This is a genomic window from Lacrimispora sp. BS-2 (assembly GCF_040207125.1).
GTDB lineage: Bacteria > Bacillota > Clostridia > Lachnospirales > Lachnospiraceae > Lacrimispora.
On record NZ_CP157940.1, the window covers coordinates 4090859 to 4148529 of the forward strand.

Genomic DNA, 57671 nt, shown 5'->3' on the forward strand with positions numbered 1-57671 from the left:
AATAATTGGAATACCTTTCTTAGTTAAAAGCTCTTTATTGTTATTCCAATTGGATTTCCACCATGTCCAGAAAAAGTATTTACCCTCTGAACGGGAAGGCGATGGTTCGTCGTCACACCAAAGAGTAATCCATTCACCTTCAGGATGATCATTGGTTTTTAATTTTATGGACATGTTTACATCGACCCATAAAAGAAAACCTTCCGGTACATACGGAGCATCTCCAAGTAGATTGGTATTTGATGGAGCTTTTAAAACTTTTGGTTCATCTGTGGTTTTAACTGGTGCTGTTTTAAGAACAGATAATTGTTCAGGATGCATTGCGAGGAACGGTGAATCATTGATATCAGTAGTTTCAAATTCATTCGGTTTACTCATAACATTGCTCCTTTCTGGCTGTAAAAAAGTTCCAATTTTATTATATACATTTAGAAAAGATTTTGCAATGTTTTAATGTTCTAGCTATTTAGTATTTACAGAAGAGAGAAATCTAACTATGGTACACGACAAAAGCTGATTGAAAAGGCCAAATGCTCCCACTGTAAGATCTGCCAGGAATGCATAACAGGTGCTGGAAAGATGATGCAAAGAATAACAAGGGAGATTTAACCCTCCCTTGCGTCGCTGGATGATGCCTAATTGGATGTAATTCTAGGTTTAGGGCCTTCACCTGGAGGAGTATAAAATGGATCAATATAATCGCTATATGGTGCGGTTTTCGAACGATGATCTGTATGGGTGACATTTTTATTACTCACATTATTGACTGTAGCACTGCCCTGTTTGTTGGAAGATATATCTTTGTTATTCAATATTGATGCTCCTTTCGCTTTTTAGTAGTGTCTGCAGAACAAAAAAATAATATACAAAATGTTAAGGATTTAGCTCAATGGAGCAGGAAAGAACATATTATGAAAAATTAGCATTTAGTTGAAGGAGGTCATATTATAGATATCAGAGTAGAAAAAGTATTCAATAGCAATCCTATTGAATATCGAGAACCCCTGATGCAAATAAGGGAAATGATTTATAATGTAGCAAGCAGAATTCCTGAAGTCGGTGAGTTTGAGGAAAGTCTGAAATGGGGACAACCAACTTATTCAACTGTACAAACAAAAGCGGGTTCTCCGATACGTCTAGACAGATTTGGCGAGGATAAGTTGCTATATTCTTTCATTGTCAAACTAGTTGGTTAATAATTTTAGAATAATGTTTCATAGCAATTTAGAGTTTTCCAAAAATCGGGCTATCGTAATGGATCCAAACAAAGAATTACCAACTAATGAGTTTGCTTTATGTATTGAGATGGCATTGACTTATCATTTGAAAAAGCACTGATAATGTTTTTTACAATTATGATATTATTCATGTTAACGTATTGGCATTGTATGACGGTGTCTAGCAATGCCAATTTGTCAGAAGCCATACCCACGGATTACGGAGCTGCCGTTTGCCAATCAAGGGTAGAACAATATATCTCCCCTTTACGAACAGGAACCATAACAAGAGGAGGTTTGTGGCTCTTTGGTCTAAAGATGAGCAAAAAATTTGGGCAAAAGAGATGATTTCTCGCCCTTTTTTGAGTGCTTTTATAGATGAAAAGGTGAACTTGGTGGGCTGAAAACCAAAAATCGTTTGACTTACAAAAAATACTTGATATAATATTTTCTATAAAAAAGCCATTCTATATATCAAAAAATTATATGAAATCATTTCAAAAATCATCAAGCAATCTAGAATAAAATCCCATTCCATTATACCAAGTATAAAACTTTGTATAGGAGGTATTTATGAGACGATATATTTTAACAGGCACACCAGGTAGTGGAAAAACTTCAATTATTAGATTATTAGAAACAATGGGTTATTTGGTTGTGGAAGAAGCTGCAACTGATATAATTGCTTTAGAGCAAGTGCAAGGCAAAGCTGAACCATGGAAGGATGCGTCCTTTATTAATAAAATGGTAAAATTGCAAAAACAAAGGCAAGTACAGCTTTCAACTCTTCCATCTGAAGTTCAAATGTATGACCGCTCAGTTTTTTGTACATATGCTCTAAGTAAATATCTTGGATATCAACCATCTAAAGATATTATGGAAGAAATAAGAAGAATTGAGAATGAATGTATCTATCAGAAGACGGTTTTCTTTATTGAAAACTTGGGGTTTTGTCAGCCCTCAGAGGCAAGAAAAATCAACTTTGAGGAAGCCTTACGTTTTGAGCATATTCATGAAAAAACGTATAAATCTTTTGGATATACGTGTATAAAAATTCCATCAGGAAGTGTAATTGAGCGTGCATATAAAATTATAAGTATGTTGTAAGATTCTAAATTTCCCATCACTTAAAGTTGGTCAAGCAAATTGAAATTTAATGGAGCAATAGGAAAGGAGGCCAGAGCCACTGGCATGGAACTATTCAATATATTGGAAGATTGCAAGTTTACCGAAACTGGTCATGATTTATTATCCCTGGCAAGGCTTAAATCATAGTCTTGCCAGGATAGTAAAGTAATTTAAAACGTTTTATCTTAATGGCCTAATTAAAACGTAATAAATGTATATCATAAACTGCTTTTGTCCAACCACGACATCCAGAACATCTTGGACTTCTAGCAGTAACATATAATATGACTTTTGTCGGATATTCAATTTCAGGTACATTAGGAAAAGGCTGTATATAATTTGAAAAAATTAAAAAAACCTCATTTTCTGATCCATTTTTATTAATTGTACTTTGCATATTATGATTATCTAAAAAAAAGCCTTGGGGACATTGAAATATATCTTCTCTTGATCGACAACTTTTCCTTTCATTTCGGATTGTTGTTGGGTCTGTAGTACATTCGGCAGACAGTCGTATTGTCTCACCATAGGTTAATAGGAGATTATCTAAGCTACTTGAAGTCTCAGTGCTATCAGTATCGTAATTTTGATTGGTATCATCCATAAGACAATTATAATCCTTTAATTTAAAATAATTATAATACTATTGTATTAATAAATAATATTTATGTTACATTTTTATCAAGTAATTAAACATATCCAAGAGGTAAATACTATGGATCAGCAAATAGAAAAAAGTAGTATTTAAGGTAATTCTTTTTTTTATTATATTCTTTAAATGATCGGGAATATCGTATGTTTTTAAATGCGCAAAGCTAATAAATGTTTTATTTCCAGATGAATCTATCTGATATGATGCTTCGTCATATCCAACTGGATCATGTGCCCCTATCATTGGATTGATACCAAAAGTGATATTTATTTTTCTAAGTTCCTTTGAGATCTTTTGAACTTTTATTTCATAATTATAAATAGCTGGGGTCATTGTAAAATATTCGTCGTAAAAGCTGTCAGAGGCGGATGTAATATCCTCTATAAAGAGTCCTATTATCAATTCATCCTTTATCTCAGCAGGGGAAGTGATATCAACATCAAATGTGCTTTGAGTTTTATATTTATTAATAAAATTGGCAGATATCGATAGTACCAAAAAACAGACTAAAACCAAGTATATAATTAAATTCTTCCAATTTTTCATAACTCTACCTTATTGAGAGTTGGCTTAATTAATAAAAGGTATTATTTCCAAAAGGTATTTATTCTAAGAAACTCGTTAATTAAACGAAGATTTAAAGAATTATGGCACATTGAGAACTTAATATTGATAGTTACCAGTTTTGAGAGTAATATGGTATTAAAAAGTGAAAGAAGGAATAAGATGATTACCATATTCAATCGTAAAGAGTTGATTAGTACTTACGACATGAAAAAGCAAGCGGAAGTTCGTGATTTATTGAGTCAATTTAAAATTCCTTATTCCATCAATGTAATCAATAGAAAGAGCCCATCGCCATTTGATGCAGGTTCCAGAGCAAGAACAGGGACGTTTGGAGAAAATTTGGAGTTGGAATACCAATATATTATCTTTGTCAGAAAGGTGGATTATGAAAAAGCAGATGCTGTTATAAGTGGAAAAATAAAATAATGATTATGAAACTGCCAACTATCAGTATAAAGCTGGCAGTTTTTATTGCCATAAAGAGAGTGGAACTGTTGTGGTTGAATTTTGAGACGGCGGAGCAAATGAGACTGTAAAATTTGGGGACTCCTGAGGAACAGGCACAAAAGATATTTGAAAACCCTTAAAAACTTTAAAAAAGTATACAAGCCAATGAATGCATTAACATTTGTAAAATCTATACTGACAATAAGTATTTATATTGATATTATTAAATTACATTGGCAGTATTAAAAAATAATAAATATGAAGGCGCCTGGACACCCCCTTTTTGACACCTAAAACGACACTTATCCACAATAATGTGGAAACAATTGTGGATTAATTGTTAATGTCTGAAAAATTGACACAAAACTGCAAATTTTTACAGGTCCGAAATACCAGATTTCTGGCTGCATTTTGACTGCATTTGAATAACGATAGTTCGAGAACGCAGCAAGTCTAAAAATCACGGTTTTATCATGAATCTTACAAGTTCATCTATTAAATCGAAATAATTTGTGTTAATATATTAAAGAGGTTCGGTCCGCCTTTGGCTAACTGAACGGCTATGCCTAAGAAAGAATAAAAGGAGAGTCAGTATGGTCGAGAAAGCTGTTGCATTTGCAACCAAGTCCCATGCAGGGACCTTTCGGAAAGGGACGAAGATTCCCTATATCGTCCATCCCTTGGAGACAGCAGTCATCGTTGCGCTGATGGTAACGGATGAAGAGCTGATCTGCGCCGCACTTCTTCATGATGTGGTGGAGGATACTGGTGTTACAGAGGAAGAGCTTAAGGAAAAATTCGGACTTCGGGTGGCTGAACTGGTAATGGAAGAAACAGAAGATAAGACGAAGTGCTGGAAGGAACGCAAATGCGCCACACTTGAACATCTGGAAAAGGCTTCCAAAGAGAGCAAGATCCTTGTTCTGGCGGACAAGCTGAGTAATTTAAGGGCGACTGCAAGAGATTATTATTTAGTGGGAGATGACATTTGGCAGCGCTTTAACGAAAAAAACAAGTCAGAACATGCCTGGTATTACAAAGGGGTTGCAAAACGCCTTACAGGCCTTGAGGAATTTCCTGCTTATCAGGAATATGTAAAATTGTGCGAAAAGGTTTTTGAATAGAATATGAACAGATACAGAAAAAAGGCAGAGCTTAAATGTGGAAAAAGCTCTGCCTTCTGTTGCTTCGTATGCAAGGATCCTTACAGTTTTTTTGCCCGGTCCGCAATGTTTTTGTGAAAGTTGATGACCTGATGCTCGTAGGTCTCATCCATAAGCGGCGAGGTGATGATGAAATCGGCGGTTGCCCTGGTGTTGGCAATGGGGATATCGTAAACCTCGGCAATACGTAAGAGTGCTTTCACATCCGGGTCGTGAGGCTGTGCGGTAAGAGGGTCGGAAAAGAAGATGACCAGATCGATCCTTCCTTCCACGATCTTTGCTCCGATCTGCTGGTCCCCTCCCAGGGGGCCGCTGTTATAGCCCTTTACCGGAAGACCTGTCTGATCAGTGATCATCCGTGCCGTTGTTCCGGTGCCGCAGAGAGTATGTTTTTCCAGAGCCGTCTTGTGCTCCTTGCACCATTCGATCAGTGCGTGCTTTTCGTTGTCATGAGCGATCAGCGCAATACTTTTTTTCTTTTCCAGTGTGAATGTAATAAAGTCATTTGATAACATCCGATTCCTCCTGTAAGCAGCTGCTTCCTTTATGTATCCTTAAGCTATAAGGCTTAGTTTGGTATGATACTCTGCAATGAATAAGTAATGGAAAGATCTTTTCTTGAATATTCTCTTTTAAAGTTCTGAATAATACGCTTTAAGACTAACTCGCCGTTTTCATAAGTTGCCGTAGGTAAAAGCAAAAGGTATTGGCTTACGCTGTAGCGGCAAAAGATATCTCCCCTTCGCAGGGATTTGCGGATGGAATCACCAAGTTCATCCATTGCCCGTGTCTGGACCGCAGGCTTTAGAAGCTCTCCCTTTAAATTGCTGATGGTCAGCAGGCATAGGAAAATGGAGTCGCCAGTACGCTGGATTGCTCTTGTCTCCAGCTGATAGATGTCCCGGAACACAGAGGGTTCACAGCAAAAAGCTCCGCTGTTCGTGCCGCCCTCTGAAAGGATCTCCTGTATGGTACTTAAATCCATGGTAATTCCATGTTTCTTATCGCTGATAAGCTTATATAGGTCCTTAAAGCGAATGGAGGGAGTGATGGCAAATTCGTTATAGAACATGTCCGTCACATGATGGTAATGTTCCATGGCCATAAGCTGGTTTCCGCTTTGATACAGTGCGTAGACCAGGTAATAATGAGCTTCCTCACAGTAGGAATCAATGGCAATGGCCTGCTGGCATACATCGATGATAGTGGGATAATCCTTTCTTTTTTCCAGAAGGAACAAAGTTTTTTGAATCAGTTTTTGATATAGGGTGTGATAATAGGTGTGAATTGGCACAACCCAGGATTCCCACTCGGATTTTGGTAAAAAATTTCCCTTGTACAGGGCAAAGGCTTCCAGGCAAAGGGATAAGCGGTCATCCTCGGAAAGGCCGGGGGTCTCCAATCGAACACACAGATCTTCAAACAGATCGGTATCACAGACCGTTGTAAGGCCTCTTGTCCAGCCGTAGGCCTTGCGGTTTTGGAACACCAGTTCTTGTGTAGGGTATTCCAATGGCTCTAAAAGTTTACGTACACGGAACATTAAGGTTTTTAAGGCTCCTGCCGGGTTATTGCTGGTTTCATCCTTCCAAAACAGATCAATCAGTTCTTCTACAGGAATATCCCGGCCTCGAAAAGTAATAAGATATTCTAAAAGGCTCCAGGGCTTTTTTGCCTGATTATTCTGATCTACGATTGTCCTGTCTCCCATGGATATGGAGAATCCTCCCAGCATATTTACATGAATAATAGCTTCTTGATTTTTCATAAATGTCTCCATATTAACATTTTCTTTTTTTAGTATATAGAAAAAAAGTGGAAAAGTCTAGCATTGCTTATAAAAGATTGTGATTTTTGTAAAAATAAGGTATACTTAGGGAGGATTAAAACATGTGAGAAAGCGGGAATGAGCATGAAAAATAAAAAAATGGCCTTTGGCGTTCTTATCATGGCAGTTATTTTTCTGGCTGTGGGTGTAGGAATGCTCTATTCTGACTTTAAAACGAGAGATCATGCCAAACAGCAGTATGAAAGTCTCGCGGAGCTTGCAAGGGAGACTACGGCCGGAGAAATAAAGGCCAGCGTCCCGGAAGCAGAAACAAGCTCTGCCTATGTTTCCCCCATTGATTTTGAGAAACTGAAAACAATCAACCCTGATATTGTGGGCTGGATCAGGATCGAGGGTACGGTAATCGACTACCCCATTGTACAAACGGATAACAATGAAACTTATCTGGATACGGATTTTGAAGGCAAGAAAAACGTGGCCGGTGCCATTTACCTTGATTATGAAAGCGAACCTGATTTTTCCGGAAGACATAACATAATATACGGGCATCATATGAAAAACGGATCCATGTTTAAGGACATCATAAAGTACAAGGATGAGGCTTTTTTTAAAGAACATCAGGATATTTTTATTTATACACCGGAGAGGGAATACCATTTAAAGCCCATCACAGCCCTCTATACGGATTCCTCCCCTATCCGCCGGAAGACCGTGTTTGAAACAGAGGAAAGCTTTCAGGCATATGTGGAGGAGATGACAAAGAGCGGCCTGTTTTTGCAGAAGCCGGAAGAACCGGTGAGGCAGCTCTGGTCTTTTGTAACCTGCAGCTATGAGTTTAATGATGCAAGAACCATTCTATATGCCTGTGAATTGCCTCAGGGTGAAAATTAGAGGGTTATAAGCATACATATTGTTCTGTATGAACTGCAGACTGATGAAAGGAAGATATTATTATATGGGAAAATATTTTGGAACAGATGGTTTCCGCGGGGAAGCCAATGTAACGCTGACGGTGGAGGATGCCTTTAAGGTAGGCCGTTTTTTGGGCTGGTACTATGGGCAGAAGAATCCGGAAGAAGTATGCAGGATTGTCATTGGAAAAGATACAAGACGCAGCAGCTACATGTTTGAATATTCTCTGGTGGCGGGCCTTACCGCATCCGGAGCCGATGCGTACCTGCTTCACGTTACCACTACTCCAAGCGTATCTTATGTAGTGCGCACCGAAGGATTTTCCTGCGGAATCATGATTTCCGCCAGCCACAATCCCTACTATGACAATGGGATCAAGGTAATTAACGAAAAGGGCGAGAAGCTGGAAGAGAGCGTGATCCTGGAAATTGAAAAGTATCTGGATGGCGAGATCGGGGAGCTGCCTTTGGCAAAACGTGATAAGATTGGCCGCACCGTAGACTTTGCTGCAGGAAGAAACCGCTACATCGGCTATTTGATTTCCATAGCTACCAGATCCTTTAAGAACAAAAAGGTGGCTCTGGACTGTGCAAATGGCAGTGCTTCCGCCATTGCCAAGAACGTTTTTGACGCCTTGGGAGCTGAGACCCATGTGATCAGCAATGAGCCCAATGGCTTAAACATCAATACAGGCTGCGGTTCTACCCACATCGAACAGCTTAAGAAGTTTGTAAAAGAGGTAGGAGCTGACGTGGGCTTTGCCTATGACGGAGATGCGGACCGGTGCATTGCCGTGGATGAGAACGGAGAAGTGGTGGATGGAGATGCCATCCTGTATATTTGCGGCAAGTATATGAAGGAACAGGGGACCCTTAAGAATAATAAGGTGGTGACCACCATCATGTCCAATTTCGGTCTTTATAAAGCCTTTGAGCGGGAAGGCATTGAATATGAGAAAACTGCGGTAGGTGATAAATATGTATATGAAAACATGGTGGCAAACGGAAACTGCCTAGGCGGGGAGCAGTCCGGCCATATTATTTTCAGCAAGCATGCTACCACGGGAGACGGTATCTTAACCTCCTTAAAGGTAATGGAAGTCATTCTGGAAAAGAAGGAGAGCCTTGGGAAGCTGGTTTCCGAGCTTGAGATCTATCCCCAGGTACTTAAAAATGTCCGTGTCCACGATAAGACCGCGGCTCAGGATGATAAGGCGGTAAAGGCTGAAGTGGAAAAGGTGGCGGAAAGCCTTGGAAACAGCGGAAGGATTCTTCTGCGTCAGTCCGGTACAGAGCCGGTGGTACGTGTCATGGTGGAGGCCGCTGATCTGGATACCTGCGAGAAATATGTGGATCAGGTGATTGAGGTAATGAAAGAAAAGGGGCATCTGCTTTCCTAGAAGATTGTTAAAAGGATAGAAAGTGATCCGAAGTCCGGAGAAGCTTCCGGCTTTGGAAGCTTTCTATTTTTTTGCAGTTATGCGTAATTGTAAATCAGGACAATTCATGATATGATTAAAGCCTGATGCTACAAATTGTTTTTGGGAGACCAGGATATATGGATAATAAAGAATTTTCAAATTTAGGAGACCAGATCAAGGATTCGGTGCAGAATGCCATTGACTCCATGGATTTTAACCAACTGAACAGAACCATATCCGATACGGTTAATTCTGCCTTAGAGGAAGCCAGAAGCCAGTTTATAAAGGGGGCGGAGTTTGGAAAGAACATATCGCCCGGCAGCTTTAGCAGCCAAAGAACGGTAAGAACGGAATCATACCGGAAGACTGAATGGAGCGGATCATCGGTCCAAAGGGGGAGTCATGAAGACGGGCCGGGCTACCGGGCGTTTCAGACCAGCCGGGATGTTCAGAAAAGAACCGGTGACGGGCAGAGTGAAGTGGTGCAGTTAAATCAGACGGGCCGTGTAGCAGGTATTTTGTATACGGTGTTTGGAAGTATTGGCATCGGCATAATCCTGATTCTGCTTTTTGTTGTCTGGATTGTGGCTCTGGTCGTGAAGCCGGTTATCTGGACAGTTGCGGGGGCAACCGTATTCTTACTCTTATTAGGCGGCGCCTCCGGTTTCATGCTCCGCACAGGAATCGCCATCCGGGACCGGTTAAAGAGGGCCAGGATTTATGCAAAGCAGTCAGGAAAGCGAATGTATTGCAGCATAGAGGAACTGGCAGTAAGCATTGGAAGATCCCGTGATTTTGTATTGAAGGACGTCCAAAAGATGATCAAGCTTAGAATTTTTAAGCAGGCTTATCTGGATGAACAGAAGACCTGTCTGATCTTAAGCGAATCCACTTACAGGCAGTATCTGGAATGCCAGAAGGCTCTTAAGGAGAGAGAGCTTGAAGATGCCAGAGAAAGAGAAAAGGAAGATGCTCCTTCTGAGGAAATAAAACAGATGATGGCCGCCGGCCAGAATTATTTAAGGATATTAAGGGAGGCAAATGATGCCATTCCGGGAGAAGTGATTTCCCAGAAGATCTCTAATCTGGAGCATGTGATCCGCAGGATTTTTGAATCCGTTTCCAGGCATCCGGTACGGATCGGGGAGATGGAGCGCTTTATGGAATATTACCTTCCAACAACAGTAAAGCTGGTAAATGCGTACCGTGATTTTGACAGCGTAGGGACCCAGGGAGCCAATATCTCTTCTGCAAAGGCTGAGATAGAGAGAACTCTTGACACGATAAACCAGGCCTTTGAGCGGCTGCTTGATGATCTTTACCAGGATGCCGCCTTAGATGTTTCCACAGATGCGTCAGTGATCCAGACTATGTTAAAAAAGGATGGCTGGGCGGAAAGTGATTTTACAGGAGGTATGAAGAATGAGTAAGGATATTGAAGAGATGTTAAAGGAAGCGCCGGAACTGACTTTGTCTCCCCTTAGTGCCGGCGGAGTGGAAGAATCCCGGCTGGTACAGACGGAAAGTGTTCTTAAAGAGGTGGAGGAAGTGCCGGCAGCCGACTTAACGCCGGAAGAAGAAAGACTAGTTACTGACTTTGCGGAAAAGATTGATTTAAGGGATTCCAATCTGATTCTTCAGTATGGAGCCGGAGCCCAGAAAAAGATTGCCGACTTCTCAGAAGCGGCCCTTGATAATGTAAAGTCCAAGGATCTGGGGGAAGTGGGACAGATCCTGTCAGAGGTGGTCGTAGAGCTTAAGAGCATTGAGGTGGAAGAAGAGGAAAAGGGTCTTTTCGGTTTTTTCAAAAAAAGTGTAAACCGGGTGGAAGGTATTAAGGCCAGGTATGCCACGGCAGAAACCAATGTAAACCAGATCTGCAAGGTCCTTCAGAATCATCAGATCCAGCTGTTAAAGGACATTGCCCTTCTGGATAAAATGTATGACTTAAACACTACGTATTTTAAAGAGCTTACCATGTATATCCTGGCGGGGAAAAAGAAGCTTGCCAAGGTGCAGCAGGAAGAACTGCCGGCACTTTTGGAACGGGCGGCAAAAACCGGGCTTCCGGAAGATGCCCAGGCAGCCAATGATTTATCTTCCATGCTGAACCGTTTTGAGAAGAAGCTTCATGACCTGGAGCTTACCCGCATGATATCCATTCAGATGGCTCCTCAGATCCGTCTGGTCCAGAACAATGATACCTTAATGACGGAAAAGATACAGTCCACCCTGGTGAACACCATTCCTTTGTGGAAGAGCCAGATGGTGCTTGCCATCGGAATCAGTCATTCCGAGCAGGCGGCAAAGGCTCAGCGGGAAGTGACGGATATGACTAACGAGCTTTTGAAGAAGAATGCAGAAGTATTAAAGACTGCCACCATTCAGACTGCAAAGGAATCAGAACGGGGAATCGTTGACATGGAGACACTTAAGAAAACCAATGAATCCCTTATAACGACTTTGGATGAAGTGGTTCGGATCCAGGCGGAGGGCAGGACAAAACGCCGGGAAGCAGAAGTGGAATTAAGCCGGATGGAAGGCGAGCTGAAATCCAAGCTTTTACAGCTTAGTAAATAATAAAGGTAAAAAAGACTTACAACAGAAAATTAATTTTTCTGTTGTAAGTCTTTTTTAGTCGTGCTATAATAACATAACACTTTACCATGACACACTGTCAGAGTACGGTATGTGATTTTAATGCAAAGGAATGATGAAAGATGGGGTTAGACCTGTAAAAGCCACGTTGTTCATTGTCAAAAGATACAGCGTGATTTATCGACTCCAAGGCCTGCATTGATTTTTTATGAGGCAGAACATGGACATTTTGTCCTGTTTCAGGAATGAATCCGGCAATTTGCCGGACAAAGCAGACGATTAGAGGATAATGGAGGAGATAAAATATGTTGAATTATCAAAGATATAAAAGAGTACCGGTAGTCAGCTATCCGGAGAGACAATGGCCGTGCAATGAGATTAAGAAGGCGCCGATCTGGTGCAGTGTTGATTTAAGGGATGGAAACCAGGCTCTTACGGAGCCTATGGTTGTGGAAGAGAAGATCGAGATGTTCGATCTCCTGATCCGATTAGGCTTTAAAGAGATTGAGGTCGGTTTTCCGGCAGCTTCCCAGATTGAATTTGATTTCTTAAGGCAGCTTGTGGAGCGAAAACTGATTCCTGATGACGTGGTCATCCAGGTTTTGGTTCAGTGCAGGGAGCATCTGATCAAGAGGACTTTTGAAGCCCTTCAGGGAGTTAAGAAGGCGATTGTACATATCTACAATTCCACTTCAACTCTTCAGCGGGATGTAGTTTTTGGCAAGGGAAGGGAAGAGATTAGGGAGATCGCTATAAAGGGTACGGAATGGGTAAAGCAGTATATGCAGGAATTTGACGGTGAAGTGATTCTTGAATATTCACCGGAAAGCTTTACAGGAACAGAGCTGGATTTTGCTCTGGATATTTGTACAGCTGTCCAGAAAACCTGGGAAGCATCACCGGAAAAGAAAATTATCTTCAACCTTCCTTCTACTGTGGAGATGACCACTCCTAACGTTTATGCAGATCAGATCGAATGGATGAACACTCATTTCAAGAACCGTGACAGCATTATTTTAAGCGTACATCCCCACAATGACCGGGGAACCGGAATTGCAGCCACAGAGCTTGCCCTGTTAGCAGGTGCAGATCGGGTGGAGGGCACGCTTTTAGGAAACGGCGAACGGACCGGAAATGTGGATGTTTTAACAGTCGCATATAACATGTTCTCTCACGGAATCAATCCGGAACTTCATATTGAAAATATCCGTGAGATCGTTGACATCTATGAGCGTTGTACCAAGATGGAAGTGGAGCCAAGACATCCATATGCAGGAAAGCTTGTCTTTACCGCTTTTTCCGGTTCCCACCAGGATGCCATCAACAAAGGCATGCAGGCCATGCGGGACAGAAAGAATGTTTACTGGGAGGTTCCTTACCTTCCCATCGATCCGTCGGACATTGGCAGGCAGTATGAGCCTATCGTGCGGATCAACAGCCAGTCCGGCAAGGGCGGCGTAGCATTTGTCATGGATACCTTCTACGGCTTCAAGCTTCCAAAGGGTATGCATAAGGAGTTTGCAGATGTGATCCAGGCGATTTCCGAAAAGCAGGGTGAGGTTGCTCCTGAGCAGATCATGGAAGAGTTTAAGAGCAACTACTCAGAGAAGAAAGAGCCCATCCATTTCCGCAAATCCCAGATTACGGAAGCAGATGACGATACGGCATTCTCCACGGCGGCAAAAGTCCGCTACACCGATCACGGCGTAGAGAAAATCTTTGAAGGCGTTGGAAACGGACCTATTGATGCGGTACAAAAAGGGCTGGAAAAAGAACTTGGCATTGAGATCAGGGTTCTGGACTACTACGAACATGCCCTTACTTCAGGATCCGGAGCACAGGCGGCCTCCTATATTCACCTCCTTGATGTGAAGACAGGAAAAGCTACCTATGGTGTGGGTATCAGTTCCAACATTACAAGAGCGTCTATCCGCGGAATCTTCAGTGCGGTCAACCGGTTATTCTATTCATAACATAAAGGGGTCAGCCTTTGATAAAGGCTGGCCCTGTTTTTATGTTCTGGGGGGATTTTCCATAAAACCCGGGATTTTGCAAGAAGAATTTACTTTTCCCGGTGACTTTAGTATAATGGAGACAGTTTATAACCGAGACAGGAGAATGGAGCTATGAAAAAGTATGATTATGTGCTGGTAGGCAGCGGCCTTTATTCCGGTGTATTTGCATATCTAGTCGGCAAAAAAGGAAAAAAGTGTCTTGTGGTAGAGAAAAGAAACCACATCGGAGGCAACATTTACTGCGAAGAAATAGAAGGGATCCACGTACACAGCTACGGAGCCCATATTTTCCATACCAGCAACCGTAAGGTCTGGCAGTTCGTAAATGAACTGGCAGAGTTTAACCGCTATACCAACAGCCCGGTGGCAAATTTTAAGGGTGAAATGTATAACATGCCCTTTAATATGAATACCTTCAGCAAGATGTGGGGGATATCTACTCCGGCAGAGGCAAAGGCTATCATCGAGGAGCAGAAGGCGTCTGTTACCGGGGAGCCTGAAAACCTGGAGGAGCAGGCCATCAGCCTTGTGGGTACGGATATTTATGAAAAGCTGGTAAAGGGGTATACGGAAAAGCAGTGGGGCAGGGATTGTAAGGAGCTTCCGGCCTTTATCATCAAGCGCCTTCCCGTGCGTTTTACCTATGATAATAACTATTTTAATGACTTATACCAGGGTATCCCCATCGGAGGATACAATGTGATCATGGAAAAGCTTCTTGAAGGATGCGATGTGGAAACAGGCGTTGATTATCTGGAAAATAAGGAGTATTATGACGGGCTGGGAGAAAAGGTCGTATATACAGGAACCATAGATGGTTACTATGGGTATCAGTACGGCAAGTTGGAATACAGGAGCCTGCGGTTTGAGACAGAGGTCGTGGATACGGATAATTACCAGGGCGTAGCTGTGGTCAACTACACGGACCGGGAAACACCTTACACCAGGATCATTGAGCATAAGCATTTTGAATTCGGGACCCAGCCAAAATCTGTAATTACCCGGGAATATCCGGTGGACTGGAGCGAGGGAATGGAGCCATATTATCCGGTTAATAATGAAAGAAATCAGGAATTATATTTAAAATATGCCGCACTGGCTGAGAAAGAAGACCAGGTGATTTTCGGCGGACGGTTAGGTGAATATAAATACTACGATATGGACAAGGTCATTGAATCAGCCATGAGCCGGGTAGAAAAGGAATTGGGTTAATCCTGCTTACGGGCCAAGCTGTTTACTTTTTATGGCGGATATAGTACAATACTACGGAACCAGGGCTGGAATTGCAATGCCCTGAAACGTGGGTCAACTGGAGGAATCTATGAACGTTGTATACGCTTCCAACGATAATTATGCCAGACATCTGGCCGTATCCCTTTATTCCCTTTTGGATCATAACAGGGACATGGGAGACATCCATATATATGTTTTATCCATGAGCCTTTCAGAAGGGACGAAAGAACGGCTTAAGACCGTGGCAGACGGGTTTGGACGTGAGCTGACGGTCGTAGAGCTGGGAAATTTAAAGGAGCGCTTTTCTTATGAGGTGGATACGGGCGGCTTTGATTTAAGTATTATGGCCCGGCTGTTCGTAGGAGAGGTTCTCCCGGAGGAGACAGACCGGGTGCTGTATTTAGACTGTGATACAGTGGTGCTTTCCTCTTTAAGAAGGCTGTGGGAAACGGATTTGAAGTCTTTCCTTTTAGGTGCGGTGATGGAGCCTACCATATACCCTTCCATTAAAGAAGATATCGGTCTTTTGCCGTCAGAGCCTTATTATAATTCCGGCGTCCTTCTCATTGATATGAACCGTTGGAGGGAGGAAAACGCCCAGAAGCTGCTTCTGGATTTTTACTGCTCCAAGGGAGGCAAGCTGTTTGCAGGGGATCAGGACACCATTAACGGAGCACTGAAGGGGAGGATCAAGCCATTGTCTCCCAGGTATAACTTTTTTACTAATTACCGCTATTACCGGTACAGCCATCTGGTAGGGCTGTCCCCTGTTTATGGAAAGCTTGGGTCAAAAGGGTTTAAAGAGGCAAAGAAACATCCTGCCATCCTGCATTTTATGGGGGATGAAAGACCCTGGAAAGTAGGGAATTTAAACCATTACCGCAGGGCTTACGACTATTATCTCTCCCTTACCCCATGGGCAGGAACGCCGAAGGAAAAGGGAAGCCGGCTTTATATGGCCGCCTATCATCTGATGGATTACGCCACCTTTATATGTCCGCCTGTGAGGGATTTTGTAAGCGCCAGGTTTGGAATGCAGGTGATCAATTCCAGAAAGGGTTCTTAAAGAGGAGCAGATATGAACATTAGCTGTATCATTCTCAATTATAATGACGCGGAAACCACCATAAGTCTGGTAAATTCCATGGTAAATTATGAAATCCTGGATTCCATTATAATCGTGGACAACTGTTCCACCGATGATTCTGCCTTAAGACTTCAAACGGTTGCCGGTGGAAAGGTTCATTTTATCTCCACGGAAAAAAACGGAGGATACGGTTATGGCAATAATCAGGGAATCCGGTATGCTTATGGGACCCTTCACGCTTCCCATGTGCTGATAGCAAATCCTGATGTAAAGGTCACAGAGGAATGCATACAGGCCATGAAGGATTCCTTTTTAAAGATAAGCCGGCTGGGAGTTGCGGCGGCAGTCACCAGGGATGGGACAGGAAAGGTGGCGCTGTCAAGCTGGCGTCTTAACGGTCTTTTAGGAGACCTTTTGGATACCGGCCTTATTACCAGACGGATTTTTGCACCCTGGCTTAATGACCGGCCGGAATTAAAGACGGATTCTAAAAAGGAGCGGTACGTTTACGTAGATGCCGTGCTTGGCTCTCTTTTTATGGCGGATATTCATGCCCTGATGGAATGCGGTCTTTATGATGAAGATGTTTTTCTATATTATGAAGAGAAAATTCTCGGATTTCAGATGAAGAAAAAGGGGTACGGAACAGTGCTTCTCCTGAATAAGTCCTATGTACATCTTCATTCTGTGTCCATTAATAAGAATGTGAAATCCATTTTAAAGAAGCAGGCCCTTCTTCATAAGAGCAAGCTTCACTATTATAAAAAATATCTGGGAATCAACCGGTTCCAGGAATGTCTGGTAAAGGCTTTCCTGGCATTTCTCATGGCTGAAATCTGGTTTCTGACTGAGATCCTGGGATTGTCCTGGTAAGTTTTGCCCAAAAAGCATGGGCGGGAAGAGGAAAGAGGGAAGGCTTATGGTGTCGGTGCTTCTTGCATCCTACAACGGAGAAAAATATATACGGGAGCAGCTGGATTCCATTATAGGCCAGACATTTTCTGATCTGTCCGTCGTGATTTCCGATGATCTTTCTACAGATGGGACTCCTGCCATTATCCGGGAATATGAAGAGCAACATCCTGGCCGGGTAAGGAGTTTAAAGAACAGGGAAAGGTCTGGCAGCGCCCAGAATAATTTCTTTCGCCTGCTGACTTCGGTGTCTGATGAGTATGTCATGCTTTGTGACCAGGATGATGTGTGGCTTCCAGATAAGACAGAAATCACTTTGAGGGAAATGAAGCGGCTGGAGGCGGAATGGGGAGCAGAGGTTCCCCTGCTGGTCCACGGAGATTTATCGGTTACCGATAAGACGGGCAATATTCTTCACAAATCCATGGCAGAATACCAGAAGATCGCGGTTCATGATAACCGGTTCAGTCATTATCTGGTTGAGAACAACATTACCGGGAATACGGTCATGATCAACAGGGCCTTTTTGCGGTTCTTTGCTGAGATTCCAAAGGAATGCGTCATGCATGACTGGTGGCTGGGACTTCTGGCAAGCTGTTTTGGAAGAATATCCTACATTGACCGTCCCCTGGTCTTATACCGGCAGCATGGGGAAAATCAGATGGGATCTAAAAGCGGTAAGGAGCAGTATGCGGAGCGGATCCTGAATCAGGACAGGATCCGGGAAAATTACAGGAAAATGTTTGTGCAGGCACAGATGTTTTTAAAACTCTATGGAAATCAGATGTCCAGGGAGCAGAAAGCGGTTCTGGAGCATTTTACCGGACTGCCCGGAAAAAACAGAGTGGAAAAGATTTATACTATTTGGAAATACAAATTAATGAAAAGCACCCATATGCGGACGCTGGGCCAGATGTTTTCCATCTGACCGGGAAATGGAGGATAACGCATGGATAATAAAGAGGATATATTAGTGACGAGGGCTTCCATGCCTTCCTATGAAGAATTTATAGAAGAGATACGCCCCATCTGGGAAACAGCCTGGATGACTAATATGGGGGAATTTCATGAAAAACTAATGGAGCAGTTAAAGGAGTACTTAAAGGTACAAAAGCTTCTTTTGTTTGTCAACGGGCATATGGCTCTTGAAATGGCGCTGCAGGCCATGAATCTGTCCGGCGAGGTGATCACCACCCCGTTTTCTTTTGCTTCCACCACCCATGCCATTGTAAGAAATAACTTAACTCCGGTATTCTGCGATATCCGCGAAGAGGATTATACCATTGATCCGGATAAGATCGAAGAACTGATTACGGAAAAGACAACCGCCATTTTACCGGTTCATGTTTATGGAAATATCTGTGATGTAGATAAAATTGAAAAAATCGCGAAAAAACATAATTTAAAGGTAATTTATGATGCTGCCCATGCCTTTGGAGTAGAAGTTAATGGGAGAGGCATCGGGACCTACGGTGACGCTTCCATGTTCAGCTTTCATGCCACAAAGGTATATAATACCATTGAAGGCGGAGCTGTGACCTTTCAGGATCCTTCCCTGGAGATTTTGTTCAACTATTTGAAAAATTTCGGCATCACCGGAAAGGAAACCGTGGAGTACATCGGCGGCAATGCCAAAATGAATGAGTTTCAGGCGGCTATGGGTATATGCAACCTTCGCCATGTGAATGATAACATCGAAAAACGCAGGCTTGTGGCAGAACGGTACCGGGAGCATTTGACGGGGATTCCGGGGATTCGCCTGATAGAACCAAAAGAAGGGATCCGCCAGAATTATGCGTATTTTCCTGTTGCCTTTGACGGTTTTTCATTAACAAGGAATGAGGTGTATGAGCTGCTGGCCTCTCATCACATCTTTGCCAGAAAGTATTTTTATCCTCTGATCACTGACTTTGAATGCTATCGGGAGCGGTTTTCAGATATACATCTTCCTGTGGCAAAAAAGGCGGCGGACAGCGTTTTGACCCTGCCCTTATATGCAGAACTTTCCCTGGATCAGGTTGACCGCATCTGTGCCATAATTTTAAGTGCCAGATAGGAGGAAAGGAAGCAACCATAAATGATGTCATAATATATACGCTCTGGGCAATACGGAAATAGGGAGGAAACCCTTTACAGGGATTCCATATGCCCTGAGAAACAGAGTGGAAAAGAGGAAATTATGAATACAGCATTGGTGACTGCAATCGGGTCATTTTCAGCAGATATTGTAATAAAAAATTTGAAAAAAGGCGGTCTAAGGGTAGTTGGCTGTGATATTTATCCGGAAGAATGGATTGCAGATTCCGGGAATGTGGCATCCTTTTACCAGGTTCCCCTTGCAACAGACGAGAAAAGGTATGTGGACTCCATCCTGAAAATCTGCAGGAAGGAACAGGCAAAGATGCTCATCGTTCTCACGGATATAGAGGTAGACCTGTGGAACCGCCACAGGGACGAACTCTCCTTAGCTTCGGTGACATTATGTCTGTCATCGGAGGAAACCCTTCTTCTATGCAGGGATAAAAGGAAGTTATGCCATTTTCTTACGGAAAAAGGCATTGGTAATCCCATTCCCACTCTGGAGCTTTCAGAAGCAGATCCGGAGCGGCTTTCTTATCCGGCGGTTATCAAGCCATTTAACGGAAGAAGCAGTCAGGGGCTTCGCTATATCCATTCCCTTGAAGAGATGAAGGGCTTTTTGGAATGCACAAGTCCTGAGGGGCTGATCGTACAGCCCTATTATCAGGGAAGCATCGTTACCGTGGACGTGGTAAGGCAGGCGGAAACAGGTGAGAGCGCAGCTGTGTGCCGAAAGGAGCTTTTGCGGACCCCCAATGGGGCAGGGACCTCGGTGCTTGTGTTTTTGGATCCCGTTCTGGAAGCCGTGTGCAGGGAAATAGCCAATGCTCTTAATATCAACGGCTGTGTGAATTTTGAGTTCATTCAGGCAGAGGATGGATCGTATCATATGCTGGAATGCAATCCCCGTTTTTCCGGCGGCGTAGAGTTTTCCTGTCTGGCAGGATATGACTGTGTTACCAACCATTTAAGATGCTTTAACGGAGAGTCCATAGAACCGTTACAGGGAATTACGGGCATGTATATTGCTAGAAAGTATGAGGAATATATTATGGAAAGTAAAAAGCACTTACCATAATCGGATGGACGGGCTAAAAAACAGCCCTTTTATCTAAACTTGCGTTGCAAGTTCAGATAACTATATTATGGAAAGTAAAAAGCACTTACCATAATCGGATGGACGGGCTAAAAGCAGCCCTTTTATCTTCACTTGCGTTGCAAGTGAAGATAAGCTATATTACAAAAGCAGATACAGGAAAGGACGGAGAGGAATGAACAGCAGTTCCGAATCAAAAATAATGGCCAGTATTAACTGCGTGACCTTTAATCATAAAGCTTATATCAGGCAGGCCCTGGACAGCTTTCTCATGCAAAAAACAGATTTTGAATTTGAAATTCTGGTTCATGACGACGCGTCCACCGATGGAACAGGGGATATTTTAAGAGAATATGAATCAAAATACCCGGATAAAGTGAGACCCCTCATACAGACGGAGAACCAGTATTCTCAGGGAATTGACAATATCAGCGGAGCGTTTAATTTCCCACGGGCCAGAGGAAAATACATTTTCATGTGCGACGGAGATGATTACTGGACTTCACCGGATAAGATGCAAAAGCAGGTGGATTACATGGAGGCCCATCCGGACTGCACCCTTTGCATACACAGTGCTAAAATCGAACTGGTGGGAAGGGCTCTGACGGAAAGACAGATGCGTCCTTACCGGGGGAACCGGGTGATCACGCCGGAGGAGATCGTGGATAAGCCTTCCGGTTATGCCATGTCCTCCATGGCATTTCCCTCCCGCCTTGTAAAGGAACTTCCGGATTACTATGTGGATTGTCCGGTGGGAGATACTCCCTTACAGATGATAGCAGCTGCAAATGGATACGGCTATTACATGGATGAGCCCATGAGCGCTTACCGGGTGGGAGTAGCAGGCTCCTGGACCATGGATGGCAAAAGTGGGAATTATGCCAGGAAGCAGAGGATTTACTGGGAACGGATGAAACAGGTGTACGAGGAATTTAACGCTGCCACAGAGGGCAGTTTAAGGGAAGCAGCGGACAGCGCGGCAAAACGGACTTATTATCATACCATGGTCAATACCAGGCAGTTTACGGAGATCATGAATCCGGAATACCGTAAATATTATAAGGAATTGACGCCAAGAACCAGGTTTTTTATTCAGGCCGAATACCGGGCTCCGGGAGCTTACGGGCTGTTAAGGAAGATATTCCTTGGAAAGAAAGGGTAAGAAAGCAAAAGCATGGGCAGGATCCGGTAATTTCGGTTCCTGCCCATGTGTTATATCGTTATAAAGCTGCCTGTCCCAGGTTATCTTGCAATATTGGGATCAGTAGGATCCCAGGTCTGGGTATCAGGTATGATCTGTTCAATGGCCGGTCTCTCATATGGTCCTGGAACCAGTGATTCGTAAATCGTAACGGTAGTTCCAAGAGCGCAATGGTCATATACCCATTTGGCATCTCCGGAGAGGAGACGGACGCAGCCGGCTGACTGAGCAATGCTCATATAATTATAAGTCATCGGATCCAGCGTCATATTATTGGGCTTGCTGTACAGTATGGAATGAATTAAGAAGCCCTTCCAGATGCGGGTTGCATACTGGGTAAAGATTCCGTGGTTCATATCTCTCCAGCGGTATTTTTCCGGAGTCTGGAATGTTCCAAGAGGGGTATCCGGTCCGGTGGAGGTCAAAAAGGATTTTACCGGAATGATAAATCCGTTGTTCCCATCTTTGGCGAAGATGGTCATACAGTTCATGGTCTTGTTGATGCTGATAAGGAATGGTCCTTTTCCGCCGATAACAGGCTCTAAGTCAGAGAGCATTCTTCCGGATTCATCGAAATAATATTTGTAGCCGTCAAGGTACTGCCAGCCGGTCACGGGATAGGAATCCTGGAAATAGTAGCGCTCATTGCCTGCCCATGCCCAGCCGGTAAAGGCTGTGCCGTCGCCGTTAAAGTAGCGGAGACCGCCGTCGATCTGCCGCATTCCGTCTGGGACAGCGGAAACCAAAGGCTTATCCGTGGCATAGGGGAATTGAGAATTCTTGGCGTAGAAGGCCATTCTCAGCCCTGTTATGTAGTGGCCGGTTCCCATGGTTCCTGTGGTGGTTCCGTTCTTGGCCCAGTCCATCGTGGTTCCATCTTCCAGCTGAGCAGTATAGTAGAGGTCGAACTGGTTATTCACATAACCGGAAAACCGCATCTGTACTGCTTCGATGTTTATGTCATTGGCATAATTGGTAGTCTGCTGCCCGTTTAAGACCCATGGAGACCAGCCGGTGCTGGAGGTATAGGTCCTGTAAAGCACGTTTCCTACAATGTTTGTGAGGAAGGTAGATAATCCGTGAAAGCCCTGTCCGTCATTTGTGATCCATGCATCGTTTACAAAAGGCTGTGACCAGTTGCTGTCACCGACCATAACTGTAGTCTGGAGACGTGGGAAATTGGCCTTTAAAGCTTCCTGGGCTGCTCTGGTGGCTTCATCCACCACGCCGTCCTCGCCGCTGCCTTCCCCTTCTTTTCCAATGTCTATGCCGGCATTTGCCAAAGCGGTTTCTGCTTCTTCCTTGGTTACGCCCCCCTGTGTCTGGGTTTCTGTCTGGGCTTGGGTCTCAGACTGCCCTTCGCTCTGACTGATGGGGACACCATTCTTAAATCCCGGTCCATATGCTTCTTCTGCCCATGCAAGGGAAGCCTGTCCGGAAACAAGAGCAGCCGTAAGGCAGAGTACCATCAGGCTGCGTGTCAGTTTACGCATAATATATAACCTCCTGAATTCTTATAAATAAAAAGTATATTCCCTTATACTTTAACACAATCAGGCCTAAAATGCTATAGACGATTTACAATTATTGGGGAATATAGTACAATAAGGCGGAAATGTAAATTGGTAAAGCAAGGAGAAAAGCCAGTATGTACCAGGAAAATATGAAAAATAAAGTCCTTTCCGGCCTGTTCTGGAAAGTGATGGAAAACGGGGGCACCCAGGGTATTCAGTTCCTTGTATCGGTTCTGCTGGCCAGGATGCTGACGCCGGCAGAGTCCGGAGAAGTCATGCTCATTATGATATTCATTACCATTGGAAATGTGTTTGTTCAAAGCGGTGTTAATACCTCCCTGATCCAGAAACGGACGGTGGATGAGGTGGATTATTCTTCTGCATTTTATATCAGCGGAGCCATCGCTTTTGTTTTATATGTGATCCTCTTTTTTTCGGCTCCGGCCATAGCTTCTTTTTACGGACAGCCTGTTTTTACACCGGTGCTCCGGATCCTTTCTGTGACCCTGTTTTTTGGTGCCTTTACCTCTGTCCAGTCTGCAGTGGTCGCCAGGAATATGGAGTTTCGGAAGCTTTGTCTGGCAAGCCTTTTTGCCGCTCTCTGCTCCGGTATCATCGGCGTTTTTCTGGCAGCCAGGGGGCTGGGGCTGTGGGCCCTTGCCATGCAGCAGTTTTTTTACAGCTTTTTCTTAATGATCATGCTGACAATTCTGGTGAAGTGGAGGCCAAGGCTCCTGTTTTCCATTAAAAAGGCGGGAGAACTGTTTTCCTATGGCTGGAAAATACTTTGTTCCGGCCTTATTGATACGGTATTTAATAATGTTTACGGGCTAGTCATCGGGAAATTATATAATTCCGCCATGATGGGGCAATACTCAAGGGGAAACCAGTTTCCTGCCTTGATTGCCAATAATCTTGGGGCAGCTATCCAGTCGGTCATGCTTCCGGCTTTTTCTGCCAGCCAAGAGGACAAGGAGAGGTTAAAGCGCATGGTGAGAAGGTCTATAGTCACCAGCTCTTACCTGGTATTTCCCATGATGGCAGGTTTGATCGCTGTAGCGGAGCCTATGGTAAAGCTGCTTTTGACGGACAGGTATCTGCCCTGTGTGCCCATGCTCCGGATGCTGTGCGTAGCTTATGCGACCTGGCCCCTTCATGTGGCAAATTTGCAGGCCATTAATGCCCTGGGGAAAAGTGAGGTATTCCTCAAGCTGGAAATAATAAAGAAGGCGATCGGCATGGCTGCTCTTCTCATCAGCATCCCCTTTGGGATATATACCATGGTGGCTTTAAGGGCAGTGACCGATTTTATCTGTACCTTTATCAATGCGTATCCCAATAAAAAGCTCTTAAACTACAGCTTTTTCGAGCAGTGGAAGGATGTACTTCCTTCTCTTCTTCTGTCAGCGGTGATGTGCCTCATTTCATACGGAATGCAATATGTAATAGAAGGAACTCTTTTAACCCTGATCGTCCAGATTCTTGTAGGAGTCGCTGTTTATGCAGGGCTTTCCTGGCTGTTCCGGCTGGAGCCTTTTTTGTACCTGTGCCGTATTTCAGGAATCATAAAACAGTAGGCAGGGTGGTTTTAAGTTTACTTTTCAGGCCGGATATTGTAGAATAAAGGGACATTGTGAGGAAGTACCCGGTGGGGATATCATTATGCCCCAATACTGTTGGTAATTAAGGGGAAAATAAATGGAACGAAAAAATGTGGCCTGGAATATGATCGGAAGCCTGGTTTATGCCGGTTCCAGCATGGTCCTTACGGCCCTTGTCAACCATCTCATAGGAACGGAACAGGGAGGAATCTTTGGTTTTGCCTTCAGTACCTTTGGGCAGCAGATGTTTCTGGTAGCCTATTTTGGCATGAGACCTTTACAGAGCACGGATACAAGCAAAAGCTATACGTTTTCCGAATACCGTCTGGCCCGGCTCGTTACCTGCTCCGTGGCTGTCCTTTTTGGAATGGGTTATATTATTTTTAACACCCTGTCCCCGTCGGCAGGCTATACGGCTCAAAAGGCCCTGGTGGTATTTTTGATGGTGCTGTATAAGGTACTTGACGGGTTTGCAGATGTATATGAATCGGAATTTCAGAGAAATGGACGGCTGTACCTTACAGGACAGGCCATGGCTTTCCGCACGCTGCTTTCCGTATGCTGTTTTTTAGGAACCCTGGCTGTAACAAAGGCGCTTATATTTTCCTGTGTGGTAGCAGTTTTGTCCCAGGGAGCGGGAATTCTGCTGTTTGATAAAAGAGCGGCAAAGAGTGTTCCTGGAATTGTGTTTACCAGGACTCCTGGCAGGCAGTGGAGGCTTTTGCAGGATGGATTTTTGCTGTTCTTGTCCGTTTTTTTAGACGGGCTCATTTTTGCCATGGCAAAATATGCGGTGGATGCCCGGATGACTGCTACGGACAACGCTGTTTTTGTGGCAATTTTTATGCCGACCTCGGTCATTAACCTGGCGGCGAACTTTGTGATCCGTCCCTTTTTGACCAGTATGTCTTATCAGTGGGAGGAGAGGAATTTTAAGGAATTTGGGTCCGGCTTAAAGAAGCTTTCCGGTATTATATTCCTTCTTACGGTGATTGCCCTGGCAGGTGCCTGGGTGCTTGGAGTTCCAGTGCTTGGAGCCATTTCCAATGTGGAACTTAAGCCGTATAAATCCGGGCTTCTGTTCATCGTGCTGGGCGGCGGTTTCTTTGCGGTCATGAATCTGTTTTATTATGTGCTTGTCATCATGAAACAGCAGAAGCGGATCTTTTTCGGCTATGTGCCGGTCAGCATCCTTTCCTTCTTTCTCTCCTTCTGGCTGGTTGGAAAGGGAGGGATCAATGGAGGAGCCTTTTCCTATATGCTGGAAATGCTGATACTTATGCTTTGCTTTATGGGACAGGCGGTCCGTGTCTTTATTACAGAGGAAAGAGGGAGGCTGGAGCGGAAGAAATGATGGATAAGGTACTGGTAGTGATACCTGCATACAATGAGGCTTTAAATATTGAGCGCGTGGTAGGAGAAGTGATCACCAACTATCCTATGTTTGATTATGTGATCATCAATGACGGTTCCACCGATCACACGGCGGATATCTGCAGAAAGCATGGCTGGAAGATCATTGACCTGCCTATGAATCTGGGGCTTGCCGGAGCATTCCAGACCGGTCTTAAATATGCCCACAGACGGGGCTACCGGTATGCCATACAGTTTGACGGGGACGGGCAGCACCGGCCGGAATATATCCTTCCCATGAAAGAGAAGATGGATGAAGGATATGATATTGTTATCGGCTCCAGGTTTGTGACGGGGAAAAAGCCTCGTTCTATGCGGATGCTTGGAAGCAGACTCCTAAGCGGCTCCATCTGGTTCACAACAGGAGTAAAGGTCAGTGACCCTACCTCCGGGATGCGTATGTTTAACAGGAAGATGATCAAGGAATTTGCCGATGGCTTAAATTACGGCCCGGAGCCGGATACGATCTCCTATTTGATCAGCCAGGGAGCAAAGGTCGCAGAGATTCCTGTAATCATGGATGAACGGATTCTGGGAGAGAGCTATTTGAATCCGGTCAATGCTGCCCGGTATATGGGAAAGATGCTGTTTTCCATACTGCTGGTACAGAGCATCCGTATCAGGGACAGGAGATAAAGGAAGGGAGAACGTAACATGACAGTTTTGCTTCGAGGCGTACTGATATGCGTTTCCATATTACTTACATTTTATTTACTTAGAAAAATACGCCATTCCAAGATGAAGATAGAGGATTCTATCTTCTGGGTGATGTTTGCCCTGCTTTTGGTGGTATTCAGCTTATTCCCTCCATTGGCTGATTTCATATCCCGGATGGTTGGGACCTATTCCACCGCTAACTTTATCTTTACCTTTATGATTTTCATCCTGTTGGTAAAGGTTTTCTTCCAGTCCGTGAAAATATCCCAGCTGGAGCGGAGAATGACGGAGCTGATCCAGATGCTTGCCCTGGACCGGGAAGAGGACAGGGAGAAGGAGGAAGGTCATCGTGAAGCTCATTCTGAATAAAAAGGGGTTGCTGCTTACGGCGGGAAGCATTTTTTTTCTCGCCTTTCTTTTTATAAAAACCTATGAAGAAACCATTGTGGGCATTCCATCGCCGGAATTTGAGGCGGTCCGCCGCTTTTACTGGTGGCTGATCGTGTTTGGTTGTGGATTTCTTGCTTGTCTGGGAGCGGTCTTGTGGATAATTGAGACACCACCGTTTTTTTTGTTTCCTGGAACAGTGGTGATTTTGGGTCTGTTTTATATGCTGGTTCTCACCCCTTTTTCAACGCCTGATGAGGCGGCTCATTTTACCAGTGCTTACCGGCTTTCAAGCCAGCTTATGGGAAAACCGGCGGTGGCAGATGATGCCTTTCTTTCCCATGCAACAGAGGAGGAGAAAGAGAGGATCGGCCGCGGGGCCAATGTTCTGGTGCGGAGCGGCGATGATGCGACCGGGCTTTATACCAGTGTGGGGCGTACCACATACAACCTGGTACTTAAGGAGATGTTTTCCCTTGATAAGAGCCAGGGTATGACGGTCCGCTATGAAATACCGGTGAATACCACGCCGGTTGTTTATCTTCCCCAGACCCTTGGGATCTGCCTTGCCAGGCTGCTCCATTTGGGATACGTTCCTTTGGTATATCTTGGCAGGCTGTTCAATCTTCTGGCTTTTGCAGGTATGGCAGCCCTGGCTGTCAGGATCATGCCCTTTAAAAAAGAGCTGCTCATGGCGGTATCGTGCCTTCCCATGACTCTTCATCTGGCAGCGTCTTTTTCTTATGATGCAGCTTTTATCGGCCTGTCCATGCTGTTTCTGGCCTGGTGTTTTTACCTGGCCTTTGAGAAGGAGAAGGTGACCGTAAAGGATACGGTTCTGCTGGCCCTTTTGCTGATTCTTCTGGAACCAGGGAAAATCGTTTATCTGCCGGTAGCCGGGATCTGCCTGTTTATTCCTTCTTCTAAATTCAAGTCCAAAAAGGATTACTGGATCTCTGTTATAGGTGTCATAACCGCTGTCCTCCTGGCAGTGTACCTGGTAAACCGTCTGGTCCTTTCTGCGTGGGCGACTACTACAGAAAGCTATGTGGGCTGGAGTGAAGCGGCAGGGTATACGCTTCAGGATGTGTGGGAGCACCCCTATCGTATTTTTCGGGTATATTATGAGACCCTTGTGACTCAGTTTGATTATTATCTGACCACCATGCTGGGAGGATTTCTGGGCAATTTGGATCCTAATCTGACGGTGCCTCCTTTCTGCCTTTCGATCCTGTGGTATGTGCTCTTTGTCAGTGTGATAAGGAGGGAAGGGGAAGAGTCCCCCTTGTCAGGCGGACAGAAGCTTTGGATGGTTTTTCTGGTGTTTTTAAGCGCCTGTCTGGTTCTGGCTTCCATGCTTTTAGGCTGGACGCCAAGGGAGCTTACCTATATAACAGGCGTACAGGGACGGTATTTTATTCCTCTGCTTCCCCTTGTGCTGCTGGTGGTATTTGACAAACGCCTGGTGATCAACTTGGATTTAAGGAAAAGCGCATGGTATCTGGAATGCTTTGTGAGCATTTATGCTCTGATACGCATCTGTTCCACAGCGTGTCTGCGCTATTGATATACGGAAAGGCAATTAGCCAAAGTCAGGCTTGCCTGGACTTGGAGGCTGCCCGCGGGGATAAATACTCCGCGGCTTGCTACGGAGTATTTAACTGGAAGGTAGGAATTTACAATGGAAGAAAAAAGGCAGGAAAAGACCGTTGATGTGATCATTCCCGTATATAAGCCGGATGAGAAGTTAAAGCTTTTGCTGAAACGTCTGGGAGAACAGTCATACCCTATCCGTCGGATCATCGTCATGAACACGGAACGGTCTTATTGGAAGGAAGAGGAATATGGCTGGGTCCCTAATCTGGAAGTACATCATGTGACAAAAGAGGAATTTGACCATGGCGGCACCAGGAACCAGGGAGCCGGTTATTCTGAGGCGGATATCATGGTATTTATGACCGATGATGCGGTTCCGGCTGATGGAAATTTAATAGGGGCGCTTGTAAGGGGCCTTGACCAGACTGGAAAGGGCGGAGAAAAGGTGGTCATGGCCTATGGAAGACAGCTTCCCAATCCTGACTGTGCCCTGGCAGAGCAGTATACCCGGTCCTTTAATTACCCGGAGCAAAGCAGGGTAAAGACAGGGAAGGATTTAAAGGAGCTGGGAATCAAGACCTTTTTTGCCTCCAATGTCTGCTGTGCCTATGACCGGGCCGCATTTTTAGAGGCAGGCGGATTTATCAGGCGGACTATTTTTAATGAGGACATGATTTATGCGGGAAATGCGGTAAGACACCGGGGAGAGGCAGTTGCCTACGCAGCCGGGGCAAAAGTGTACCATTCCCATAATTATGGCTGCATAGCCCAGTTTAAGAGGAATTTTGACCTTGCGGTATCCCAGGCGGACCACCCGGAGGTGTTTGAGGGAATCCGCTCGGAAGGTGAGGGAATCCGGCTTGTGAAAAAGACCTGTGCCTGGCTTGTAAAGGAAGGGAAGCCATGGCTTGTTCCCGCAGTGATTGTAAAAAGCGGTTTTAAATACATGGGATATCTTATGGGAAAACGGTATCGCAGTCTGCCAAAGTGGCTGGTCTTTAGCTTTACCATGAACAGGGAATATTGGAAAAAGGAAAGATAAAACAATGAGAAAAGCAGCCCGGTTAAAGCCGGCTGTCCTGTTGTTAAAAAATTCATGATGGGATAAGAGCACTGTATATTGATCATAAATATCCAGTGCTTTTATATACTCCATAAAAATGCAAAAAATAGGCTCAAGATATGCTTTGAGCCTATTTTTATATTACATGGATATTGCAAATGAATCAATTTATCATGTGGCAAATGGAGATTCGTCATACTCAATCCTCAAATATTGGTTCAATGTGCTCCATAATAAACCCTATCCTGTCCTTAGGGTCCGGTGTAAATAGAGAAGCGATAGAAACGACCATTTTTTTCTTTGTATTGACGTAGATTACGTTTCCCCCGTCTCCCAAGGCTGCATAGATATGCTCTTTATCATTAATAATCCACCACAGGTAGCCATAAGACAGCCGATTCAGTCTGATGTGCTCCTTTGTGCTTACTTCTATCCATTTTTCCGGTATAATTTGTTTCCTTTCCCATGTTCCACCATTTAGGTACAATTGGCCTATTTTTGCCATATCCCCAGGCGTCAGGAAAAGGCCCCAGCTTGCCGTATTTATCCCTTGCGGGTCAACAACCCAGCCACTGGTATTTTTATCATTCATAATGGCGATATGCTCCTCTTTATTCCCCAGCACCACATTCTGGGGAACATTGATTCCCAGTGGCGAGAATAAATGTTCCGCAGCGAAATCAAGCACTGGCTGGCCCGTCGCTTTTACAAGAATACCTGACAGGATATGGGTTCCTATGATGGCAGAATACATAAATTCTCCTGTATGTTTTTCGCCTCCCAGTAAATCAAGGGCAGCTTTTACCCAGTTATCGCTTGCGAAAAACTCCTCGTATGGCTCAGACTCATATTTATATGAGGCCGTCATGGTAAGCAAATTTTTAAGTGTAACACTCTGTATTGTTTTTTCACCTGTCTTAACAGTGTAATCCGGGAAAAAGTCCAATACCTTCTGATCCACACTTTTAATATGACCTTTATTAATTGCGATACCAATTAATGCGGAAAAAACGCTCTTGGTCACCGAATATATATGAAGGTCGTTATGGGCTGTATATCCATTAAAGTAGTTTTCATATAGTTTTATGCCGTTTTTTTGTACAACAATGCCTGCGATATTGCTATAGTCACTGCTTATCGTCTTTTCAAGTTCATTAATTTTTTCCTGATTCATATAATTTCCTCCGTTAAGTGATAAAGGATATCCTTAAAATAAAGGATAGATCCATTAAAAATGATTTGCAAGAACTATTTTTAAATATTTAAAATGATCAGCTATCTGCTACAACCTTTCTGTCAGTCCGGTAAAAACCGGACTGCTTTCCGTTTATTTTTTCTTCATGACCTGTGTCAACCATATTAAACGATGCACCTGTCACGGACCGGAAAAGCTACGTTGGGATCAATTCCATTGACAGCAACCAGTCCCAGATTTTTAATCAGATCAACAACCGGATGGTCACTTCAAAAGAAACTGTGAACCGTATTAAGGTGGAAGAGATCAAGATCCCATCCGGCCAGGCATTTGAAGCCGAGGAAATAGTGAGCAATTTATTCCAGAATCCCCAGGGTCCTGCGGACATCATTGTCTGCATGGATGAAGTGGATACGGAGGCAGTGTATCAGGCGGTTATCGATTATAACAGTGTAGGTAAGACCCAGATCAAACAGATGGTAGAGCGTATGAATTCTGTATACATAAGCAATGTGAACCTTAATGAGCTGTCGGAGGTCCTTTCCGATGTGCAGAATTTCATGTACAAATACTTGCAGGTAAAGGATTCCGAGTCCTTAACCAATTATTACCGGGCTGAACAGGATTACAGGAAGCTGTTAGAGGGACTTAATGTTACTGTAACTGATAATCAGATTCAGATCCTGGAAAAAAACATCCGCAACATGTTGGACAGCTATCTGGCTGTTACAGATGAAACAGTACAGGCAAAGCGCGGGCAGAATGTGGAAAAATACAAAAGCTCCTACGAATCCGCCCTAAAGCTTTACCGGTTCATCAACCGTGACATTTCGGTCTTAAACAGCCGGCAGTTTAAAAATAATTCCGCCAGCTATCAGACCCTGCAGGCGGCCCTTCAGTATCTGGAGGTCATAAGCACTGTGATTTTAATGATCGTGATGGTCATCGGCTTGTTGGACATATATCATAATAAAATTGTTGTGATGCCACTTTTTTTAGTCATTTTACAAAAGGATTAAGCTGTATTAAAATAAGATTATATTTAAAATACACATAAAAAATAAAAAGGAGAGAGAAAAACATGGCTGTAAAGTATATTCCGGAACCGTTCAGAATTAAAATGGTAGAACGTATTAAAATGTTAACTCAAGAGGAACGTATCGAAAAAATCAAAGAGGCTAAGTTTAATTTATTTAGCCTAAAGGGCGAAGATGTCTATATTGACCTTTTAACCGATAGCGGAACCAATGCTATGAGTGATGGCCAATGGGCAGGAGTTATGAGAGGCGATGAAGCATACGCCGGTTCATCCAGTTACTATAAATTATTTGATGCAGGCAAAGACATATTCGGTTATGATTTTATACAACCGGTTCACCAGGGCCGTGCCGGCGAAAAGGTGCTTTTTCCTATTTTCCTTTCCAAAGGTAAATTTGCCATTTCCAATATGTTTTTTGATACAACAAGAGCCCACGTAGAGCTGGCTGGGGCCAGAGCCATTGACTGTGTGGTAGAGGAAGCAAAAAATCCTTCCATAAGAGCTCCTTTTAAAGGCAACATGGATGTTGTTAAACTTGAAAAATTAATCAATGAACTGGGCGCTGAAAATGTTGGTCTTGTTGTAATGACTATTACTAACAATTCAGCAGGAGGCCAGCCGGTATCCATGGCAAACATGAGAGAGGTATCAGAGATATGTAAAAAGTATAATATTCCTCTTAATATTGATGCCGCCAGATATGCTGAAAATGCCTTTTTCCTAAAGCAGCGGGAAGAAGAATGCAAAAATATGTCCATAAAAGAAATTGTCAGGAAAATATTCAGCTATGGTGATATGTTTACAATGTCCGCAAAAAAGGATACAATTGTAAACATCGGTGGTCTGATTGGAATAAAAGACGGGAATTCACCAATTATATTAAAAATAAAAGCCAACTGTATTTCATACGAAGGATTCTTTACTTACGGAGGACTTTCCGGACGTGATCTTGAAGCCCTGGCAATTGGACTTTACGAAGGAATCGACGAAAACTTTTTAAGATACCGCATCGGTCAGATGGAATATCTGGCAGCTAAATTAGACGATGCAGGAATTGCTTACCAGTCACCGGTGGGCGGTCATGGAGTCTTTGTGGATGCGGCAGCATTTTTCCCTCACATTCCATATAATGAATTCCCTGCACAGGTGCTTGCAATCGAGCTTTATAAAGAGGCTGGGATCCGTACCTGTGACATAGGCTCCTTTATGCTGGGCAACGATCCTGATACCGGAGAGCAGCTTCATTCTGAGTTTGAATTTACACGCTTTGCGATTCCGCGCCGCGTTTATACACAGGCACATATTGACATCATGGCTGATGCATTAATCGCAATCAAGGAAAGAGCGTCCGAAATCAAGCGGGGATACCGCATCACCTGGGAGCCGCCGATTTTACGTCACTTCCAGGCATCTTTGGAACCCATCGAATATTAAGAATATATCCGACAATAGGGGGTATTTTACTATGCGAGATCAATGGAACAGCAGAACAGGCTTTTTATTCGCAGCAATAGGGGCTGCAGTAGGACTAGGTAATTTATGGAGATTTCCGTTTCAGGCTTATAAAAATGGAGGTGGAGCATTTTTCCTCCCATACTTTGTAGCGATTGTTACATGTGCCGTTCCTTTAATGATCATGGAATACACCTATGGTCGGAGAATACGAGGCGGTTCAACAAAGGCATTTGCCAGGCTTAAGAAGAAGTTAGAGATTATTGGCTGGGTTCAGGTTATGGTACCCATCGTTGTTATGATGTTTTACAGCACCATCATATCCATATCTGTTGTCTTTATGATTTACTGTATAGGTCATGCTTTCGGCATAGTAAACTGGATGAGCAATCCAGGACCACTGTTAGGCGTTATTACCGGGCAGGCCCAGAATGCTTTCGACTTTTCAAGCGGCATCAGCCTTTATATGTTAGGCGCTGTGGTTGTCGTATGGTTTTGCAACTGGGCCATCGTCCGGCAGGGAATTTCAGGAGGAATTGAAAAAGCCTCAAAGATATTCACTCCCCTGCTTATGATTCTGATGATAGTTTTTATGATTAACTCCATGAGGCTGGAGGGTGCTGCAATCGGGTTAAATGCATTATTTACACCGGATTTTTCTAAAATTTTAAATCCCAGTATATGGGTCGCAGCATATGCGCAGGTGTTTTTTTCCACCACGCTTGCAGTTGGCGTTATGATTGCTTACGGCTCATATCTGGGAGAAGAGCAGGATATCGTAAATAACTCATTTATTACCGTACTGTCAAACAGCTCTTTTGACATTATTGCAGGGATTACCGTATTTTCAACCCTGGGATTTTTGGTCAATAAACAGGGAGTTTCTTTTGATTCCTTTGGAACCGGAGCCGGAGTTGCTTTTATCGCATTTCCTATCGCAATTTCAACCATGTCATCCAATATTGTGGTTCAGGGCATTTTAGGATTTTTATTTTTCTTCTGCTTATTTATTGCCGGTATTTCCTCCAGCATTTCTATGCTTGAGGCATTTAATACCTCAGCCTTGGATAAATTTAAGATTTCACGTAAAAAATTAACCAACATCATATCCATCGCTGGTTTTATCGGAAGTGCAACCTTTGCTACATACTGTGGATTTAACTATATTCTGGACCTTGTAGATTCTTACGTGGCAAACTATGTGATCGCCACTCTTGGCCTGGTGGAAGTTGTTGCAATCAGTTACATTTATGGTACGGAGAAACTCAGAGAAGATGCAAACCAATATTCTGACTTCAAGGTCGGTAAATGGTGGGATTACTTACTAAAATACTTTACCCCCATATTGTTGGGAATTACAGTTATTACAAATTTTGTGTCCGGTATTATGAAGATGTTTGGTATGGATTCTGTTACACTGATATCAAATATTGTGTTTGGCTGGGGAACAGTTGTACTCATGATCGGTGTTGCCATTGTATTCTGTAAACGCCCATGGCAGGCTGCTCTTGAATAACTTATAGATTAATAATTCATTTGACAAGGGGAAATTACTATGAATCCATTTGCATTGACTATGATGATTGTTGGCTGTTCTTTTATATGGGGGGGATTGTTTCTGTGTGTGGGCATAGCCCTGACTAAAAAACCGGAAGAATAAAAGGCAAAAAAATTGAAAGGGATATTGCAAAACTAACCCAGGTTAGTCAGGCAATATCCCTTTTTCTTTAACCATTTGCTAACTGTCTTTTAAAGAAGCCAATTGAAGAAAAATTTTTATAAAAGGATTTTCATTGGATTTCTGGTACATGGCGACAAAATTCCCGGGATCAAAATCCTTTAAATTAATGGCTTTCACATTCGGTGTTAAATGCTTGATGCAAATACTCGGTAAGAATGCCACACCCAGTCCGGATTCTACCATTAATATCTGGGATTCCAAGCTATTGGCATTAATGAAATTTTTAATGTTAAGGCCGGCCGTCATCGTAAATTGTCTTAAAACCTCCAGAGAGCAAGGTCCTGAATCTTCACTTAAAGTAATTAATGTACATTCATTCAGTGAATCTGCTGATATGGTATCAAACTGGGCAAGGGGATGCTTTTTATTTGCAATGATATACATAGTAGAAGGAAAAACCTGCTTTACCACGGTCTCATCCAGTGATACAAAAGCGGGACTAAAGGGAAGCGTAAAGACTATATCTAATTTTCCGGCCTGTAAGTATGTTATAAGGTCACTATAGCTATGCTTGGCAACCAGAACATCAATATCCGGATAAAGGGCCTTAAACTCAGAAACTACCTGTGCTATGATAATATGTTCATAATGGCCAAAGCCAATTTCCAATACCCTGGGATGGAGCTTAGCCGTCTTTTGGGTTTGAAAAATCATCTCGTTGTACAGTTCTATAATCTTTAAAGCTTTGCTGTAAAAAACTTCCCCGGCAGGTGTAAGCAAAACAGTTCTGTTATTGCGTTTTAACAAAACAACTCCCAGTTCTTCTTCGATGGCTGCAATCTGCCTGCTCATTGCTGTTTGCACCATGTGGTGTTCCTGGGCAGCTTTTGTAAAATTCTTATGTTTTACAACTGAAACAAAATAAGATAATCTTCTGATTTCCATTTAACCACCATATCTTTTCAATGAGAGATAAAATGCCTGTCTGAGATATATATAAGAGAAACGGTTACCAATACAATTTTAACAAGATGCCTGAAAAATTGCAACCTTAAGTCTTAGTTTGTTCCTCCCTGCCGTCACCGGATGCCTTGTCAGCTTTTAGATGTATATCTGAATGTGAAATAGCAGTAGCATTTTCTTGCCGTGAAAAAGTCCTGACCGTTCAGGGCTTTTTTAATTTGGATAAATCTGTGCTAATGGTTCATAAACAAGTCCTGTTCTGTCCGTGATAAGATAAAGCCGTCAGCAAAACCAATATTGAAGGAGGAGAAAACATGAAACGAAAATTTTTAGCAGCGGCAATGACCTTTGCCTTAACGGCAGGAATGCTTTCCGGTTGTTCCAGTTCTACAGGTTCCGCACCGGAGAACAAAGAGACCCAGACAAGTGTGGTGGCCGCCACAGAAGCCGCCAAGGCGGATAAGACCCAGACAGAGGAAACCAAAGAAGCAAAGGGGAAGGGGACCTTAGTCGGAGTTGCCATGCCACCAAGGATCTGCAGCGGTGGAACCAGGATGGGACCAATATGAAGAAGGAACTGGAAGACGCCGGATATAAAGTGGATTTACAGTATGCAAGCAATGATGTCCAGACCCAGGTATCCCAGGTGGTAAAAATGGTGGATTCCGTTATGCAGGGCGGAGAAGCAGAGATCAATGATACCAAATCTTATGACAACGGAACCGAAATTATCCCTTCCTATCTGTGCGACCCGGTGGTTGTAACGGTTGATAACTATAAGGATATGCTAATTACTTCAGGATATTACACGGAAGACCAGTTAAAGTAATAAAAGTTATTTTCTTATGGGGACGGCTTCTTACGGTGACCCCGATCATTGGGATTTACAGTTATATTTCTTCCAAGACCACTACAGGCAGGTATTTTTATGCTGTGGGCGGAAATGAGAAGGCCACCAGACTGTCCGGTATTGACATCAATAAAGTGTATTTAAAAATGCTGTTATCTTGTACATACGTATAAGAGGCAGCATTTTTTCATTTCCCTTATAAGACATTTTCCGCATTTTGTTATCTCTGGATTCTCCTGCCAATAAGCGTCTTATTTAAATAAAAATCCCCCTATATATAGAAATCTGGTCAAACTTGTGGTAGAATGCTACAAGTAAAAGAATGTTTTTAAAGTTAAAGGAGCATAAATTATGGGAAAGATAAAAGTAACAACTTGCGGAATAGAAGGACTTTATGTCATTGAGCCTGCGGTATTTCACGATTCCAGAGGATATTTCATGGAAACCTATAATCAGAATGATTTTAAGGAAGCCGGACTTGACATGGTTTTTGTACAGGACAACCAGTCCATGTCCGTAAGAGGCGTGCTGCGGGGCCTTCATTTCCAGAAACAGTTTCCACAGGGAAAGCTGGTGCGTGTTGTAAGAGGAACGGTGTTTGACGTGGCAGTGGACCTGCGTTCCGCTTCTGAAACCTATGGAAAATGGTTTGGTGTGGAGCTGTCTGCGGAAAATAAAAAGCAGTTCTATATTCCGGAAGGCTTTGCCCATGGATTTTTAGTTTTGTCTGATGAGGCAGAATTCGCATATAAATGTACCGATTTCTATCACCCAGGCGATGAAGGCGGAATTTTGTGGAGCGATCCGGTAATCGGCATTGACTGGCCGATCGAGGAAGGTATGGAACTGATCATTTCTGATAAAGATCAAAAGTGGAGCGGAATCCGGGATACCTTCAAATTTTAGTGAGAGGAGAAAACCATGAATTATCTGGTTTCCTTAATAAAAGAAATAATTGCAAAGAGAAAGCTTATTCTGGATCTGTCAAAGGCGGATTTTAAAAAACGGTTTGTAGGTTCCTATTTTGGGATCGCATGGATGTTTTTGCAGCCTATGGCAACGGTACTGGTATATTTTTTCGTATTCCAGATGGGCTTTAAAAGCGTGCCTCCTGTCCCGGAATATCCTTATGTACTTTGGCTGATTCCTGGCATTGTGCCCTGGTTTTATTTCAGCGAGGTGCTGAACATGGGGACGGGCTGTCTTCAGGAGTATAATTATCTGGTAAAAAAGGTGGTATTCCGGGTGGAGATCCTTCCGGTCATCAAGATGATTTCCTGCATGATGGTACATGGCATTTTTGCAATCATCATGATCCTGGTGTTTTTCTGCTATGGCTATTTTCCAAAGGCAAGCTGGATACAGATCCTGTATTATTCCTTTGCAAGCTCCATGCTTTCTTTAGCCATTGCGTATTTTACCAGTGCCATTCATGTGTTTTTCAAGGATATGGCTCAGATCATAGGGATCTGCCTGCAGTTTGGTATGTGGATGGTGCCGATTATGTGGGCGCCGGAGATGTTTCCGTCAATTCCATCCTGGCTGCCGGTCCTGCTTAAGTTAAATCCCTTTTATTATATCGTGGCCGGATACCGGGACAGCATGCTGACCGGAAACTGGCTGACAGAACGGCCCACCCTGGGACTTTATTTCTGGTCAGTGACCATTGTCCTGATGCTTATAGGGCTGAAAGTATTTAAAAAGCTCCGCCCGCACTTTTCCGATGTGCTGTAACCTTCACGAAAGCAATGAGCAGTGCGAAATATGACATAAAGTAATTTTCGTTGTGCTCGCACATAAGAAAATTATTTTGTGGAATATTTCATAGGGCGAATGCCCGTGAGCCTGCAAAACTTTCAGTTTTGCAGGCTGCACTGCGGACCTGTGGGATAATTTAATGTAACATGGAGGATTCAATGTCCGTAGAAAGTAACAACAAAGCAATAACCGTTAATAATGTAACAAAAATATATAAACTATACGAAAAGCCTGTTGACCGTTTAAAAGAGGCTTTAAGCGTGACCCACAAAAATTACCACAGGGATTTCTATGCCTTAAACGGCATTTCTTTTGATGTGGAAAAAGGACAAACCGTGGGGATCATCGGAACCAATGGATCGGGCAAGTCCACCATACTGAAAATCATTACCGGAGTCCTTACGCCCACCTCAGGCAGTTTAGAGGTAAACGGAGTAATTTCCGCCCTTTTGGAGCTGGGAGCCGGATTTAATATGGATTATACCGGAATCGAAAACATTTACATGAATGGCACCATGATGGGCTTCTCCAAAAAAGAGATGGAGGGGAAGCTTCAGGACATCCTGGATTTCGCAGACATCGGAGATTTTGTGTACCAGCCTGTAAAGACCTACTCAAGCGGTATGTTCGTCCGTCTGGCATTTGCGCTGGCAATCAACGTGGAGCCTGAAATCCTTATCGTTGACGAGGCCTTATCCGTTGGAGACGTATTTTTCCAGGCCAAATGCTACCGCCGCATGGAAGAAATCCGCCGGAACGGGACCACCATATTAATGGTCACTCATGATATGGGAGCAATCATCAAATATTGTGACCGTGTAGTAGTATTAAACAAAGGTAATTTTATTGCTGAGGGAGAGCCTGGAAAGATGGTGGATCTCTATAAAAAGATCCTGGCAAATCAGATGGACGACCTTGGAGAAGAACTGGAAGAGATACGAAGCGGCATATTAAGCGACTTTTCCGGGGAACAGGCATCTGTTCTGGCGCAGTCTAAAAACTCCCGCCAGGAAGGGCTTATGAAGGAAAAGCTGACGATCAACCCAAGCCGTACCGAATACGGCGACAAGAGAGCGGAGATCGTGGATTTCGGGCTTCTGGACGAAAGAGGAAATGTGACCAATCTCCTTCTTAAAGGGGAGTACTTTACCATTAAGGAGCGGATCCATTTTCATACCCAAATCGAGACGCCGATCTTCACCTATACCATCAAAGATAAGCGGGGGGCCGATTTAACCGGCACCAACACCATGTACGAGGCCTCTGATGTGCAGGCCGTGGGAAAAGGCGATGAATATGAGGTGGAATTTAACCAGAAAATGACCCTTCAGGGAGGGGAGTATCTTCTTTCCATGAGCTGCACGGGATTTGAAAACGGAGAGCATGTAGTTTACCACCGCCTGTATGACATCGCAAACATTACGGTCATTTCCAATAAAAATACGGTAGGTATTTATGATATGGAACCGGAAGTAAGCTTAAAGCTTTACCGGGCAGGAGAGTGAGGAGGAAACGTCCATGAATGATATCAGCCCTGAACTTAAGAAGCTGTTTTTAAAATATGATGGGGATACAAAAAAGCTGCTGCAGGAAAATCCAAACCTGGATTACCTGTATGCATTATCCGATATACGTGAGAACCTGCTGGAGTGGTATGAATTTGATGAGGCGGCTTCCCTACTGCAGATAGGGTCCGACTATGGCGCCCTGACCGGCCTATACAGCAGGCGGGTCAGACAGGTAACCGTTCTTGACCCTGACCGCAATAATCTGTCGGTCAACCGTCTGCGCAACGAAAAACAGGAAAACATCCGGTATATAACAGGGGAATTAGATTCCTTTGAAGAGGAAGGCTTTGATTATGTAGTGATGGTGGGGTCCTTAAGGCCGCCCTATGACAAGCATATAAAAAAAGCAAAATCCCTTTTAAAGCCGGAAGGAAAGCTGATTCTTTCCATATGCAACCGCTTGGGCCTTAAATATCAGGCCGGTGCGGTTCCTGACAGGGACCGCCTTTCAAGGACAGAGGTCTTAGAGCTTTTGTGCGGAGAAAACGGACAGCAGGGAAAGGCAGAATTCTATTATCCCATGCCGGATTACCGTTTGCCGGTGACTATGTATTCCGATGAGTACCTGCCGGGCAAGGGAGATCTGACTCATGCCATTCTTGCCTATGATTATCCCAAATATCTGAGGTTTGATTTAGGAAAGATGTTTGATGAGGTATGTGAAGGAAAACAGTTTGAGACATTTGCCAATTCATTTTTAACCATTTGGAGCCGTTATGAAAAAAATTAACTTTGTGAAATACAACAAGACCCGCAGGGATGCGTTCCAGATCCGCACCAGTCTGGTGGAAGAGAACGGCTGTCCTTTTGTAGAAAAGTCAGCCTTAAGGCCTGAGGGTGTTGCGCATATAAAATCCCTTGAGGAAAAATATAAAAGCCTTGCTTCCCAAAGCCAGGGGCTTAAGGTCACCGGGGTTTCCATAAGTCCGGATGAAAAGACTGCCCGTTTTGATTTCCTTAAGGGACAGACCCTTTCCGAGCTATTGGGAAGGGAGATCAGTAATGGGAAGATTCCCGTATCCCAAATGGAAGACGCACTTTCCCTGATCCTTGGCGTGAAAGAAAACTGCATCATTCCCTTTACCATTATGGCTGAATTTGAAGAGGTGTTCGGTAAGCTTGCTGAGGCAGATGAAATCATAAAAAAAGACTGGGCGTTTAAAACCTCCAACATTGACTGTCTTTTTGAGAACATCATGATGACTGAGGATGGTCCTTATCTCCTGGACTATGAATGGGTATTTTCCTTCCCGGTTCCGGTCACTTTTATAAAATTCAGGGTTCTTTATTACTTTTACCAGCAATATAAAAGCCTTTTATCCTATGATTCCATGGAAACCTTTATGGAAGAATTCGGTGTTGAGGCAGACCGAATCCCAACATATGCTGAGATGGAACGCTGCTTCCAGGAATATGTCCATGGAGAGAACCAGCAGATCTATCTGGTCAATTACATGCAGGAAACCCATGCCTTGCCTGAGGATATGTATGATTTGTCCCAGGTGATCGATGAGACAAAGGAACGCCTTTCCCAGATGGAAATGGAGATACGGGAAAAGGATGTGCTCATCACCAGGCAGCAGGAGGAGAAGCGCTTGACCGACAATCATGTGACCAACCAGGAAATGATCATTCAGACGCTCCGGACGGATTGTGATGATATGAGGGAAATGATCTCCTGGCTTCGGGGACATGAGGCATTGACCTTCCGCGCCAGAAGAAAGCTGGGAAGAATCTTTAACCAAAGGTTCCCCAAGGGGACCAGAAAGCGGAAGCTGCTGTTCTACGCCAAGGATACGGTATTTCATCCGCTTAAATCCTTCCGCCTCTATACAACAGAGGAAGGAAGGAACCTGATCGAAGGGGATATGAAGATTGGAGATGCCTACCGGACTCATGGAAAGCTCCGTTTTATAAAAGAGGGCCATCCCATGGTATCCATCATAATCCCGGTCTACAATCAGATCCATTATACCTATGCCTGTCTTGCGTCTATTTTGGAGCATACCAGGGACGTGGTGTATGAGGTCATTATAGCGGACGATGTTTCTACGGATGCAACGGCCGAGCTTTCAAAATTCACGGAAAACGTGGTCATATGCCGCAATGAGACCAACCAGGGTTTTTTGCGGAACTGCAACCAGGCAGCCAAAGCTGCCAGAGGAAAATATGTCATGTTCTTAAACAATGACACCCAGGTAACAGAAGGGTGGCTGAGCAGCCTGGTAAACTTAATCGAATCAGACCCAACCATCGGCATGGTGGGATCCAAGCTGGTTTATCCTGACGGACGCCTGCAGGAAGCAGGAGGAATCATATTCCGTGACGGTTCCGGCTGGAATTACGGACGTCTTGACGATCCGGATAAGGCGGAATACAACTATGTAAAAGATGTGGACTATATATCCGGTGCTGCTATCCTTCTTTCCAATGACTTATGGAAACGGATCGGCGGATTTGATGACCGTTTTGCCCCAGCCTACTGTGAGGACTCTGACCTTGCCTTTGAGGTACGCAAGGCGGGCCTTCGGGTGGTTTACCAGCCTCTATCCAAGGTCATTCATTTTGAGGGCGTTTCCAACGGAACGGATGTCAACGGCTCAGGCCTTAAACGGTATCAGGTGGAAAATGGCCTTAAGTTAAGGGAAAAGTGGGCGGCTGAATTTAAGCTGCAGAGTGAAAACAACGGAAATCCCGACGTATTCCGGGCCAGGGAGAGAAGCCAGGGCAAGGATATTATTCTGGTAGTGGACCACTATGTTCCCACCTATGACCGGGATGCAGGCTCAAAGACCACCTTCCAGTATTTGAAGATGTTCCTGGAAAAGGGCTATGTGGTAAAATTTCTGGGAGATAATTTCCTTCATGAAGAACCCTATTCCACCGCGTTACAGCAGATGGGAATTGAGATCCTTTACGGCAGGGAATACCAGGTAAAGATATGGGACTGGTTAAAAGAGCATGGAAATGATATTAAGGTAGCTTATTTGAACCGTCCTCATATAGCAACCAAGTATGTGGATTTTATCAAGGATAAAACAAACATTAAGATGATTTATTATGGGCATGATCTGCATTTCTTAAGGGAAGGCAGAGAGTATGAGCTGACCGGGGATCCTAAGAAGAGGGAGTCCTCTGAGTATTGGAAATCCGTGGAGCTTCGCCTTATGAGAAAGGCTGCGGTATCCTATTATCCCTCCTATGTGGAACGGGAGGCCATTCATGAGATAGAGCCTTCTATCCATGTGAAAGCCATTGTAGCCTATGTTTACGAAAAGTTCTTAAACCATATTCCCGATGACTTTGAGAAGAGGGAAGGACTCTTGTTTGTTGGAGGATTTGCCCATCCGCCTAACGCAGATGCAGTTTTGTGGTTTGCACAGGAAATATTCCCTTTAATCAGGAAACAGCTTTCTGTCAATTTCTACATCGTGGGCTCCAGGGTAACAGATGAGATTAAGGCTCTGGAGCAGCCGGGCAGCGGAATCATTGTAAAGGGATTTGTATCAGAAGAAGAACTGGCAAGTCTTTATTTAAACTGCCGGGTTGTGGTGGTGCCTCTGCGTTACGGTGCCGGTGTAAAGGGAAAAGTCATCGAAGCCTTATATAACGGTGCTCCGGTCGTTACCACATCCATCGGTGCAGAGGGAATCCCTGAGGCAGAGAAGGTCATGGTGGTGAGAGATGAGCCGGCAGCCTTTGCCGGAGAGGTGGTTTCCCTGTATCAGGATACTGGGCGGTGTAAGCAGATGTGTCTGGAAACCCAGAATTATATACGCAAATACCACAGCATAGAAGCAGCCTGGAATGTAATAGGAGAAGATTTTTAAACGGCAAAGCCTTAAATAACCTCGTCCCGGCTTAACCGGGCGAGGTGCCGTGCCGCGTTTGAATCGATAGAAAGGAACTAAGGAGAAGGCAGTAAGAAAGGAAGAGGATCACATGGAAGAGAAAAAAAGAGACCGGCTTCTGTTCTGGGATATTTTAAAAGGGATCGGAATCGTCTCCATCGTGTTTGGTCATTCCCAAAATCTGGGGATCGCCATTCGGACGGTGTATTATTACCATCTGGCCATATTCTTTTTCATTTCAGGATACCTGTATAATGAAGAGCGTTACGGGGATGCCCCCTTTGACTTTTTTGCACGGAGGTTAAAGAATATGTGGGTGCCCTATTTCTGCTATGGGGGCCTGTTTGTTTTACTACATAACCTGTTTTCAAAGTATCTTCTTTTTCTGTCCGATTCTTACGGCAAAAAGGAGACGATCCTTGCCATGACAAATACCCTGTTCCTGCGCTGCCCGGAAGTCCCGTCAGGAGCCATGTGGTTCGTGCCTCTTATGCTGGCGGCTGGAACAGGCTTTTCGGTCATCCTCTGGTTCTGCCGGAACTATCTTCCGGCTGCTTTCCGTCCATGGGCAGCAGCGGTTTTCTGTATCGGTGCAGGTCTTTTTGGCGCAGCTCTCATCCGGAAGGAGATATTCCTAAATTACCACCTTCAGACAGCCTTATTGGTGATCCCGGTTTATTACGGCGGATATGCTGTACGGACATGGAAGATCTCCATAGAAAAATATGTGACATGGTATGGTGCAGCTCTGTGTGCAGGACTTTTCTATTATTTCCTGTTGTTTACAGAGGAAAGTGTGGAGTTGTCCGCCAATCAGATACCGGGAGGAGTCAATTTTTATATCATTTCCGCAGCAGGTATTTATCTTTGCTGCTACGCTGCCAAATGCCTGCAGAAGGTTCCAAAGGCAGGGAAGGCTGCGGCCCTGCTTGGAAAATATTCCTTTGATATCATGGCTCTCCATTTCCTGGCGTTTAAGATCTGTGACCGGATCTACGCCCAGATGATACTGGAGCCTGCAGAAAATCAGGGGGGATTTCCTCATTCTTATCCGGAACTTCATGTGCTGTATCTTGTTCTGGGAATTGTCCTTCCGGTCCTTTTTGCAATAGGAGGAAGGAAGGTCATTCATGGCCTGGGCGGCATGCTTCGTGCCCGGGCAGGGAATTTGCAGAAATGATCTTTATGGATTGTTGCAGAAGATATATGCTATACTATCCACGAAAGCAATGAGCCTGCACCGCAGACTCATGCTATAATAACCATTAGAAAAGATGTCAGGAGGATACAGTTATGCAGGCAGTTTTACTGGCAGGCGGCCTTGGCACACGGCTCCGTTCCGTGGTGAGCGACAGGCCAAAGCCAATGGCACTGATCGGAGACAAGCCTTTTATGGAATATGTGGTATTGGAGCTGGTCCGCCACGGTGTAGACTCAATCATTTTTGCCGTAGGCTATAAAGGCTCTATGGTGGAAGAATACTTCAAAGACGGGTCCGCATGGGGAATCCAGGTTTCTTATGCATATGAAGAAGAGCTGTTAGGAACCGCAGGAGCCATTAAAAATGCAGGATCCCAAATACAGTCAGACAGATTCCTTGTATTAAATGCGGATACCTTTTACCGGATTGACTACAGCAGGCTTATGGAGCTTGGCAAAGAACGGGACCTGGACATGGCTCTGGTGCTCCGGGAGGTGCCTGATGTATCCCGTTATGGACAGGCTGTTTTAAAAGACGGCTGGCTTACATCCTTTAATGAAAAAACTGAGGAAAAGCGCAGGGGAACCATTAACGGCGGCATTTACTTACTCAGACGTGATCTGCTTGACGAGATTCCTGAAGGAAAGGTATCTCTGGAGCAGGAAATGATTCCAAAGTGGCTTTCAGAGGGAAAAAAGCTGGGCGGTCTTGTAAGCGGCGGGTATTTCATTGATATCGGAATTCCAGAAGATTATTACCGGTTTGCAGAAGATGTGAGGAGAGGAGAAGTGAACTTATGGTAATCAGAGGACGTGCTCCCCTGCGGGTGAGCTTTGGCGGAGGTGGAACCGATGTAGTTCCCTTCTGTGTGGAGCAGGGAGGAGCCATCATCGGCAGCACCATCAATAAGTACGCATATTGCTCCATCGTACCAAGAGAGGATGACCAGATCATCGTACATTCCCTGGACTTTGATATGACGGTCAAGTACAATACAAAAGAAAACTATGTATATGACGGACGCCTGGATCTGGTAACAGCAGCATTAAAGGCAATGAATATCAAGCAGGGCTGTGAGGTGTACTTACAGTGCGATGCCCCTCCAGGATCAGGCCTTGGCACTTCCTCCACCGTTATGGTGGCCTTATTAACGGCAATGGCTAAATGGAAAGGCGTGGAAATGGACAGCTATGCCATGGCAGACTTAGCCTATCAGGTGGAGAGAGAGGACTTGAAGATCGACGGCGGATATCAGGACCAGTATGCCGCTGCCTTCGGAGGCTTTAACTTCATTGAATTCCACGGCCGAAACAATGTGGTTGTCAACCCTCTCCGCATAAAAAAAGAAATCATACATGAGCTTCAATACAATCTGCTCCTTTGCTATACAGGAAACATCCATGTATCCGCCAACATCATAAAGGATCAGGTAAAGAACTATGAAAAAAAGGATCCCTTTGATGCGATGTGCGAGGTAAAAGCACTTGCTTACGCCATGAAGGATGAGCTGTTAAAAGGAAATCTCTACAGCTTTGGAAAGCTTCTGGATTACGGCTGGAAGAGTAAGAAGCGCATGAGCAGCAAGATCTCCACTCCTCATATTGACGAACTTTATGAGGAAGCGTTAAAGGCAGGGGCTCTGGGAGGAAAGCTTTTAGGAGCCGGCGGAGGCGGATTCCTTCTGGTGTACTGCCCTTATAATGTACGCCATAAAGTGGCCGCGCGCATGGAGGCAGCCGGAGGACAGCTTACGGACTGGAACTTTGAACTTCGCGGCGCCCAGGCGTGGATCACTGACGAAAAACGTTGGGATTACCAGGAGGTAAGGGTAACCATACCAGGAGGCGAATATCATTTTAACGTGTAGGTCTAAAGAAGGAGGAAAACCATGGACAGGATCATATTTTTAGACCGGGACGGAACCATCAACGAAGAAGTGGAATACTTGCACCGGCCTGAGGATCTGGTGATTCTTCCAGGGGTGCCGGAAGCCTTAAGGCGGCTTAAGGAGCAGGGATTTAAGCTTGTGGTGGTAACCAACCAGGCCGGAGTGGCAAGAGGATATTATGGGGAAGAGGATGTGAAAGCTCTCCATGAATATTTAAACCGCCTCCTTTCAAAAGAAGGAGCCCCAATAGACCGATTTTATTACTGCCCCCACCATCCCGTTCATGGGATCGGAAAATACCGGATGGAATGTCACTGCCGGAAACCGGAAACCGGAATGTTTGAAATGGCGGAGACAAGCTTTCAGGTGGACAAGTCCCATTCTTATATGATCGGCGATAAGCTTCTGGATACGGAAGCCGGAAGAAGATACGGAGTGGGCACAGTTTTGGTAGGAACCGGATATGGAAAAGAATTATACGGCAATTTGACCCAGTCAGAGAAAAAGAATTCTTTTGACTTCTATGCCCCTGCTATGAAAGAAGCTGCGGACTGGATACTGAACAGAGAAGGAGTGTGAGAAACATGGAAGCCATGAACTATTTAGAAGAGCTGATAGAACGTTACCCTGTGCTGGCCTGTGTAAAACCTCAAATCAGGGGAGCTTACGAGATTCTTGTAGCCTGCTATGAAAACGGCGGAAAGCTGCTGATCGCCGGAAACGGCGGAAGCTGTGCGGATGCAGAGCATATCGTGGGAGAATTGATGAAGGGCTTTGTAAAACGCCGTGCCGTTTCAGAAGATTTTGCCGGAAAACTTTTAGAGGCAGACCCAAAGCTTGGAAAAGAATTGGGAGAAAAGCTTCAGGGTGGTCTTCCGGCCATTGCTTTAACCGGTCATCCAGGCCTTTCTACAGCATATTTAAACGATGTGGACGGGGAACTGACCTACGCGCAGCAGACTTATGGATACGGAAAGAAGGGGGATGTGCTTTTAGGAATATCCACCTCCGGCAATGCGAAAAATGTTATGTATGCCGTAACAGCAGCAAAAGCCATTGGCATGAAAACCATTGGCCTTTCAGGAAAAGACGGAGGCCTTTTAAAGATGGCAGCGGATGTGACTGTGGTGGTTCCGGAAACTGAGACATTTAAAATACAGGAACTCCACCTTCCGGTATACCATGCCCTCTGCCTGATGCTGGAGGAACGGTTCTTTTAACTAAAATAGCCAGGGACTCCCCCGCTTTTATAAATAGGGGGCTGAGTTAGAACTATGGCCGCAGCTCTGATGCAGAGGTGCGAAGATTAAGATAAGAAAGGGGCTAGAGATGAAAGATAAACAATGGATATCTGGGTGGAAGGATGAGGTCATCGCGGCCGCACTTTTGCTGGGATTTGCTTTTTTCATAAACAGGGGGATTGAGATAAAAGGGCTTTATATGGATGATTTATATCTTTGGTCCTGTTACGGAGAACAGTCTTTCCGCGAATTTGTATTTCCTCTGGGAAGCACCCGGTTCCGTTTTGTTTATTATCTGGCTGCCTGGCTGGAGCTGATGGTTTTCGGGAACCGAATCGGTTGGTTTGTTCCCTTTAATATCCTTTTAAACACCTGCATTGCCTATACGGTTTACCGGTTTGGAAAGCGTTTGTCAGGCAGGAGACTGATTGGTTTTATTTGCGGGATTTTATACCTGCTATCACGGATGTCCTATTACCAGATCAGCCAGGTATACGGCCTGATGGAAAGCATGGCGCTGTGGGCTGCCATTGGCATTTTCTACTGTCTCTACCGCTATCTGACTGATGAAGCGGAGAGAAAGTGGTTTGTACCGGCTGCAACTGCAATGTATTTTTCCGTCTGCTTCATCCATGAACGCTACATGGTACTATTGCCCTTGTTTTATGCCGCATTTCTCATGAAAAAGGAAAAAGGTCCAAAGCCATGGCTTAGCATAACCGGGGCGTTCCTGGCGGTTCAGGCGATTCGTTTTCTTACCATCGGAAGCATTTCTCCGGCAGGGACAGGGGGAACGGATGTAGCGGATACCTTCCGCCTTTCGGATACCTTCCGGTATTCTTTAAGCCAGGTGCTTTACGTATTCGGGATCAATGCAGGCCCTGATCATTTAAATGGACTTAGCTGGGGAAGATCGCCTTACTGGGTTCATGTTCTTGTCGTGTTTGCAGACTTCCTTCTCCTTATTATGACCGTGATTTTTCTTATAACCGTTATACGGGAGCGGGAACAGCTGAAAAAACGTCTTCCTGTGATCTGCCTGTTTCTTTTATTCATCGCCCTGTGCATAGGCTCTTCCAGCGTCACAATCCGGGTGGAGACCCGGTGGATTTATGTTTCCATGACGGCAGCATGGCTGTTTGCCGCTTACATGTGTGGTGTGGCGGTACCGAAGGGGGAGGTAAAAACAAAGCTTGCCAAGCCACTTTTATACTGCGGCCTGTTCCTTTTTTACGGTGTTCTCATGCTTCCGGTTGAAAGCTTTTACCGGGGGAAATACGAGAATCTTTATTACTGGCCCTCCCAGCTGCGGTACAACTCCCTGGCAGAAGAGACTTTCGGCAAATATGAGAATGAGATATTCGGAAAGAAAATTTACATCATCGGCAATTCTTATGAAATGAGCGATTTTACTGCCAGGACCTTTTTCAAAACCTTTGATAAAGAACGGCTGGCAGAGGGGACCGAGGTTACTTTTATTCAGTCCATCCACGATATCGGACTGGTGACTCCAAACATGCTCATATTGAGGGAAGACCCGGCCCATAATGCATTTCAGGATGTGACGGATTTTGTCAGGAACTTAAAATTTGAGCTGGTCTATGGCTGCTATGAGGACGGCTGGCTGGATGAAAGCGCCAAAGTCCGGATTATGGCAGGGAAAGAAGGAAAGATCGGTTTTAAATTCTATTATCCCGGCGTCATTACCGGCCTTGAGCAGATTACTGTGACTGTAAATGGAGGGGCAAGCCAGGTTATTCCCATCACTTCCAATACGGTTACGGCTGAAATTGACGCGCCGGCCCTTCAGGTCACGGAGCTGGCCTTTGAATGTAACTTTTTCTATGAGGATGCAGCGGAGCAACGAGGAGAAAAGCATCTCTCCGTCGTTGCTTCCATAACAGCAAATTAAGGGCAGAGGTGAAATGCATGAAGCGAAAGTATCTGTATGGCCTGCTTCCTCTTTTGGGGACCGTTTTTTGCCTCTGGTATATTTTTACGGCCACCTGTGACGGAATTTATTCTGATTACGTACGCCTTGTGAACAGTTATCTGCCTGACGTATGGAATCCGGCCAAGTTCTTTGTGCCGGATATCCTGACCAGAATTCCGGTCAATTATCTGGGAAGGATCCTTAATGTCTCCTTTTTTGGATACAACATTATGTTTGACCGGGTATTAGGCGTTCTGGCCCTTGGGCTTTCCGGGCTGGCTCTGGGAAGCTACTGCAGCCGCAGAAAGATTTCTCCTGGCTGGTATGGGGCTTTAATGATAGTACTTTTCAGCCTTAACAAGTGGGAAATGCTGGTCAATGGAAGCGGCTGGGCTCATTTCCTGTCCTTTGCCTGCTTTTATTACCATTTTGAGGTGATGGACCGGGTATGGAGCGGACAGGAAAAGAAATATGACAGGGCAAAACTCCTGTTCCTTCCGTTTTTAACAACACTGCTGGTGGCAGGTCCGTACTGCGCAATCTATTCGGTGACAGTAATTTTAGCCTGCGGCCTGATGTTCCTGTTAAAAAAGGGTGATTCAAGAAACAGATGGGGCTTAAACGGCCTTTGCGCCCTGATCCCCCTTCTGCTGTACTTGTGGAGCAATGCCTATGCAGTAGAAGACCACGCGGCTTCGGCAACCGTTCCTCTGGTTGTCCAGTTACGGGATACTCCCGGTTTCTTCCTCCGCTTTTTCGTGAAATCTTTTTCTTCCATGGTGGTAGGAGGAGAACAGGCTGAGGAAATGTTTCGGACCAATGCTCCCTATCTGATCCTTGGTTTTTTGGTTATCCTTTTGTATCTGCTTGCACTGTGGGTAAATTTACGGTACCGTCTGTATGAGAAAACGGTCCTTCCTGTCATTCTCATCCTATCGGGAGGGCTGAACCACGTGCTCATCCTTTTGTCCAGGTGGATATTTCTCAATGAAAATTACGGCTTAAGCTCCAGGTATGCCCTTCAGTTCCAGTCCGGTATCCTTGGAATTTTACTGACCTTTGCCTTATTATCCAGACAGTGGAAGAAGAAGGGTAAGCCTTTCCTTCAGATTGCCGCCTGTGGGGCTTGTGTGCTGTTTCTGGCAGGGAACTGCTATACCACTTACACAGAGATAAAAAAGGCCCCTTACCGCAGGAATAACTATGTAGAAAGGGCAGAATTGGCCCTGAACTTTGAAACAGCTACCGATGACCAGCTGCGGGAGGAATTTGAGTACAGGCGCAGCCTGGAAGACAGTGGGGCCAAGGTACGGAGTGCGCTGACGATTTTAAAGGAAAACGGATACAGCGTGTTCCGAAATGACTTTAAACGATAAGGTTGAGAGAAAGACGTCTTTCAGCCCCTTGCTTATGAATTAATTGGATATGCAGGTATATCCGATTGGTTCATTCGTATACAAAATGACAGTCGGGGGTTTTTATGGGCCGATCACAGAAACGTGGGATTGGGGTCCTGCTGTTTATGGTTTTTTCAGCGGCAGGAATCCTGTATTCCTTGAATCAGATTTTAAACCAGGAAGTTTTTCAGTGGATCATGAACCAGAGTGAATATAAGACCATGATGGCAGAGACGGCGGAGCTGTTTGCTGCCTTCTGTTTGTGTGGATTTTTATTCCCTAAGAACAGGCAGAAGCTTACAGCAGCGGTCCTTATTACGGCCCTCTTTTTGTGGGCGCACGTAGCTTTTCTTCCGGTTCTGGTTTCCGGCCTTTATCTGGCCTATATCCTGTTCTTTGGACGTTTTCTCCGGGTATCCTTATGGAGGTTACCAAGGGCAGATGGGCTGGCTTCCGACTTTCTCACAGGCGCGGTCTTTCTCTTGGTCATGTTTTGCCTTATGTCGGCTGTTGGCATTGGCTCCATCACTCACCTGACCGTATTTGTCATTGGCAGCGGCGGAATCCTGCTTCTTTTCGGAAGGTCCTGTCTGGGCGATGGAGAGGGAGAGAATGGTATAGCTTTCAGTGGCAAAGAGATTTTTTTACTGGCATTTCTCCTGTCAATGGTATGCCTTCAGGCTGGGCGGTTAAATATTGCCGTGGATTATGACAGCCTGTGGTATGGAGTCAGATCCCGGTATATTCTGGACAATGGCCATGGAATTTATGAAAATCTGGGAACCATTGGGATCGTTTACACCTATTCCAAAGGCTTTGAGGTCTTGACCCTGCCTCTGACCCAGCTTCCTTCCTACAGCTTTGTAACTTCAGTCAATTTATGGCTGTCTTTGGGAGTTCTTTTTATGGGCTACAAAATCGGCCGTTTTTATATGAAACGGGAGCAGGCGGTCTTTTTAGCGGCCCTGCTGTCAGGAGTTCCAGGCATCATGAATATGGCGGTCACAGCCAAAAGCGATATCATCACACTGCTTGTCCAGGAGATCATGGTGTATTATCTGCTGTGTTATATAAAAGCAGGGCGAAAGTCCTGGCGTTACCTTGCATATGGGACGTCGGCCTTTTTTCTCAGCCTGACCTTAAAACCAACGGCCCTGGTCTTTTCCACTGCTGTTTTTGGAATGGGATTTTTGTATCTGTTAGGAAAGTTCATGTTTCCCAAGTTCGGAGCGGAGGCGGGTAATGGCGGTGGTCTGGCAGTTATGGCAGGCTCGCTTCTGGCCTTAGGGGGAATCTGGGCAAGAACTTTGGTATTAACAGGACTTCCTCTTACCTCAGTGTTCTCCTCCTTGCTTACAAAGATAGGATTTCACTTGAAGTACCCGTTCATGGTCAACAGCATACCTAATTACAGCGCCGGAATGTCCCCAAAGGAAAAAGCAGTGCACTTAGCAAACCGGCTTCATGGGTTTTTCTTTTGTCCTGTGGGAGAGGATATGGATCATGTGATTCTTGCCTGGGGTGGATTTCTGCTGTTTTTTCTTCTCTTATTGTGGATTGTAAGCTGTTTTTACGGCAAGAATGTGGATAGAGGAAAGAATTGTCAGCTGTCTGTTTTCCTAAAGGTCATCTATGTGCCGTTTTTAGTGGTCAATCTTATCAGCTTAGGTCTGCTGACCCAGGTTGACGGGAACTATTTTATGCTTTTTTATGTACTTACAACGGTCTATGTCCTGAAGGCTGCAGCGGAGGCCAGGGAAAAGGCTGTGTGGCGGGGAGGCATAGGAGCCGGAGTCTGGGTGCTTATGTTTTCCGTATTTTTTACGGCCATGACCAGCTGGAATTGGTGCCTTGGCTTTACACCTGTGTCATTTCATCATAAAGGCTACTATGACCATCAGGAGGCCGCCAGGCAGGATATGATATCAAAGGGAAACGGTGAGATATGGGATATTCTTGCCTCCGACCCGGAAATCCGGCTCATTGCCATTGGAGACCATCCGGATGTGCTGGCATTTCCATGCAACGTCCAATCTTATGACGACATTACAGGGGTATGGGGAAATGTGACCCTGGTAAAGAAAATGGATTATTTTGTGGAATTCATGGATTATGCAAAAACAGATTATGTCTATGTTCAGGCCGGCTATACTGGAGAAGAGAACCGTTCCTACACCCTGGTCAGGGATTTGATCGGAGTGGGAAAGCTGATCCCCATATGCTATGACAACGGAAACCTTTTGGCTGCGGTGGATGTGAACGGGGATTACAGCGAAAATTCGGTTCAGGCATTGACAGAGTTTGAACAATGTTATATAAAAAAGGAAACAAATGAAGAGCAATAGTATGAGGAGCATAAGGTTGAAAGAAAAATGCCTTTCAGCTTTGAGATTGTGAATTAACGGGAAATGCAAGTATATCCCCTTGATTCATTAGGAGGCAAATATGGGAAAAACATTATCGGTCGTGGTATCATGCTACAATGAGGAGCTGGCTCTAAACCAGTTCTATCAGGAAACGGCCAGAATTTTAAATAAACTGATCTGGGACTATGAACTGATTTTCGTCAATGACGGAAGCCAGGATGGCACCATGAAGATTCTTGACGACTTGTCCAGGCTGGATAAAAAGGTAAAGGTAATCAGCTTTTCCAGAAACTTCGGCCATGAGGCGGCCATGATTGCCGGTTTGGATTACAGCAGTGGAGATGGAGTCGTCTGCATGGATGCGGATTTACAGCATCCTCCCCAATATTTGCCGGAAATCGTCGGAAAGTTTGAGGACGGCTATGATGTTATCAATATGGTGCGTACAAAAAATGAGTCCGCAGGGTGGTTTAAGAATTTTGCTTCTTCTGCCTTTTACCATTTGATCAACGTACTTTCTGATGTGAAATTTGAGCCAAATGCTTCTGATTTTTTTGCGATATCCGGGCGGGCCGGCAAGGTACTGAAGGACAATTACAGGGAAAAGGTCCGCTTCCTGCGCGGGTATGTGCAAAACATCGGTTTTAACCGGACAACCATTGAATATGAGGCAGGAGTCAGGGTAGCAGGAGAAAGCAAATACAGCATCAAAAAGCTGATGGTCTTTTCCTTAAATACCATCATGTGCTTTTCCAACCTGCCTCTGAAGCTTGGAATCTATGCAGGGTGCGGCGCAGGCGTTCTGGGGATCATCATGATGATTTACACCATATGGAGCTGGGCAAGGGTAGGGACGCCAAACGGGTATGCCACCACTATTGTACTGATCTGCTTTATGTTTGCGGTGCTGTTCCTGATCGTTGGGATCATTGGCAATTATATTGCTATTCTGTTTGCGGAGTTAAAGGACAGGCCTATTTATATTGTTGGGGAGACGAAGAATTTTTCGGAGTAGATGATATTTGTGGCTGAAAACGACTTTGAATTAAGAAATGCGCTTTGAATCGGGCTAAAAAACCGTTTTCAAAGCGCATTTTCCTGTTTATAGAACTATTTTATTAAATGAGTTGTCATTATAAATCTGTTTTGCAGCAGACTCAACTGCCGTTTATTAATGTATTCCAGGGCCGATTTCTTTTGTCTGATTGGAGGTGGAATCAGTAGGAGCAGTTTCCGTCTGCCCGGCCTGGCTTTCTGCCGTGGTTTCTCCTTCCGTCTGCCCGGAGGCTGTCTGCGGAGTCACAGTGCATGCGCCGTTTGCATCAGCGGTATAGGAGACTCCATCCAGTACAAAAGTAGTAGAGACTGCCATCTTTCCATCAGCCGGGTTTAAGTAATACTGCAGGCCGCCTACCTGTGTCATTCCGGTTGCCATGGCGCCGTTTCCGCCAAAGTAATACCAATTTCCATCGATCTGTCTCCAGCCTACGGTCATCTTACCGGAAGAAGTGCTTAAATAATACTTAGTTCCCCGTTCCTCAAGCCATCCGGACTGCATCTTTCCGTCGTTAGCAAGATAGTACCAGCTTCCGTCAGGATTGATCCAGCCTGTAGCCATGGCTCCGCTCTGGTTAAAGAAATACCAGCTGTTATCGATGAACTGCCATCCTGTGGACACTGCGCCGTTTCCTGCCAGATAATACTTGGAAGAGCCTTCCGTATACCAGCCCGTAGCCATGGAACCGTCATTATTTAAGTAATACCGGGCACCATTGTTATCAAGCCAGCCTGTGGCCATTACACCGCTTTCCTGTAAGAAATACCACTTGCCGTTTAAGTTCTTCCATCCGGCAGCCATTTGGCCCGAAGATGGATCCAGGTAGTAATACTGGCCGTTTAATTCCTGCCATCCGGTGTTCATGACACCATCTGAACCAAGATAATAGCGTGACCCGTTGTCAGCCAGCCAGCCGGTATTCATGGAGCCGCTTGGATTAAAGAAATACCATTTGCCGGAGAGCTGTTTCCATCCGGTGTTCATCCGTCCGGAGGTTTCGTCAAGATAATAACGCAGCCCATCCTTATCAAACCATCCGGTGGCAGCCAGTCCCTCTTCGTTCATAAAGAACCAACCGGAGCCGTCGTTGATCCAGGCATTTTTCTGGATAGAATAATTCTGATAGTAATAGGTCTTTCCGCCAATGGTCCTCCACATATTTCCCGGAAGCTTTGGAGTTAAGTCCTTATAGAGGAAGTCAATGTCAACGTTTCCATTGATGCCGTTAATTGAACCGGTGCTGGTGACCTGCCACATGATCGGATTGGAATAAACGTGTTTGGCCTCATAACGGGCAACCCACACGTCATAATGCATATTGGATAAATCGATTTTATTTGATAACCAGTAATCATTAGCATAAACGATAGGGTAATATCCGGCGTCTGCAATGCGCTGGCAGAATGCGTTGATTACTTCACTTACCTGTGCTGGAGGGAGAGTTCCAAGGGTGGCGCTGTCTTCTGCGTCAAAAGCGATGGGAAAGGAAATGGGATAATCCTTAACCAGATTGAGGACAAAATCCGCTTCCTCCCTGGCCATATCCGGAGTGGTAGCCAGAGAATATATGTAAGCGCCCACTTTCAATCCTGCTGCTGATGCACCCTGCACATTGGTATGGAAATATGGATCCACAACACCCTTGGATCTGGTGCCCAGCATGACAAAGCTTACATCATCTGAAGCCACAGAGGTCCAGTTTACATTGCCCTGCCATCTGGAGACATCGATTCCTCTGGCAATTACCTCTTCAATTACCGTACCGTTTGCAAGCTGATAATGGCCATTGACCTTTTCATAGCCTGCTGCCCAGGAATTCATGGCAGGGCCAAACCCCGCAGACATTCCTATAAAGGCACATAATGCTGCTGCGGCAAACTGCATGCCTATTTTCTTGTGTCTCAATGTGATACCTCCTTATCATTCGAGTACTATGAAATGCTGTGTGCTTTCATGCTTACGGAATGAAAACACAGGCGTACAAAATCAGAAGAAACCTGCTTTACAAGTTTCCCCGGTTATCGCGGCAGCACCAAGCAAACTGGTTCTTAGCTGTCCGGTCCATTATCCGCGTAAATAAAAGGGTATCCGCGCCGAGGTGCAGATACCCACACAGATACTAATTCATATGAGATCAGCCGGGGCCATTGGTAAGCCCTGGTGACAACTGATATCCGTTATTGCCTGATGGATTTGACGAACCGCCAGGAGTATCGTTTGAAGAACTTCCCGGGGCTCCGCTTAAAGTATTACCATCAGAAGAAGAGGAGCCTCCTGGCCCATTGGAGCCTGATGGAGTCGAATTGGTCCCGCCCGGTGCATTGGAGGAGCCGGTTGATGAACCTCCGGGGCTGTTTCCGCCGGTTGAGCCGGATGGAGAACCAGAAGCATTGTTCTGGTAAGCTCCGTTGGAACCAAAGGTATAGCTTTTTCCGTCAATGGTAAGGGTAGTATTTACCGCCATCTTACCGGTAGATGGGTCAA

Annotated in this window: 52 protein-coding genes and 1 pseudogene (2 of these 53 running past the window's edge); 42 read left to right on the plus strand and 11 right to left on the minus strand. The window is 44.7% G+C overall.

Features of this window, described 5'->3' with window-relative positions; genetic code table 11:
• Both ABFV83_RS19180 and ABFV83_RS19185 read right to left on the minus strand, forming a co-directional pair.
• On the minus strand, window positions 1-378 hold the 5' portion of the coding sequence (locus ABFV83_RS19180; RefSeq protein WP_349946145.1) for a hypothetical protein. It extends 81 nt beyond the left edge of the window; 378 of the gene's 459 nt are visible here — the first part of the coding sequence; the start codon lies at window positions 376-378; its stop codon lies beyond the left edge, outside the window.
• 257 nt (window positions 379-635) lie between these two features.
• A complete protein-coding gene (locus tag ABFV83_RS19185) occupies window positions 636-812 on the minus strand; it encodes a hypothetical protein (RefSeq protein ID WP_349946147.1) in 177 nt (58 codons plus the stop codon).
• Window positions 813-1790: 978 nt separating this feature from the next.
• Between ABFV83_RS19185 and ABFV83_RS19190 the strand changes: the two genes are divergently transcribed.
• Window positions 1791-2324 carry an AAA family ATPase gene (locus ABFV83_RS19190; protein ID WP_349946148.1) on the plus strand — a complete coding sequence of 178 codons (534 nt, stop codon included), beginning with the start codon at window positions 1791-1793 and terminating at the stop codon, window positions 2322-2324.
• 214 nt (window positions 2325-2538) lie between these two features.
• Here the strand turns inward: ABFV83_RS19190 and ABFV83_RS19195 are convergent, their stop codons facing one another.
• Together ABFV83_RS19195 and ABFV83_RS19200 are read right to left on the minus strand one after the other, a co-directional pair.
• A complete protein-coding gene (locus tag ABFV83_RS19195; RefSeq protein ID WP_349946150.1) occupies window positions 2539-2949 on the minus strand; it encodes a hypothetical protein in 411 nt (136 codons plus the stop codon).
• A gap of 66 nt (window positions 2950-3015) precedes the next feature.
• A complete protein-coding gene (locus ABFV83_RS19200) occupies window positions 3016-3543 on the minus strand; it encodes a hypothetical protein (RefSeq protein WP_349946152.1) in 528 nt (175 codons plus the stop codon).
• 180 nt (window positions 3544-3723) lie between these two features.
• Here ABFV83_RS19200 and ABFV83_RS19205 point away from each other — a divergent pair, with 180 nt between their 5' ends.
• Both ABFV83_RS19205 and ABFV83_RS19210 read left to right on the plus strand, forming a co-directional pair.
• The gene (locus tag ABFV83_RS19205) at window positions 3724-3990 is read left to right on the plus strand and encodes a hypothetical protein (protein WP_349946154.1); all 267 of its coding nucleotides are present in this window, start codon (window positions 3724-3726) and stop codon (window positions 3988-3990) included.
• Window positions 3991-4604: 614 nt separating this feature from the next.
• Window positions 4605-5135: an HD domain-containing protein gene (locus ABFV83_RS19210; protein ID WP_349946155.1), complete on the plus strand. Its 531-nt coding sequence runs from the start codon at window positions 4605-4607 to the stop codon at window positions 5133-5135.
• A gap of 80 nt (window positions 5136-5215) precedes the next feature.
• Here the strand turns inward: ABFV83_RS19210 and ABFV83_RS19215 are convergent, their stop codons facing one another.
• On the minus strand, window positions 5216-5689 hold the full coding sequence (locus tag ABFV83_RS19215) for a methylglyoxal synthase (RefSeq protein WP_349946157.1): 474 nt from the start codon (window positions 5687-5689) through the stop codon (window positions 5216-5218).
• Window positions 5690-5742: 53 nt separating this feature from the next.
• Window positions 5743-6942 (minus strand): BTAD domain-containing putative transcriptional regulator, encoded by a 1200-nt coding sequence (locus ABFV83_RS19220; RefSeq protein ID WP_349946159.1) that lies wholly within the window; start codon window positions 6940-6942, stop codon window positions 5743-5745.
• A 144-nt stretch (window positions 6943-7086) separates the two neighbouring features.
• On the opposite strand from ABFV83_RS19220, the gene srtB reads away from it, so the two are divergent.
• From srtB to ABFV83_RS19280, 12 genes are all read left to right on the plus strand, one after another.
• Entirely contained in the window at window positions 7087-7854 is a 768-nt protein-coding gene (gene srtB / locus ABFV83_RS19225; RefSeq protein WP_349946160.1) for a class B sortase, read from the plus strand.
• Between the two features lie 64 nt (window positions 7855-7918).
• Entirely contained in the window at window positions 7919-9274 is a 1356-nt protein-coding gene (gene glmM / locus ABFV83_RS19230) for a phosphoglucosamine mutase (protein ID WP_349946161.1), read from the plus strand.
• A 158-nt stretch (window positions 9275-9432) separates the two neighbouring features.
• Window positions 9433-10725: a 5-bromo-4-chloroindolyl phosphate hydrolysis family protein gene (locus tag ABFV83_RS19235; RefSeq protein WP_349946163.1), complete on the plus strand. Its 1293-nt coding sequence runs from the start codon at window positions 9433-9435 to the stop codon at window positions 10723-10725.
• Window positions 10718-11875, plus strand: a complete 1158-nt coding sequence (locus tag ABFV83_RS19240) for a toxic anion resistance protein (protein WP_349946165.1) — start codon at window positions 10718-10720, stop codon at window positions 11873-11875. Before ABFV83_RS19235 ends, ABFV83_RS19240 begins: the two co-directional genes overlap by 8 nt.
• 323 nt (window positions 11876-12198) lie before the next feature.
• Complete coding sequence (gene leuA, locus ABFV83_RS19245) at window positions 12199-13866, plus strand: 2-isopropylmalate synthase (protein ID WP_349946167.1); 1668 nt, start codon at window positions 12199-12201, stop codon at window positions 13864-13866.
• A gap of 153 nt (window positions 13867-14019) precedes the next feature.
• Window positions 14020-15120 carry a UDP-galactopyranose mutase gene (glf, locus tag ABFV83_RS19250; RefSeq protein ID WP_349946169.1) on the plus strand — a complete coding sequence of 367 codons (1101 nt, stop codon included), beginning with the start codon at window positions 14020-14022 and terminating at the stop codon, window positions 15118-15120.
• Window positions 15121-15229: 109 nt separating this feature from the next.
• Complete coding sequence (locus ABFV83_RS19255; protein ID WP_349946171.1) at window positions 15230-16207, plus strand: glycosyltransferase family 8 protein; 978 nt, start codon at window positions 15230-15232, stop codon at window positions 16205-16207.
• 12 nt (window positions 16208-16219) lie between these two features.
• A complete protein-coding gene (locus ABFV83_RS19260; protein ID WP_349946172.1) occupies window positions 16220-17101 on the plus strand; it encodes a glycosyltransferase in 882 nt (293 codons plus the stop codon).
• Between the two features lie 46 nt (window positions 17102-17147).
• The gene (locus ABFV83_RS19265; RefSeq protein WP_349946174.1) at window positions 17148-18068 is read left to right on the plus strand and encodes a glycosyltransferase family 2 protein; all 921 of its coding nucleotides are present in this window, start codon (window positions 17148-17150) and stop codon (window positions 18066-18068) included.
• A gap of 21 nt (window positions 18069-18089) precedes the next feature.
• The gene (locus ABFV83_RS19270) at window positions 18090-19196 is read left to right on the plus strand and encodes a DegT/DnrJ/EryC1/StrS family aminotransferase (RefSeq protein ID WP_349946176.1); all 1107 of its coding nucleotides are present in this window, start codon (window positions 18090-18092) and stop codon (window positions 19194-19196) included.
• A 123-nt stretch (window positions 19197-19319) separates the two neighbouring features.
• Window positions 19320-20297: an ATP-grasp domain-containing protein gene (locus ABFV83_RS19275; RefSeq protein ID WP_349946178.1), complete on the plus strand. Its 978-nt coding sequence runs from the start codon at window positions 19320-19322 to the stop codon at window positions 20295-20297.
• A 193-nt stretch (window positions 20298-20490) separates the two neighbouring features.
• Window positions 20491-21477, plus strand: coding sequence for a glycosyltransferase (locus tag ABFV83_RS19280; RefSeq protein WP_349946180.1), 987 nt, complete (start codon window positions 20491-20493; stop codon window positions 21475-21477).
• Window positions 21478-21557: 80 nt separating this feature from the next.
• On the opposite strand, the gene ABFV83_RS19285 is transcribed toward ABFV83_RS19280, so the two are convergent.
• A complete protein-coding gene (locus ABFV83_RS19285; RefSeq protein WP_349946182.1) occupies window positions 21558-23009 on the minus strand; it encodes a L,D-transpeptidase family protein in 1452 nt (483 codons plus the stop codon).
• A 155-nt stretch (window positions 23010-23164) separates the two neighbouring features.
• Here ABFV83_RS19285 and ABFV83_RS19290 point away from each other — a divergent pair, with 155 nt between their 5' ends.
• From ABFV83_RS19290 to ABFV83_RS19315, 6 genes are all read left to right on the plus strand, one after another.
• Entirely contained in the window at window positions 23165-24607 is a 1443-nt protein-coding gene (locus ABFV83_RS19290; RefSeq protein WP_349946184.1) for a lipopolysaccharide biosynthesis protein, read from the plus strand.
• Between the two features lie 121 nt (window positions 24608-24728).
• The gene (locus ABFV83_RS19295) at window positions 24729-25985 is read left to right on the plus strand and encodes a lipopolysaccharide biosynthesis protein (protein WP_349946185.1); all 1257 of its coding nucleotides are present in this window, start codon (window positions 24729-24731) and stop codon (window positions 25983-25985) included.
• A complete protein-coding gene (locus ABFV83_RS19300; protein WP_349948953.1) occupies window positions 25985-26680 on the plus strand; it encodes a glycosyltransferase family 2 protein in 696 nt (231 codons plus the stop codon). The genes ABFV83_RS19295 and ABFV83_RS19300 overlap by 1 nt, the downstream gene beginning before the upstream one ends.
• A gap of 18 nt (window positions 26681-26698) precedes the next feature.
• Window positions 26699-27070, plus strand: coding sequence for a DUF2304 domain-containing protein (locus ABFV83_RS19305; RefSeq protein ID WP_349946187.1), 372 nt, complete (start codon window positions 26699-26701; stop codon window positions 27068-27070).
• Window positions 27051-28655, plus strand: a complete 1605-nt coding sequence (locus tag ABFV83_RS19310) for a DUF2142 domain-containing protein (protein ID WP_349946189.1) — start codon at window positions 27051-27053, stop codon at window positions 28653-28655. The genes ABFV83_RS19305 and ABFV83_RS19310 overlap by 20 nt, the downstream gene beginning before the upstream one ends.
• Before the next feature lie 114 nt (window positions 28656-28769).
• The gene (locus ABFV83_RS19315) at window positions 28770-29726 is read left to right on the plus strand and encodes a glycosyltransferase (protein ID WP_349946190.1); all 957 of its coding nucleotides are present in this window, start codon (window positions 28770-28772) and stop codon (window positions 29724-29726) included.
• A gap of 220 nt (window positions 29727-29946) precedes the next feature.
• Here the strand turns inward: ABFV83_RS19315 and ABFV83_RS19320 are convergent, their stop codons facing one another.
• On the minus strand, window positions 29947-30921 hold the full coding sequence (locus ABFV83_RS19320) for a serine hydrolase (RefSeq protein ID WP_349946192.1): 975 nt from the start codon (window positions 30919-30921) through the stop codon (window positions 29947-29949).
• A 173-nt stretch (window positions 30922-31094) separates the two neighbouring features.
• Between ABFV83_RS19320 and ABFV83_RS19325 the strand changes: the two genes are divergently transcribed.
• The 4 genes from ABFV83_RS19325 (at window position 31095) to ABFV83_RS19340 (ending at window position 35093) form a co-directional block, all read left to right on the plus strand.
• Window positions 31095-31961: a hypothetical protein gene (locus ABFV83_RS19325; RefSeq protein ID WP_349946194.1), complete on the plus strand. Its 867-nt coding sequence runs from the start codon at window positions 31095-31097 to the stop codon at window positions 31959-31961.
• Window positions 31962-32023: 62 nt separating this feature from the next.
• Window positions 32024-33415 (plus strand): tryptophanase, encoded by a 1392-nt coding sequence (locus ABFV83_RS19330; RefSeq protein WP_349946196.1) that lies wholly within the window; start codon window positions 32024-32026, stop codon window positions 33413-33415.
• A gap of 31 nt (window positions 33416-33446) precedes the next feature.
• A complete protein-coding gene (locus ABFV83_RS19335) occupies window positions 33447-34949 on the plus strand; it encodes a sodium-dependent transporter (protein WP_349946197.1) in 1503 nt (500 codons plus the stop codon).
• Window positions 34950-34988: 39 nt separating this feature from the next.
• Window positions 34989-35093, plus strand: a complete 105-nt coding sequence (locus ABFV83_RS19340) for a MetS family NSS transporter small subunit (protein WP_349946199.1) — start codon at window positions 34989-34991, stop codon at window positions 35091-35093.
• A gap of 78 nt (window positions 35094-35171) precedes the next feature.
• Here ABFV83_RS19340 and ABFV83_RS19345 read toward each other — a convergent pair whose 3' ends face one another.
• On the minus strand, window positions 35172-36059 hold the full coding sequence (locus ABFV83_RS19345) for a LysR family transcriptional regulator (protein WP_349946201.1): 888 nt from the start codon (window positions 36057-36059) through the stop codon (window positions 35172-35174).
• Window positions 36060-36391: 332 nt separating this feature from the next.
• On the opposite strand from ABFV83_RS19345, the gene ABFV83_RS19350 reads away from it, so the two are divergent.
• From ABFV83_RS19350 to ABFV83_RS19430, 17 genes and pseudogenes are all read left to right on the plus strand, one after another.
• Complete coding sequence (locus ABFV83_RS19350; RefSeq protein ID WP_349946203.1) at window positions 36392-36646, plus strand: hypothetical protein; 255 nt, start codon at window positions 36392-36394, stop codon at window positions 36644-36646.
• A complete protein-coding gene (locus ABFV83_RS19355; RefSeq protein WP_349946204.1) occupies window positions 36643-36906 on the plus strand; it encodes a hypothetical protein in 264 nt (87 codons plus the stop codon). Before ABFV83_RS19350 ends, ABFV83_RS19355 begins: the two co-directional genes overlap by 4 nt.
• A 26-nt stretch (window positions 36907-36932) precedes the next feature.
• Window positions 36933-37067, plus strand: a pseudogene (locus ABFV83_RS19360) (sugar ABC transporter permease); the annotation flags it as partial.
• A gap of 211 nt (window positions 37068-37278) precedes the next feature.
• Window positions 37279-37833, plus strand: coding sequence for a dTDP-4-dehydrorhamnose 3,5-epimerase (gene rfbC, locus ABFV83_RS19365; protein ID WP_349946206.1), 555 nt, complete (start codon window positions 37279-37281; stop codon window positions 37831-37833).
• 15 nt (window positions 37834-37848) lie between these two features.
• A complete protein-coding gene (locus ABFV83_RS19370; RefSeq protein ID WP_349946208.1) occupies window positions 37849-38661 on the plus strand; it encodes an ABC transporter permease in 813 nt (270 codons plus the stop codon).
• A 182-nt stretch (window positions 38662-38843) separates the two neighbouring features.
• The gene (locus ABFV83_RS19375) at window positions 38844-40190 is read left to right on the plus strand and encodes an ABC transporter ATP-binding protein (protein WP_349946209.1); all 1347 of its coding nucleotides are present in this window, start codon (window positions 38844-38846) and stop codon (window positions 40188-40190) included.
• A 13-nt stretch (window positions 40191-40203) separates the two neighbouring features.
• A complete protein-coding gene (locus tag ABFV83_RS19380; RefSeq protein WP_349946211.1) occupies window positions 40204-40983 on the plus strand; it encodes a methyltransferase domain-containing protein in 780 nt (259 codons plus the stop codon).
• Window positions 40970-44083, plus strand: coding sequence for a glycosyltransferase (locus tag ABFV83_RS19385; protein WP_349946212.1), 3114 nt, complete (start codon window positions 40970-40972; stop codon window positions 44081-44083). Before ABFV83_RS19380 ends, ABFV83_RS19385 begins: the two co-directional genes overlap by 14 nt.
• A gap of 112 nt (window positions 44084-44195) precedes the next feature.
• A complete protein-coding gene (locus ABFV83_RS19390) occupies window positions 44196-45284 on the plus strand; it encodes an acyltransferase family protein (protein WP_349946214.1) in 1089 nt (362 codons plus the stop codon).
• 113 nt (window positions 45285-45397) lie between these two features.
• Window positions 45398-46108, plus strand: a complete 711-nt coding sequence (locus tag ABFV83_RS19395) for a nucleotidyltransferase family protein (RefSeq protein ID WP_349946216.1) — start codon at window positions 45398-45400, stop codon at window positions 46106-46108.
• Window positions 46102-47172 carry a GHMP kinase gene (locus ABFV83_RS19400; protein ID WP_349946218.1) on the plus strand — a complete coding sequence of 357 codons (1071 nt, stop codon included), beginning with the start codon at window positions 46102-46104 and terminating at the stop codon, window positions 47170-47172. The genes ABFV83_RS19395 and ABFV83_RS19400 overlap by 7 nt, the downstream gene beginning before the upstream one ends.
• A gap of 21 nt (window positions 47173-47193) precedes the next feature.
• Window positions 47194-47772 carry an HAD family hydrolase gene (locus tag ABFV83_RS19405; protein ID WP_349946220.1) on the plus strand — a complete coding sequence of 193 codons (579 nt, stop codon included), beginning with the start codon at window positions 47194-47196 and terminating at the stop codon, window positions 47770-47772.
• 5 nt (window positions 47773-47777) lie between these two features.
• Complete coding sequence (locus ABFV83_RS19410) at window positions 47778-48413, plus strand: SIS domain-containing protein (protein ID WP_349946222.1); 636 nt, start codon at window positions 47778-47780, stop codon at window positions 48411-48413.
• Between the two features lie 109 nt (window positions 48414-48522).
• Window positions 48523-50346 carry a hypothetical protein gene (locus tag ABFV83_RS19415; protein ID WP_349946223.1) on the plus strand — a complete coding sequence of 608 codons (1824 nt, stop codon included), beginning with the start codon at window positions 48523-48525 and terminating at the stop codon, window positions 50344-50346.
• A gap of 17 nt (window positions 50347-50363) precedes the next feature.
• Complete coding sequence (locus ABFV83_RS19420; protein ID WP_349946225.1) at window positions 50364-51743, plus strand: hypothetical protein; 1380 nt, start codon at window positions 50364-50366, stop codon at window positions 51741-51743.
• A 104-nt stretch (window positions 51744-51847) separates the two neighbouring features.
• Window positions 51848-54109 carry a sodium:solute symporter gene (locus tag ABFV83_RS19425; protein ID WP_349946227.1) on the plus strand — a complete coding sequence of 754 codons (2262 nt, stop codon included), beginning with the start codon at window positions 51848-51850 and terminating at the stop codon, window positions 54107-54109.
• Window positions 54110-54209: 100 nt separating this feature from the next.
• Window positions 54210-55145: a glycosyltransferase family 2 protein gene (locus ABFV83_RS19430; protein WP_349946228.1), complete on the plus strand. Its 936-nt coding sequence runs from the start codon at window positions 54210-54212 to the stop codon at window positions 55143-55145.
• A gap of 156 nt (window positions 55146-55301) precedes the next feature.
• On the opposite strand, the gene ABFV83_RS19435 is transcribed toward ABFV83_RS19430, so the two are convergent.
• Window positions 55302-57092 carry a GH25 family lysozyme gene (locus ABFV83_RS19435; protein ID WP_349946230.1) on the minus strand — a complete coding sequence of 597 codons (1791 nt, stop codon included), beginning with the start codon at window positions 57090-57092 and terminating at the stop codon, window positions 55302-55304.
• Between the two features lie 229 nt (window positions 57093-57321).
• On the minus strand, window positions 57322-57671 hold the final stretch of the coding sequence (locus ABFV83_RS19440; RefSeq protein WP_349946232.1) for a cell wall-binding protein. The gene runs 751 nt beyond the window's last position; only the last 350 of its 1101 coding nucleotides appear in the window; its start codon lies off the right edge, out of view; the stop codon is at window positions 57322-57324.

Bases quoted from the DNA above. Each gene is read 5' to 3' on its own strand.
- ABFV83_RS19195 (WP_349946150.1), bottom strand. From the start codon at position 2,949: ATGGATGATACCAATCAAAATTACGATACTGATAGCACTGAGACTTCA.
- ABFV83_RS19200 (WP_349946152.1), bottom strand. From the start codon at position 3,543: ATGAAAAATTGGAAGAATTTAATTATATACTTGGTTTTAGTCTGTTTT.
- ABFV83_RS19400 (WP_349946218.1), top strand. From the start codon at position 46,102: ATGGTAATCAGAGGACGTGCTCCCCTGCGGGTGAGCTTTGGCGGAGGT.
- ABFV83_RS19375 (WP_349946209.1), top strand. From the start codon at position 38,844: ATGTCCGTAGAAAGTAACAACAAAGCAATAACCGTTAATAATGTAACA.
- ABFV83_RS19410 (WP_349946222.1), top strand. From the start codon at position 47,778: ATGGAAGCCATGAACTATTTAGAAGAGCTGATAGAACGTTACCCTGTG.
- ABFV83_RS19295 (WP_349946185.1), top strand. From the start codon at position 24,729: ATGGAACGAAAAAATGTGGCCTGGAATATGATCGGAAGCCTGGTTTAT.
- ABFV83_RS19415 (WP_349946223.1), top strand. From the start codon at position 48,523: ATGAAAGATAAACAATGGATATCTGGGTGGAAGGATGAGGTCATCGCG.
- ABFV83_RS19420 (WP_349946225.1), top strand. From the start codon at position 50,364: ATGAAGCGAAAGTATCTGTATGGCCTGCTTCCTCTTTTGGGGACCGTT.
- ABFV83_RS19205 (WP_349946154.1), top strand. From the start codon at position 3,724: ATGATTACCATATTCAATCGTAAAGAGTTGATTAGTACTTACGACATG.
- ABFV83_RS19260 (WP_349946172.1), top strand. From the start codon at position 16,220: ATGAACATTAGCTGTATCATTCTCAATTATAATGACGCGGAAACCACC.
- ABFV83_RS19385 (WP_349946212.1), top strand. From the start codon at position 40,970: ATGAAAAAAATTAACTTTGTGAAATACAACAAGACCCGCAGGGATGCG.
- ABFV83_RS19350 (WP_349946203.1), top strand. From the start codon at position 36,392: ATGAAACGAAAATTTTTAGCAGCGGCAATGACCTTTGCCTTAACGGCA.
- ABFV83_RS19355 (WP_349946204.1), top strand. From the start codon at position 36,643: ATGAAGAAGGAACTGGAAGACGCCGGATATAAAGTGGATTTACAGTAT.
- glmM (WP_349946161.1), top strand. From the start codon at position 7,919: ATGGGAAAATATTTTGGAACAGATGGTTTCCGCGGGGAAGCCAATGTA.
- ABFV83_RS19370 (WP_349946208.1), top strand. From the start codon at position 37,849: ATGAATTATCTGGTTTCCTTAATAAAAGAAATAATTGCAAAGAGAAAG.
- ABFV83_RS19390 (WP_349946214.1), top strand. From the start codon at position 44,196: ATGGAAGAGAAAAAAAGAGACCGGCTTCTGTTCTGGGATATTTTAAAA.
- glf (WP_349946169.1), top strand. From the start codon at position 14,020: ATGAAAAAGTATGATTATGTGCTGGTAGGCAGCGGCCTTTATTCCGGT.
- ABFV83_RS19190 (WP_349946148.1), top strand. From the start codon at position 1,791: ATGAGACGATATATTTTAACAGGCACACCAGGTAGTGGAAAAACTTCA.
- ABFV83_RS19235 (WP_349946163.1), top strand. From the start codon at position 9,433: ATGGATAATAAAGAATTTTCAAATTTAGGAGACCAGATCAAGGATTCG.
- ABFV83_RS19395 (WP_349946216.1), top strand. From the start codon at position 45,398: ATGCAGGCAGTTTTACTGGCAGGCGGCCTTGGCACACGGCTCCGTTCC.
- ABFV83_RS19255 (WP_349946171.1), top strand. From the start codon at position 15,230: ATGAACGTTGTATACGCTTCCAACGATAATTATGCCAGACATCTGGCC.
- ABFV83_RS19300 (WP_349948953.1), top strand. From the start codon at position 25,985: ATGGATAAGGTACTGGTAGTGATACCTGCATACAATGAGGCTTTAAAT.
- ABFV83_RS19405 (WP_349946220.1), top strand. From the start codon at position 47,194: ATGGACAGGATCATATTTTTAGACCGGGACGGAACCATCAACGAAGAA.
- ABFV83_RS19425 (WP_349946227.1), top strand. From the start codon at position 51,848: ATGGGCCGATCACAGAAACGTGGGATTGGGGTCCTGCTGTTTATGGTT.
- ABFV83_RS19215 (WP_349946157.1), bottom strand. From the start codon at position 5,689: ATGTTATCAAATGACTTTATTACATTCACACTGGAAAAGAAAAAAAGT.
- ABFV83_RS19210 (WP_349946155.1), top strand. From the start codon at position 4,605: ATGGTCGAGAAAGCTGTTGCATTTGCAACCAAGTCCCATGCAGGGACC.
- ABFV83_RS19335 (WP_349946197.1), top strand. From the start codon at position 33,447: ATGCGAGATCAATGGAACAGCAGAACAGGCTTTTTATTCGCAGCAATA.
- ABFV83_RS19330 (WP_349946196.1), top strand. From the start codon at position 32,024: ATGGCTGTAAAGTATATTCCGGAACCGTTCAGAATTAAAATGGTAGAA.
- ABFV83_RS19340 (WP_349946199.1), top strand. From the start codon at position 34,989: ATGAATCCATTTGCATTGACTATGATGATTGTTGGCTGTTCTTTTATA.
- leuA (WP_349946167.1), top strand. From the start codon at position 12,199: ATGTTGAATTATCAAAGATATAAAAGAGTACCGGTAGTCAGCTATCCG.
- ABFV83_RS19315 (WP_349946190.1), top strand. From the start codon at position 28,770: ATGGAAGAAAAAAGGCAGGAAAAGACCGTTGATGTGATCATTCCCGTA.
- ABFV83_RS19380 (WP_349946211.1), top strand. From the start codon at position 40,204: ATGAATGATATCAGCCCTGAACTTAAGAAGCTGTTTTTAAAATATGAT.
- ABFV83_RS19270 (WP_349946176.1), top strand. From the start codon at position 18,090: ATGGATAATAAAGAGGATATATTAGTGACGAGGGCTTCCATGCCTTCC.
- ABFV83_RS19280 (WP_349946180.1), top strand. From the start codon at position 20,491: ATGAACAGCAGTTCCGAATCAAAAATAATGGCCAGTATTAACTGCGTG.
- ABFV83_RS19290 (WP_349946184.1), top strand. From the start codon at position 23,165: ATGTACCAGGAAAATATGAAAAATAAAGTCCTTTCCGGCCTGTTCTGG.
- srtB (WP_349946160.1), top strand. From the start codon at position 7,087: ATGAAAAATAAAAAAATGGCCTTTGGCGTTCTTATCATGGCAGTTATT.
- ABFV83_RS19265 (WP_349946174.1), top strand. From the start codon at position 17,148: ATGGTGTCGGTGCTTCTTGCATCCTACAACGGAGAAAAATATATACGG.
- ABFV83_RS19305 (WP_349946187.1), top strand. From the start codon at position 26,699: ATGACAGTTTTGCTTCGAGGCGTACTGATATGCGTTTCCATATTACTT.
- ABFV83_RS19320 (WP_349946192.1), bottom strand. From the start codon at position 30,921: ATGAATCAGGAAAAAATTAATGAACTTGAAAAGACGATAAGCAGTGAC.
- ABFV83_RS19240 (WP_349946165.1), top strand. From the start codon at position 10,718: ATGAGTAAGGATATTGAAGAGATGTTAAAGGAAGCGCCGGAACTGACT.
- ABFV83_RS19285 (WP_349946182.1), bottom strand. From the start codon at position 23,009: ATGCGTAAACTGACACGCAGCCTGATGGTACTCTGCCTTACGGCTGCT.
- ABFV83_RS19275 (WP_349946178.1), top strand. From the start codon at position 19,320: ATGAATACAGCATTGGTGACTGCAATCGGGTCATTTTCAGCAGATATT.
- ABFV83_RS19430 (WP_349946228.1), top strand. From the start codon at position 54,210: ATGGGAAAAACATTATCGGTCGTGGTATCATGCTACAATGAGGAGCTG.
- rfbC (WP_349946206.1), top strand. From the start codon at position 37,279: ATGGGAAAGATAAAAGTAACAACTTGCGGAATAGAAGGACTTTATGTC.
- ABFV83_RS19220 (WP_349946159.1), bottom strand. From the start codon at position 6,942: ATGAAAAATCAAGAAGCTATTATTCATGTAAATATGCTGGGAGGATTC.
- ABFV83_RS19345 (WP_349946201.1), bottom strand. From the start codon at position 36,059: ATGGAAATCAGAAGATTATCTTATTTTGTTTCAGTTGTAAAACATAAG.